Source organism: Thalassoglobus neptunius, from assembly GCF_007859735.1.
Classification (GTDB): domain Bacteria; phylum Planctomycetota; class Planctomycetia; order Planctomycetales; family Planctomycetaceae; genus Thalassoglobus; species Thalassoglobus neptunius.
In genome coordinates this window covers 1-57,671 of the sequence record NZ_SIHI01000002.1, presented here as the reverse complement: position 1 = coordinate 57,671, position 57,671 = coordinate 1, and the positions used below count along the sequence as shown (strand labels likewise).

Genomic DNA, 57,671 nt, shown 5'->3' with positions numbered 1-57,671 from the left:
AGTTTTTCTTCGTGTTCCAGAATCAGGTGGCGAATGACAAGGTCGCTCAATTTGCAGATGCGGTTGAGCGGTTCAACCTGGCTGCCATCCATGGTGAAGTATGTCAGCAGGTGCAACCCTTTACGGTGCCCGTCGATTTCGTACGCGAGCTTGCCTTCTTGCCATGGAGAGATTGTCACAATCTCTGCTTCACAGCGTTCGAGGATCTCGCGAACTCCTTTCTCAGTTCCTTCTGGATCCTGAGCAAAACGTCCGCTGTCCAGTAGAAACATGCACTCGTAGCGTTGCTGTGCCAATGTTTTCCCCTTGAAATGTTGTGTTGTGTTCTTCGTTGAAAATTGAGTTTTTATTGCCGTGATGAGATCAAATTCTCAATGATCGCTCGCACGCCATAAAGTAATCGTGAGAGGGGATCGGCGATGTCATTCTTGCCTGATTGTGACCGCCTGAAGGCAGCACGTCTGGCAGTTTAACAACTTTTGCTCAGCCAGTCATTCATCCTTCGAACCGGACTGATTGAATGCATTCATGGCTGCATCCACACCTTGTAATGCCCAGGTTTCCATGGCGGAAACGGATCTCGCGAGGCATTCTTCCATCACTGGAATTTCTGATTTCGCGAATCTTTGAAGGACAAAGTTCGCCCCGCTGATCCCTTGCGGCGGACGACCGATTCCGATTCGAAGTCGTGCAAACTCATTCGATCCGAGTTGGTCAATTGTGTTCTGGAGACCTTTTTGTCCTCCCGCAGATCCCGACGCTCGAATCCGCAAGCGGCCGGTTTCCAAATTCATGTCGTCATGAACGAGCAAAAGGTCCGAAAGATCGACTTGAAAAAAATCAACGATCCTTCGAACGCTTCGCCCGGACAGATTCATGTAAGTTTGAGGAGCTGCGAGAAATACTCGATCTGTACCGATGAGAACTTCTGCTGTTTCCGCGTCAAACTTTGTCTTCCAACTGGTCTCGCCGAATCGACCTGCGAACGCAATCAGTGCTTCGAAGCCAATATTGTGGCGAGTTCCAACGTATTTCTTCCCTGGATTTCCTAGGCCGACGATAACTTTCACGGCTTCGACCTTCCAGGTCACTGTTTCGAATCTGTGATTCGAATAAGACTTCTCGTATTAGTATTTTACTTCCAGGCTTCACCCACGCACGATCAACGAAAGCGAAGCGAAGTTGATTATCCTTCTGCTGTGGCTGGGACGTCTGCCGGATCTTCTGGGGCGTCTTCTTCGACGGGTTCCACAGCTGGTGCTTCGTGAGCAATGTGGACGATGACCGAATCTTCCGGGCTGAGGACTGTCAGGCCAGCTGGCAATTCTGTCAATTCGTTAACGTGAAGGGATTCGCCCAGTTGCAAGCTTCCGATGCGAACGGTGATTGACTCAGGGATTTCGACCGCGAGGCATTCCACTTCGATGGTGTGCATCGGTTGTTCAAGAATCCCGCCCTGCAAAGCACCCGGTGCTGTTCCGCGGAGTGTGACAGGGACTTCCACTTTAACGCGTTCGGTCGGGTCGACGCGGAGGAAGTCAATGTGCATTACGTGCTTGCTGAAGGTGTCCCACTGAATGTCTTTGATCAGGACTTTTTCGAGTGAGTTGTCGATCTCGAGATCGAAGACTTTGCTGCCACTGTGAATCATCGCGTGAACGATGTCAGCTTGCATCTGGACAGCTTGTGGAGTCTGTTTGTGTCCGTAGATGTTCGCAGGCACGATGCCTTCGCTTCTGAGGCGGCGTGATGCTGTGGAGCCGATGGAAGATCGGACGGCAGCTGTAAGTTTTTCGATCGTCGACATGACTCGCTGAAACCCAATTGCAATAAGGATAGTTGTTTATGTCAAAAAGGATAACGCCGACCGTGAGGCGGGGACATCCTTGCCGAGCGACTTTCGTCACTGCGGCAGTCTCTCTTTGTCTCTTACGATTGAGAGCCTTGGTGGCTCAAAACTGCTGGCTTCCGAACTCTCACGAGAAGAGCAGTGGAAATTGCATTGTTGCGAATCCGACAAAGAGATGTCAGTCAATCTTCTTTACTCGGTCAACTTCCGGTCTCTTCCGGGTGATACTGGTCTCTTCCAGGTAACGATCGTGGATTGTGAGTGAAGGAAATCTTCATCTCGCCCCACTTTCTCGATCGTTCTCTTCGCGAGTGTCGTCTTGGTGATCACTCAAATCGCGAATGTTGTCATCGCGAGTATCGTCGATTCACTGGAAACCGCTGTTTCCCTGATCCATTCATGCGAGAGAGTGTCAGTTTGGCCTCACCGGCATCTTCAGCATGGATTTCAGGTGAAACGTGATGCTACCATAATGCTTTTACAGCAAATTGTGGCCAGACGTTCACACGGATTTTCCGCGAAGTTTGGAAAGTCCCGCACGTTAATGGCTTTTGCCTCTTATTTCAAGACTCCTGAAAGATCCTTTTTGAAAGGCAGAGAACCTCGTGCCTGCTGCTCTGGTTTATATCACGACGTCGTCTCAAGAGGAAGCCTTGTCCATTGCGCAAGTCGCTGTGAAAGAAGGTCTTGCGGCGTGTGGGAACGTCATCCCCGGGGTTGTTTCTGTTTACAATTGGGAGGGAAGTGTTCAGGTTGATGGCGAAGTCCTGTTGCTTTTGAAAACGTCCGATTCGAAGGTTTCGGAATTGTCTTCCAGGGTTCGAGAACTGCATTCTTATGATCTCCCCTGCATTGTTGCGTACACGTCGGTCGGAGGAGATCCGGAATATCTCAAGTGGGTTGAAGATCAGGTCAGTGGTGAATAACCGCCGCGAATCGCGTGTTCGCGTGTCTTCAAAATTCCATTGCTCACCCTCTCCGGATTTTGACCGTACCTCGCGAACCTGCTAGCTTTGTGAGGTGTGTGATGTGCAGTTGAGCGTTCACCATTCCCGCAATTTTGTTCGGTCGGGATGGAGGTTCGGACGCAGGAACATTTTGCGAAGTCGACAGGATGGGGTCTCTCAGAATGGATGCAGAATACGAAAACACTCTCGACGAGAACGCTGAACCCGTTCGAGTGTTGACGAAGGGACAACGGCGAGTTTTAGGTGTACTGGTCGAGAAGGCTCTGACGACCCCGGATCAATATCCGTTGACTCTGAAAGCTGCGACCAGTGGAGCGAACCAGAAAAGCAATCGCGATCCAGTCACAAGCTATTCCGAAAATGCCGTTTGGGATCTCCTGGATCAATTGCGTGAACTCGGATTGATCGCGGTCGTCCATACCGAGTCAGGGCGGACGGAACGTTTTCGACACTATGTTCGGAAGCGGTATCCGTTTACAGAACCCCAACTGGCCATTATCACGGAGCTGATGCTGCGAGGAAAACAACAGCTGGGCGAACTACGTTCGAGAGCCAGTCGAATGGTCAGCATCGATTCTCTCGATCAGTTACGAAGAGAACTCGCGAGTCTCGTCGAGCAGGGTTATGTCCGCTCCAATGGTCCGCTCGAACGTCGAGGAATCGAGGTCGACCACAACCTCTATCCTGCTGGGGAGCAAAAGCCATCGTTTGAAACCTCCGTTCAAGAGTCGGTCGGGGCATCGCCATCACCTGCATCGGCGTCACCGGCAACGCCTGAGCTTCCTCGTCCATCGGAAAGTGGTGCTTCTGGACAGGAAACTGCGGAGCTGAAAGCAACCGTTGAGTCGTTGAAAAGCGAACTCGAAGAACTGAAAGCATCGATGGAAATCGTACAGGATGACCTTGCGCAGCTGCGTACCGCCTTGGGAGTTTGATTTGGTTCAAAATCACAGAGTTGTTCGACCGACGAAACGCCCGAGTTCCGCATTCAGGCGAGGTCCATGGAGCAATTCTGTTTCGAGATCGCATTCTTGGCGACTCTCTTTTTCCCTGTTGCTGTTTCTGAGTTTCGTTGCATGTCCGGGATTTGTGGCGGAATCTTTCGGTCAACCGCCCGGAGATCAGAAAGAACAGGGAGATCAGAACGACGAGGTTGAGAAACTCGCTGACGAAGAAGATGTGAATCTTTCGTTCTCAGCTTTGATCCCGCGTGATCGGGATGTGGAGCGTTTGTTCGGACAAGTCCGGAGTTCGATTCAAAGCGGGGAATATGCGTCCGCCGCGGCGGTTTTGGCCTCGATTCTTCAGCGAGATCAATCGTCCATCGTCTTGAGCAACGGCGTCTTGAAAGATTCGAGTTCGCACGCACTTGAGCTTCTCTTGTCGTCTTCGTCGGAAGTGATTGATTCCTATCGAAGGATTTCCGAGCCGACCGCGGAAGTCGCCTTAAACTTCGCTCGTGAGCATTCAGATATTTTCGAATTGCGATCGGTGCTGATTCGATTTCCTCAGACAGCAGCTTGTGAAGCGGCCGTTCGGGAAATCGCTTCCGTGATGATTGATCAGGGAGATGAGTTCGCCGCGAGTACGGTTCTGACGGAAGCCGTGAATTCCGGCCGGGTTTCGAGGGATCTCACTCGAATCAACGCTGCAATGATTCAACGATTTGGGGTAGCTTCGAATGACGTTCTTTCCGGGGAACGAGGGCAAGACCAGAACTCTGACATCCCGGTGCCTGTCATTTCGGGGCCGGTCTGGGAAGTTCCTCTTGGGTACTCTCAAACGGTTCAAGATGTCGAACGGTTCGGGCTTCGAGATCTTCGGGAAAACGGACTGACACCGATGGCATCCTGGAGGGCAGTGTTCGCTGAGAATCTGATGGTGGCGTCGATTCCCTCCGGGCTGATTGCCATCAATACTGATGATGGGAGCGTTGTCTGGGCGAGAGAAGCCGCGACGTTCTCAGCGCGTCCGTTTCGGGACGAGCCGGCCGGGACGAGAACTCAGCGGTCGGATACGCTCGTTCGAAGTGTTATGAGTCGTCTGTTCGGCGAATCGGTCTTTTCTCACTTGCTGGTGGATGGTGAGAGCTTGTACTGCGTAGAAGCAACCACTCTTGAATCATCTACTTCTGCTCGCGGTCAAGACGATGAAGGGCGATTTCAAATCACAAGCCTCGACATTCAGACCGGTGAAGAAAACTGGGTGAACCGCGATTTGTTCACAGGTCTTGATTACGCATGCAGCCCGCCTGTGGTCTTCGGAGAATCCGTTCTTGTTATTGTCGAGCGAAGCGAGGAATCGTCGTTCGTTCTTGTGTCTCTCGACAAGAATTCAGGCGCGTTGCAGCGAAGCCTCACCTTGTGCAAGCCGATGCGTCCGATTGATTTATCGGCCCGAGAAGGTGGGGCTGTGCATCGCAAGAATGATGAAGACTGGCGTCGTCAGAATCTGGCCTGTCCGATTGTGATTCGAGGGACGACTGCCTTTTGCTCAACGGGGGCGGGGGCCCTTGTGGCCGTCAATCTTGCGAACTGGAATGTCGACTGGATGTATCGCTATCCTCGGTCGGATATTCCATCGATCGGGCCGGATTTTTATGGTCCTGAGTTTGGACTGACTGGGTTTCAGTGGTGGGCGGGTTGGCAACAGGTTCAAATTCTTCCAAGCTCCGAAGCTCTGATTTTGTGCAGTCCCGAATCGGAAATGTTGCATTGCCTGAACCTCAATTCCGGAGAGTTGCGCTGGTCACGCAGGCGTGACGATAGCTTGTATGTGGCTGAAGTCAGCGATGGCTCGGGTGTCGTTGTGATCGGGAAAGACTCGGCGAGAAGCTATGACCTCGAAGCGGGTCACGTTTTGTGGGAATCCTCAATGGAGTTTCCGGCAGGGACGGGAGCAGTGGGCGGAGACTTCATTCTCGCTCCTGACAGTTCCTTGGGATGGATCAGACTTGCGACGCGGACCGGAGAAAAAGAGGCGTCGACATTGAACTGGTCTGCTCCCTTGATCTCAAAGACGCACGCAACCGCTCCGAGGCTTCGGAATTTCTTCCGGGATGGGGAATCCCTCTACGAGATCTCCTTCGATCGAATTGCAAAGTTTCATTCCATTGAAAGCTTTAAGCGAGGGGACGCAATCCCGAACGAGCGCACTCCCAATGAAGAGGTTCTTCTCGCTCTTGAGCTGGACGGCTTCGATGGGCTGAACGCGGTCTTGAGTGACGGTCTCGATGCTCTCGATCCTGATTCTGAAGCGTTGGAACTGCTGGTTCAGTCGCTTCAGAAAGAGTCGATTGAGAGCACAGACGCGGATCGTCGAATCGCTGCTCGCGATGTGTTGAACTCACATAGTCTTCCGATGAGTTTGCGGGCTGCCTGCTTTGCGACCGAATTGACAGACACGCTTCAACATCGCGATTGGTCTCAACTCGAGTCTTTGTTGGTCGAAACATTATCCGGGGAACTTCCGACGAAAGGGTATTGGCAGTCGAAGAACCGGCGCGTTCGTGTCGATCGGTGGTTCGTCGGTCAAATGCTCGCTGCGGCCCATAGCTTGTCTGCCGACGATCGAGCTGAGCTTGATCAACTGATGCAAGCTGTGGTGACGAAACTGCAATTCGATGACCCGGAACAAAGTCGGAAGCTCAAGCGAATTCTTGCCAGAACACCGTGGCTGGATCTGGTCGATCTGGAAAGCATTCTCGAACGACCAGTGCTTGAGGTTTCGTTGGAAGAGGAATTGCTTCAACTGGAGCTGGAGAAGTGCTCTGTCGATGAGGTGTCTTCGGATCAAGAGAACGACTCTTCGAAGACGTGGCCGGTTCGTTCTCCTCAGAAAAAGATTCAAGCCCTCGGGAGGAGTCTGGTCAATTTTCTCCCGATGTCCGTTCTCGATGAATGTGAACGTGTGGTCACGGATTGGAATGTCTGGATCGATGTGCCTGGGCATCGCGGGTTGCAGTTTTCGGGGAGTCAGTGGTCGCGTCCGTGGAATGCGTACCTGCCGCCGACGGTTCGAGGGTTGCGGTACGAACCGGGACTCGTGCGGGCGTGGGCATTGGGAAAACTGCTGGTTTTGCAGGTCGGAAGCGAAGTGGTCGGCTTCTCGCCGTTCGATTCGCAGGGAAATCCGGGTTCTCGCCAGTTGTGGCCACCTGCCGGTCAAACCATCGACACGTTAGGGGATCGGTCGAATCATCTGCTCTCATTTGAAACGCATCCCGTGGAGTCGACATCGGGGTTTCCGTCACCGACTGAGGAGCGGCTGAATGAGTTCGGGCATCAGGCGACGAGCGTCGGTCCAGTGAGGCCGGGATACTTTTGTATTCAACAGAAGGGAATGCTGGTCGCGTTTGACCCATTGACGGGTGAAGAGCTTTGGCGACGTTACGATCTTCCCATGCGGGCACGCTGTGTCGGCGATGATCAATGGGTCATTGTCCGGAGTCCTTCTTCAAAACGAAGTCAAATTCTCTCCGCCATCGACGGAAGTCAAGTCGGAAGCAAGCCGCTCAATCCCGATCGTGTCACCTCTCTGTATGGTCTTGGAAGATTCGAACTTCAGCAACGGGAGGTCGCGTCTGCTGAGGGGGATCAATTGGAACTCCGCTGGATGGACTTGGCGACGGAGGAGCCGGTCTGGGCCAAGCGGTTCGCTACGACTGTGATTCCATTTGAATTCGATCGAGATCGATTCGGAGTGCTCGGGGAAGAGGGGCAAGTCGAACTCATCGACGTCGCGACGGGAGAAGTTTTCAGTTCAGAGAGCGTCGAAGAACTCGCGGGTCGAGATGTCGAACGTATTGTCTGTAGCGTCGGTCGAAAGGACTGTCTGGTGGTTTTTTCTGAGGCTGTCAGTGATCCTGCTCTCGTGAATGCACCGCAAACGAGAAAAGGCTATCGTAAGGAGTTGGTGAATGGGATCGCGATCTTGTTCGACCGACAAAGTGGCAAACCGATCTGGAAACGTCCATTGGAGAATACGGTTTTTCCGATCGATCAACCTGTCGATTTGCCAGTCTTTGTGACAGCAGAATCGCGATTTCCCGAAGAAGCGATGGACCAGCAGAGCCCGATGAGTCGCGTATGCGTTTATGATCGTCGCTCAGGGGAGTTAATTCACACCGAAGAAAGTTTGAATCCCGTTCCTTCGTGTCATCTGTCTGGGGATCTTGAAGCAGAGGTCGTCGTCTTACGAACACGCACGTCTGCTGTGGCTTTCGATTACTCGGAGCCAGCGGAATCCAATGAAGCGACGTCTTCGAATTCCAACACGGAAACATCAAATGAATAATCTCAAACGAGCAAGTTTTGCGTTCGCAGCTTCTCTTTGCCTGATCTCAAGCTTGAGTGTCGCGGACGATGACGTTCCGGATTTGCTGGAGCGAATCAACGATGAACACGCACGGAACGTTGTGGATCTTTGGACTTACAACGACATTGCGAGCGCTCGCGAAGAGGCTCGGGAACAGAATAAGCCCATCTTTGTCACGTTTCGCTGTGTCCCGTGTCGTGACTGCGCGGGGTTCGATGCCGAGGTCGCACAGGGCAGCGAAGTGATTGCCGAATTCGCGCGAGAACACTTTGTTCCGGTTCGACAGGTCGAGATGAAAACGGTCGATTTGGACCAGTTTCAGTTCGACTATGATCTCAACTGGGCAGCCATGTTCATCAATGCTGACGGAACGGTCTATGCTCGATACGGGACGCAGAGCGAAGAAGGGGCTGAAGCTTACAACTCGATCGCAGGTCTGAAGAAAACGATGGAACGGGTGCTCGAGCTTCACGAAAACTATCCGGAAAACCGAGACATGCTGATCGGAAAACGTGGTCCTCAGAAGAAAACGCGATCGGCATTGCAACTCCCCGGAATGGACCGCGCTGCGACGCTCGAAGGGCTGACGACGCGGAAGAATTGCATTCACTGCCACATGATTCATGATGCGGAAAATCGTGCAGCACAGCGGAGCGGAACGTTCACGCATGATACACTCTGGAGGTATCCGCTTCCGCAGAATATCGGGCTTTCGATTGTGCGGGATGACGGTCGTCAGATTGAGGCAATCGCGGAAGGCACACCAGCTGCCGATAGCGGACTTTTCGTCGGGGAAGAGATCGCTGCGGTCAACGGGCAGGCAATCGTTTCGATCGCTGATATTCAGTTTGTCTTGCATCATCTTCCGAATGACGATGTCACATTGACGGTGACCGGAACGCGATCGGGCGATCACCAGTTGTCCCTCAAGAAGGGGTGGAAAAAGACAGATCCCTCCTGGCGTGGATCGTTGTATTCCGTCTCGCCGATTCTCAGAAGCTGGGCACCTCCCGCTGAAGAATCAGTCCGCGCTCAGTTGAATATTCCGGAGGACGAAGGTCTTCTTGAAGTCAAATACATCAACGGAACAACACCCGGCGGGAAGGCAGTAAAGCGTTCCGGTATTCGGGTCGGCGATTTCATCGTTGCGATGGATGGACAACCGGTTCCGTTGACGACTCAAGCCTGGCAGCTGGCGTTGAAACTCAACTATCGAGTCGGCGAGACTGTTCCTCTGACAGTTCTCCGCAACGGAAAACGAATTGACGTTGAAGTTGAACTCGTTGAATAAGAATGCGCGGATCGGTTGTGGATGACACGGAAAGATCATTGCCACAGGTCGCCATTGCCATAGACTGAAGCCCAATCAGAATCAATTTGTCGAACTTGCTTGTTGAGTTCGAGGATTGTCCCTGTTTCGGGTTTCAGGATCGTTTGCATTATTAAGAACGGATTTCACGGACGCGCATGAGCACGACAACAAGGTGCTGATTCCTCCTCTTCGGATGAATGCACACGACCAGATTCTCGCGGTCTCTGAGAGACGCGATTGTAGGCCATGTGTGGCGTGTTATTCCCTTTGATCACGGATGAATTGTTCCATGCAGTTGCTACGGATTGCCAGATGGTGTTGTGCCTTCACCTTTTGGTGGACCATTTCTTCTTCCAGTCTCCTTGCTCAGCCGGACGAAACTCCGGCCCCCCTGAGTGGAGTTCAGGACCCGTCCGGAACGTCCGTCTCTCGCGAAGTGATCGACGCGCTGCGGAGTCGCATCGAAAGTTCCACCGATCTGTCGGAAGAAAACAAGAAGACGGCTCTCGAAAATCTGGACAAGGCGCTGCTCAGCCTGGCTGCGGCGAAGGATTTTGCGGCACGGGAAAAAGTCGCGAAAGAAGCGCTGGAGAGTATTCCTGAGCGGAGGGCCAATCTTCAGGCTGAGCTTGATCGAGCGCAGAAGATGTCTCCCGAGACGCCGAGCGAAACGCTCGAACTTCCGGAGTTGGAACAGGCACTTGCCGTCAAGAACAGTGAACTGGTTCAGGTTCAGTCACGAATCGACAAGCTGAAAGCGGCGATCGATGAACGGACTCAACGTCAGCGGACGGTGAAGGATCGACTCGTTGCCATCCCGACGGAGCGAAGCGAGCTGCAGACCGAACTCGGTCGATACGCAGAGGTTGATCAGGGAAATCTCCTCGAGATGTCCAAATACCTCTCACTTCTCGCCGCTCGACAGAAACTCGATGCCGAACCGACTGCGCTGCAAGAAGAGTTAGCGTTAAGCAATGCCGAAGAAGCGAACAACATGCTTCGGCTTGAGCAGCAGAAAGAACTTCTGCGGGTTGAAATTCTCAAAGCTGAAGTGGCTAAGTATTCCCAACAAGTCAATCGGGCACGGCGTTCCAACGCGCGAAACCGCCTTAACCTCGCCAGAGATCAGGCGAATGCCGCCAAAGAATCAGAGGAACCCTGGAGCGATGCTCTTGCAGCAGTTTACGCCAGAACCGCCGAGATCGTTCAGACGGAACTGGAAGTTCAGACAAGCCAGCAAGAAGTCGAGAGAGAACTCGCCGACGTCGATCAACAGATTGCTTCCTTGAAAGAGGAATTCAAGCAGCTTCAAAGTCGTGAAGACCGAACCGGAACAAGTCAAAGCTTCGGAATTCGTCTCCGTCAGCAACGTTCGTTGCTTCCTTCCCCGAGCGTCCTTCGTAGCGAAGCGCTCATGCGAAACGAGGACTACGAAGAGGCGTATCTCGACTTCTTCGACTATCGTGAGGAGAGGAACAAGCTCGACGAAATCGAAGACGAAATCAATCCGATTCTCGGCAAAGTGCTGGCCAACGACAATCTCGATACCGAAGAGCGAGAAGCAATCTCCAAGGAGATTCGTACCGCGTTCCTGGATCAACGTGATGCGCTCAATGCGGTGATTGTTGCCTTCGACAAGAAGATTGAAGGTCTGGAAAGTTACGACGCCGCTCAGAACTCATTCGCAAACCTCAGTGAACAGTTTGCAGAGTACATCGACGAGCGAGTTCTGTGGATTCGCAGCCACGATCCAATTTCTCTCAAAGGATTGACCTCTGATGTGGCGAGTCTGCATGTTCTGACTGATCGAGGCAACTGGAACGCGTTCTTCGATCAGATCCGGGGTGACTTTCAGAAGAATCCCGTTCTCTACTTTATTGCCCTGCTGCTTTGGACGATCCTTCTATTCACACGGCGTCGGCAAACTCGACGTATTCTTGAGACTGGCAAGAAGGCTGCAAGTCGGTTGAACCTGTCGATGAAGCCGACCGTTCAATCGTTCCTGATGACGACCAGTAAGGCTGCCGTTGCCGGGGCTCCGTTCCTGTTTCTTGGGTGGCGGCTTTCGAACGCATTCGTCATCGATTCCAACCCGCAGGCGTTCAACCAGTTTGCAACACTTGGAAAGAACCTGATCACCGTTGGCTGCATCGTCACGTTCTTGGAATTTGTACGAAACGTCAGCCGACCCTCCGGGCTGGGAGTTGCTCACTTTGGCTGGTCCAAGGACGCCTGCAAGGTCTTAAACTGGCAAACGAACGAGCTGATTTTCTTCCTGGTTCCATTGACTCTGGTGATCGCCATTCTTGATGCCTGGAAAGTCGTGGGAGACTCGGAAACGATCGTTCGATTGATCACGATCTGTGCCTATTTGATCCTTGCAGCAAAGTTGTACCGGCTGACGAATCCTCACAATGGAGTCGCCACGATGTGGTCTCAGCCTTCTTCAGACGGATGGCTGGATCGGTTCCTGCGAATTTTCCACGTGCTGGCAATTGCGTTTCCGATCGCAATGTCGTTGTTGACAGCGATGGGCTTTTACTACGCGACGCATCGCATCACGATGGATGTTTTGATGACGATTGCGGTCTTCTTTCTGATTGTGTTTTCAAGGGCAATCATGTTCCGGTGGCTGACGCTTCGGCAACGTCGATTGGCTCTTGAAGAATCGCGATTACGTCGCGCAGCCAAAACCAAAGCGGAAGAAGCGGGGGCTGCTTTTGCTTCGATCGCTCCGGAGACAGAGGAGCAGAAGTCGAATCTTGCGGAAGTCAGTTCACAAACCCGCCGGCTGTTGAATACGACGTTGACGATCATGTCGATCTTCATCATCTGGAACATCTGGAGCGACGTTCTGCCAGCGCTTCAGTATTTCGATGAATGGACGCTTCCCGGAACGGATCTCGGACTCCCTCGACTCGTGTCTGCAGTGTTTGTTGCTGCTCTGGCCGCCACAGCAGCGAAGAACGTTCCCGGATTGCTGGAGATTACCCTTCTTGAATGGCTGCCGTTGGAGAAGTCGAGCCGATATGCGATTGGGGCGATTACTCAATATCTGATTGCCATTTTCGGAGTCCTTCTCGTCAGTGTTCAACTTGAGATCGGATGGGAGAAAGTGCAATGGCTGGCGGCAGCGTTGACTTTCGGTCTCGGCTTTGGTTTGCAGGAAATCTTCGCCAACTTCGTCTCCGGTTTGATCATCCTTTTCGAGCAGCCAGTCCGACTGGGTGATATTGTGACGATCGATCAAATCTCCGGATCGGTGACCAAAATTCGAATTCGAGCGACAACGATCACCGACTGGGACCGGAAAGAGTACATCGTCCCGAACCGCGAGTTCATTACCGGAAAACTCTTGAACTGGACTCTGACCGACTCGACCAATCGAATCGTGATTGAAGTCGGAGTGGCCTATGGGTCAGATCCCGAACTGGTCCAACGTATCATTCTGAAATGTGCTGAGAACCATCCGCGTCTCCTTCGAGAACCGCCACCTGTGGTCGTGATGGATCGCTTCGCCGACAGTTCCTTGAACTTTACACTCAGAGGATATCTGCCGAATCTGGAGTTTCGCCTGTTGACGATTCATGAGCTGCACGTTGCGATCAACAATGAGTTCGCCAAGGAAGGAATTGAAATTCCGTTTCCTCAACGCGATCTGCACATTCGGTCAACAGTTAATCTTCCGGTTCAAAACGAATCGCAAAAACCTCTCGAAGCTCCGACAGCGATTCCACGATCAGGTGTCGAAGTGGTGGACGATGCGGAATCGAACGGAGAAGCATGATGTGGAAAGCCAAGGCTGCGACATTTCACAGGGAAGATGAGATGACACGATCCATTAGACCATTGATCCTCACGGGTGTGCTGATCGCAATCTTTCTGACAAGTCGCAGTCAAGCTTTGGGGGACGATCGTGATTCGAAGCAACGAGCGTTGTTCGAAACGTTTCTCTCGGAGTTTGTCTCGATTCGTCCCGGCGAGGAAGGGTTTCCGGACTCACTGAAAGTGGAGAGTCTTCCTCCCGATGATGTTCAAGAGACGCGAACGGTGATCATCCCGTTCACAAAGCCGTTTCAGATTTCCAAATATGAGGTCTATCAGGATCTCTATGAAGCTGTCATGGGAGAAAATCCAAGTCGCTGGAAAGGGCCGAGAAACTCCGCAGAACGAATGTCTCACGGAGACGCTATGGAATTCTGCTCACGGTTAACGACCATTCTCCGAGAGGAAGAACTGATCGGGGAGACACAAGTCGTCCGACTTCCGACCGAAATGGAGTGGTTGTATTGTGCGAGAGGAGGGACCGAGACGGCTTACAGCTTCGGTGACAATCCACGATTGGAAAGTGACTCAGGAGTTCAGGCCAGCAGGCTCGATGACTATGCGTGGCACACCGGAAATGCCGCCGGGAATGACCCTGCCGTGGGTGTGCTCAAACCGAACCCATTCGGGCTTTATGACATTCATGGATATCTCTGGGAGTATTGTTTCGATGACTGGTCGAAGGAATTCCCGGGAGGTCGAACAGCTCAGGATGATCTCTTTCGCTCCAGCAATTCGACGGAAGCGACAATCCGCGGCGGATCATGGAAAGATCCCTATCCGCTACTGAAGGTGACTTCAAGGAAACCGTTTCCCAAGACCAGTGGCGATGATGCTGTTGGTTTCCGTTGTGTTCTGGTCGGGGCAAGTGCGAAATGAATTGGCGTCCCGACGAGGATGACTTCAAAGAAACTTATCCGGATGAATTTTCGGAGGGAGAATGGGCTGAGGATTCTGGTTCCGAGGAATTGACGGTTCCCTGTGCCGGGTGCGGCAGTCCGATGTACATCGATGCCGACGTCTGTCCCGTGTGCGGAGAGTTTCAGATCGATTCCGCTTCTGCTTCTCCGCTTTCTCGAAAACCTGCGTGGTATGTCGTTCTGGGAATTGCAGGCGTCATCGCCACGATCGGTACGATGCTCTTTCTGTTTTAAGAACGTTTGGCGGTCTCAGAAGTTGCTGGAATCGATTCCATAGCAAAGCTGTGGTCGGGTGACGGCTTGCTTCCTGAACAGCGCCGGAACAATCACTTCTGGCTTTTTCAGATCTCGATGCGTGCCCAATAGAGACGCTTCGTGTCACCGTGTTCACGAAATCCTTCCAGCATGGTCCGGATCGATGGCTTGACGAAATCGCGATACGCAGGCCGAGAGCGGGAATTCATTCGGATTTCGCAGCGTTGACTGAAATCGAGAACGTCAGGGGAGAGCCAGACTGTCGCTCCATGTGCTGGAACGTTCACGTAGATTGTTCCACCTGGTGAGACGCGACCGGAGAAGACTTTCGGACGTGGGCTGGACCAGATGTCTTCCGGGAAGAGTTCATCTTTCATCCCGCGTGCCTGCACCCAATAGAACTGGTTTTCGGAACTTCTCAGACTGGCTGCTTCCCACTCGGACAATTCGCTGAGCGCTGGTCTTTGAGTGTATTGCATCCACTCAAAGATGCGTTCCTGCTCTTCACCGAAAGACTCGTAGCCACGAGCTTTGTAGTCGCAATAGATGACATCATGCCCTCGCGACATCATGCTGTTCAATGGAATTGCATTCGCATCGAGTGTGTTTCTGTCGCGTTCTCCGCTCACGATGTACCAACTGGTGTGCGGTGCGTTTTCATCATAGTAGTTGCAAATTCTGCTGCACTGGCCGGTGATGGGAACGATTCCCGCGAACCAGTCCGGTTGAGACATTCCGAGATCAAAGCAAAGATCGGCTCCCATGCCATGGCCAGCGAGGAAAATCTTGTCAGAGTCGATACGGCAGCGTTTTCGAATGTCGTTGATCGCGTTCAGCACAAGCTGATGAGACTGTGTGTTTCCATCGTAAATGGTCTCGGACTCATCGGCATATTCGGGGGAAATGACGATATAGCCGCGCCGTTGAGCCCAGCCCATATTCTGTCCATCTCCCGCCCACCAGTTGATTTCGTCTTCACAGGTTCTCCCCGCACTTCTCAGAACGACGAGGAGTGGGTAGCGACTGTTTCTCGAATACTCAGGCGGAAGAATGACTGAGTAGGTCCCGGCTTCGTTTGGATCGGAACTGTTGATGGTCTGCTGGGTCACTACTCCGGGTTGAACAATCGGCGGTTCGAGTGGAGAGGGAAGCAGAGAAAGCATCGTGGTCAGTCGATCGATGCCGACATACTCGAGCGACTGGAGTTGTTCAATGAGTTCATCATCCCGGACCGGGTCATTGGTGTTTCGCAGAATCTCGAGAACGATGAAGCGAGCCTTCCATAATGCGATCGCTTCTTCGAGTTCCAGAACGGCATTGGACTCTCCGATCACCCAACCCGAATAAGCGAGTGCCAGCTTTTGATCGGGAGTGAGAGTCTCGTCTTGAGTCGCTCGGAGAAACGGCGTTAACCGTTCGATGGTGTCGTAATGCAGCTCATCGATGAGTTGAGACTTCAACGGACGAAGGGCCGCGGCCTGCTCGTCTTCGATCTCAGCTTGCAGCATGTCCAGCATAATCACAACTTGATCGCGATCACGAATCGCCAATTCGTAGTCCCGGACAACATCCTGTGACTTTCGATACACGCTGGCACTCACGCGGTCTTGAGAGACCGTTTGTGCAATCGAATAGGCGAGGCGATGCTGGCCTGCTTCCCGGCGACGGTCCAATTCGTTGATCGCAGCTTGTGCGAGAGATTCTTCCAGGTAAGTGAGAGTTGTCTCGGCCCATGCTTGCTCGTCCGGAAAATCGGTCGCAATTTCGGAGAGGGCCTGTTTCGCCTGCCCGAACATTCGACCTTGGGCAAAGAATGTGACGATCGCTTTTCGATCTCGGACATCGGTTGGATCGGAGACCTGTTCAATCAGAGATCGGATCACGTCCTGCGGAATCGTTTTCGTGTCGAGGCAGTATTCCCATTGGTGAGTCAGTCCCTCAACTTTGACGTAATCGGGTCGCAGCTGTGTGATTCCCTGAACGATTGGAACGCTTCGATCGGACGATTGAAGAATCACCGTGCGCCAACCTGAGCGGTCGAAGGGTTCAATACTTGTGAAGCCTCCGACGAGTGACGGACCCGTTCTGCGCGAGGAGCGTTTCTGCGGGATGTCGAAGGTGACCAACCGGGCAAGGTCATCGTCTTCGAGGACGTCGCCTTCGACGTTCTTGCGATGAACGAAGAACCGGCGGACTCCATCGTCGACCATCCAGTAGGCGTCGATACGTCCGACGATGGTTGTATTGCGTGCGATGGTGGCCGAGTTCAATCCGGGAACCTGAACCGCAGTTCCGCTGAGCCGGATGCCATTTTTGATTGTGAGTTCATCCGCGCTGATGGAACCGCCGACAAGTCCGATCAAGCACGCGATGACAGGCAGGCATGTTCGGGCTTGAATGGTGAGCATTGTGGCTGGACCTCACAACAGGAAAGGAACACGATTGTTGAGCAGTGCAGTGTCGATGGACTCGGCGCTGTGCGAGCGAGCACACACCGAAATCGAGTCGGGGAGTCGACGAACGCGGACAGGAGAATGCAACTTGCTCTCTCGCGCTTATCGACTCCATCTTTCCGCCACATCGTCATAAATTCCAGTACTTTTGTTCCATTTGAATGGAACGGCTGCAATGTTCGGAATGTTCGAACGAGGCAAAATGAATCGATTTCACCGATTGCGGAATTCGGAGGAAATGATCCCATTGCGGAGAGGATCTTTGACTCGGGGACGCCAGTCGATTGAGTTTTTGGGAAGTTGTAAATCTTCTTGAGGTAGAGGTTTGTGTTGCGAGTGCGTGCGAAGTCGACGGGAAAATGCGAGATTGTTTCAATAAACATCAGTGCGAATTCATCTTACAGAATGATGAAGGTCATTGTCCGTGCATTCCAATGAGTCAAAACAACTTAATTCGGCTTCGTTGACGTCATGGTACACGGAGTTTTCGCCCCGGATCCGGGTTTTCCTCGTGGGGCTGCTCCGTGATTCTGCCCTGGCAGAAGAAGCGCTTCAGGTGACTTTCGAGAAAGCGCTGACTGAAGGAGGGAATGTTCGATCGGGAGCGGAGAAGGCATGGTTGTTTCAGGTTGCCTTCAATGAAGCGATGCAGTTCCGCCGGCGACTGAAGACGCAGAAGCGTGCGTACACCGCGATCAGTCAAACGGTGTCGTCGCAGGAAGTCGGACAGCCTTTCGATCAAATTCTCACGGATGAACGAGTACAGAGTGTGAAAGCGGCGATTGAGTCGCTTCCGGAAAAATATCAGAACATCGTGAAACGTCGGATTTATCAAGAACAGACATTTCAAACGATCGCAGACGAGTGTGAGCTGCCACTGGGAACGGTTCTCTCTCAAATGCAAACAGCCTTAACTCTCCTGCATGAACGATTGAAAGATTACGAGAGCATTGACGCTTCGAAAATCGAAACGAAACAAGATTGAAGTCGGAAGATTGATTCCGGAAGACGGATTCCGCGAGGAACAGTTCAGCGAAATGCGGGCTGAGATCGACGTCATATGCCAAGGTGTGAGAGACCGTGAACGAAGAGTTTGTCACGGTCAGATTGACAGGGAAACGAACGAATTCACATGAACCTTTTTTCTGAACAAGATGGTTTTCTGCTCGATGCGCATCGCTATCTTTGCGATGAGATGTCGGAGGCCGAGCGGCAATCTTTCGAAGCGTTATTGGCAGCGAATCCTTCCGCACAAGACGCTTTCGTCGATCAAGTTCTTCTGGAGGCAGCTTGCCATCGAATTGCTTCTGAAGGTTCGCGGGCTGCGAGTATTCAGCAGCCCAATGATCTCTCCCCGGCATCGCAGGCAATTCAAGAAACAAGTGTTCGACCGGCACTGGTTTCCCGGTCGCCGGTGCTGGTGAGTTCTGGAGGACAGACAACGGCGAAAGATCGTTCCTCGCGTTGGGACCTGAGCCGAACACTTGCGGTCGTTGTGACAAGTTGCGTGATGGGAGTCATGATCTGGGGAGGAGGTTCCGCCCTTCACGAGTTGGACTCCCGACGGTCGTTTCGTGATCAACTTGTGACCAACGATGACGTGAATGCAGTCGGTGTCTGGGCAGAATTGAGTGCCGACGATTCCGCGGCTTTCAATGACGATGTTGATCCCGACGCGGAAGCGGATCTGATGTTGTCTCCATTGTTCGTGTCGGCAGAACTTGATGTCCCGGATTGGATGTTCGCAGCGGTTGAAGCATTGTCGCTAATGGACGATGTAAATCTCGAGGAATCTCCGTCGGATGGAGGGCCTCTGTGATGTCATGCTGCGTTCGTCGAGATTTGCAAAATTCCTTTGTGGCTGTGCTTTCACTCATCCTGTTTCTGAACACATCGCTTCAGGCACAGGACCAGAAAGAAGCGTTCACCAGGCAGCAGGAAATGGTCGCTCTTGAATTCGCCAAAGAGCATCACCGCGAACTTCATAAGTTAATTTCGCAGCTGAAGGAGATGGATCCTCAGCGGTATGAGTCTGCGATTGCCGAGTTGTTCGAAAGCAGCGAACGCCTCAATCGATTCAAGGAGCGAGTGCCCGATCGCTACGAGACAGAAATTGAATTGTGGAAGATCGATTCCCGAGTGCGACTGCTCGTGGCGCGTTCGATGTCGGGAATGGAAGAAGAAGCTCGCGAACAGATTCGACGACTCTTGATCAGAAGAAACCGGGTCCGGGCGACGCAACTTGCTCGTGAGAAAAAGAAGCTCGAGGAACGCATCGATCGCATGGAACAACAGATCGACGATTTGCAGACCAACACCGAACAACTCGCCGAGAACGAACTCAACCGGCTTCTGCGATCGGCACGGAATCGTTCGGCTGCCAAACAACGGAGCGAGGGAGCCTCAGCGAAGAAAAACGTGAAGGGGCAACGGAGTAACCTCGAACGCGGTTCAGATTCTGCAAAAACTGAAGACGCCCAAAAACAGTCCCCGAATAATCGTTCGGGAAAGAAACAGTAGAACAAAGAAGCTGTAGAACACTGCGAGATCCGCAGGCCGACGACATTGAGTGATTGGTCAGTCCATTCGAGTTTCTGATCACTTGAGATAACAGAGGAACCTCTATGAAGCGCCCTACCTTAACCTCAAATTTCAGGTTCTTTTCGATCCTGGCATTCGTCGGAGTCATGTGCACCGGATTGACTCAAGAGTCCGGTGCCGATGACGTGATCGCGAGTCTGCGGGATCGTTTTCAATCGGCGGATGTCTCAGAAATTCCTGACTTCCAAAAACATGTCGTTCCCTTAATGGGGCGGCTGGGCTGCAACGGTCGAGCGTGTCATGGCTCGTTTCAGGGGCAGGGGGGATTCCGCCTTTCTCTGTTCGGGTACGACTTCGAAATGGATCACGAGGGGCTCTCTGATCGAATTGATACCGACGATCCCATGGAGAGTTATGCCCTTCAGAAGCCGACTCTCATCGAGCCACACGAAGGTGGAAAGAGGATGAGTGTCGGAGAATGGGAGCACACCGTTTTCCTGAAATGGATCGAAGGGGGCGCGAAAGGGGTTGAGACGCCACTCAAATTGAACGCACTGCGTGTCACACCGTCAGAGATTGAATTCTCGGCCAGTCATCAGAGTCAACCGCTTTCAGTGACTGCGGTTTGGGCAGATGGAACAGAAGAAGACGTGACGTGTCTGTGTCGATACACCACAAACGATGAGACGATCTGTCAGGTCGATGAAGACGGCATCGTCAGTTCCGGAGAGGTGGGGGACTCGCACATTGTTGTTGCTTACGACGGCGCCGTTGTTCCGATTCCGGTTCTCCGTCCCGTTTCCGAGAAGACGGGAGACAACTTCCCTGAACTCGCTGCGACGACGATGATCGACAAGCATGTCGTAAACAAGTTGAGCAAGATGGGAATCATTCCATCGGAGACATCCACCGATGCTGAGTTCCTCCGCCGTGTCAGCCTCGACATGACCGGAACTCTTCCGACCGCGAAAGAAGTACGAGAGTTCCTCGCCGATTCTTCAGCAGATAAACGCGAGCGAAAAATTGACGAGTTGCTCGAGTCTCCGGCCTACGCTGCCTGGTGGACAACCCAACTCTGCGACTGGACGGGCTGTAGTGATCAGACTCTGAACAATGTTAATCCAGCGAATCGACAGCGAGGCAGCGAAGACTGGTACGAATGGATTTACAAACGTGTTGCAGACAACGTTCCGTACGACGAAATCGTTGAGAATATCGTCGTCGCCAACAGTCGAAAACCGGGCGAATCCTATCGCGACTACAGCGAGAGGATGAGCACTTACGCCCGTGATGAGGACGCGTCGTACGCCGATCAGGACGGTCTGATTTACTTCTGGGGACGCAATAACTTCCGAGCGACCGAAGACCGGGCGATTGGATTCGCTTACACGTTCATGGGAACGCGGATTCAGTGTGCTCAATGTCATAAGCATCCGTTCGATGTTTGGACTCAGAAAGATTTTCAGGAGTTCGAACAGTTCTTCACCCGTGTGAACTTCGCTCGAAACGGTGGCGACCGCAAAGAGTACAACGAACTGATCGAAGAACTCGGTCTTGCCGAGCTCAAAGGAAACGAACAGCGACGGGAGATGTCAAAAGCTCTGAAAGAAGGCAAGACCATCCCGTTTCCTGAATTGACGATTTCGCAACCTCGCCTGACGGGAGCTCAGCGAAGGAAAATCGCCGAAGCAAAGAAGAAAGGCAAGAAACCACAGGTCCCGGGAAAAATGGCGCGTCTTCTCGGCGAACAGACCGTCGATGTGGACAATATTGACGATCCCCGAACAGCGTTGATGGATTGGCTGCGGCAGAGTCCGACTCAGCTCTTTGCGAAGGCATTCGTGAATCGAGTTTGGGCCAGCTACTTCAACCGTGGAATTGTCGAACCGACCGATGATTTGTCACTCGGGAATCCTCCAAGCAATGGCCCGCTGCTGGATTACCTTGCACAGGGATTCATCGACAGCGGATACGACATGAAGTGGGTCCATCGTGAGATTTGCCTTTCGGACACCTATCAACGTTCGTGGCGACCGACTGAAACGAACATCCATGACGAACGCAATTTCAGTCGGGCGGTTCCTCGGCGACTCCCTGCCGAAGTCGCTTACGACGCAATCACCATGGCCACACTGAATGACGATCGAGCTGAACTCTTTACCAGTGAACTCGACGGAAGAGCATTGACGCAAACGTCTCCTCCGCGAAATGCGAGAGGGGGAATTGACTATGCGTTGTCTGTGTTTGGTCGTTCGACACGGGAGAGCAATTGCGATTGCGATCGGTCTTCAGAAGCGAGTCTGTTGCAGACACTGTTCGTTCGAAACGATGACGACACACTCGATATGCTCGAGAGTCGAAACGGGTGGCTGTCCAGTGTGAGCCGTCAATCACAAGATGAATCGACAAACGCGGCAGTCAAACGCAGAGTCGAAAATCTGGAACGTCGAATGGCTCAGCTGCAGCGGCAGTTGAAGAAGGCTGAAAAGGACAAAAACAAAAGACTTGTTTCAAATCTCGAGAAGCAACTTGCAACCGTCGAGCTTCAACTTCTCCCACTGACTGAAAAGCAGACTGCGAACGAAGAGCAGCCATCGGAACAGGATCTCGAATCTCTGATTGAGGAAGCGTACCTGCGGACGGTCAGCCGATTTCCAAGCGAGGCTGAGCAGACAATTGCAATGACATACTTGAATGACTCGGAAGATCTCAATGCGGGGATCAAAGACCTGATGTGGGCACTTCTCAACACGAAAGAGTTTCTCGTCAATCACTAATCATCTTCGCCAGGCATGGCCTCGAATGAAGGGGCCTGCCTGGGGAGTCGATATTCACTGAATTCAAACGGATTTACTGACCGCGAACATCATTGACCAGTTGATTTCAACTTTTGAACAGGAACAGAAATTATGGCGATTCACAAGACATGTGATGGGATGCAGCGACGCGATTTCCTGCGAGTAGGGGCAGTGGGGGCCTCATCGCTGTCGCTGGGATCGTTTCTGAAAATGAGCGAAGCCGGACAGGTCAACCAGGCTGCGAAAGCGAAGTCCGCAATCTTCATCAATCTTCCGGGTGGTCCGTCTCATATGGACACCTTCGATCTGAAGCCAGATGCTCCGGACGAATATCGCGGAGAGTTCCAGCCGATTCAGACGAAGATCCCCGGAATTGAAATTTCGGAGCACCTGCCGAAGCTTGCTTCGTCGATGGACAAGTTCGTGATTCTCCGAGGTGTCAGTCACACATTGGCAGCACACCGGCTGGGATCAGAGTATGTCAACTCGGGAAATCGTCCGTTGCCTTCGTTGGAGTTTCCGGGTTACGGAGCCGTTGTGACTCGCGAACTCGGTGGGCCTGCGGACTTGCCTCCGTTCGTTTCCATCCCGCGTTCCAATCAGAGGCCGGGGTATCTGGGAGTCAAATACGCTCCGCTGCATACCAACACCACTCCGCAACCGGGGCGTGCCTATTCTGTGCGAGGAATTTCGCTCGGAAACGGTTTGACGATTTCGGATGTTGAGAAACGACAGAGTCTGCTCAGCAGTCTCGACACCACGTTCGCGGGCTTTGAGAAAGACAATCAACTGCTTGACGGGCTCGATCGATTCTCGCAGCAAGCGTACTCGATGATCACTTCGAAACGTGCCAGAGACGCCTTCGATGTCAGTCTCGAAAGTCCTCAGTTTGCAGATCAGTTCGGAGAAGGTGCGTTCGGACAGAGTTGCCTGCTGGCGAGTCGGCTTGTCGAAGCTGGCGTCCGCTTTGTGACGGTCTCAACTGGCGGTTGGGATACTCACCGGGATAACTGGGATAAACTCAAGACCAACCTCCTTCCAAGTTTCGACGAAGGACTCTCGGCCCTCTTGAACGGTCTGGAACAGAAGGGGCTTCTGGAATCGACTGCGGTTTATGTGACCGGGGAATTCGGGCGGACTCCGAAAATTAATCAGGAACGCGGAGGACGTGATCACTATCCTCGCTGCATGTTCATGTTGATGGCTGGCGGCGGAATTTCTGGCGGGCGAGTGCTCGGAGAGTCCGACGACAAAGCGACGGAGCCACTTAACGACGGCTTCACTCCCGACGATGTCGCTGCCTCGTTCTACCACAACATCGGAATCGATCACACGAAGGAATATCACACCAACACCGGTCGACCTGTGATGATTGTCCGGGAAGGAAACGTCATCGAAGAACTGTTCTCCTAAGACTTTCGGGCGAGTTTTTCGTCTCCGTCGAGAATTGTTTGTCTCGTTTCAATTCTTTCTCGTTTCAAACTGAAAATTCCATCGCGACCCTGCCGGAAGAATTTCTGGTGGGGTCGCGTTGTTTGTCGGTCCGATCAAAACCCCGCAGGAAATGGGCGATCGGGTTCGGATTCGGTCGACAGCTTGATTGACCGAATATCTTCACAAAAACTCACTGATGCAATCGGCCGGGAAGGTTGACCGTCTGGGGACTTGGCAACCGGTCGAAAACTCCTACGATGTTCTGAGAGATCATTTTGTATTGTTTCGTTCCCGGCTGGCCGCCAGCCATCTTCTGAAAGTCGTCGAACATGCTTGAGATTCCCGTGATTCGTTGGGGAAAACCGTACACCTCAATGGACAAAGCTCCTGTCGTCCACTTTGAAACGGGCGAAGAACTGGCGCAGATGGATCAGGCCAACGGCGGTTTGATCAAGATGGATATGCGAAAAGCTGCGAATGCGAGAAATCGCCTTCGAGAATTTTCCATCGAACAGCTTTGCGAGATGTGTGCGAAAGCTGGCGAACTATTCATGTCGGCGGATCTTCCGCTCGGAAATGGCATGCAGTCGCCTGCCGATTTTTGTCGCATTCAATCAGCGACAACCGGCCTTCCCGAGCATATGTGTGCATTCAACATGAAGAAGAATGCATTCGTGATGCAGCACATGAAGGAAGTTCTGGAAGCTCTGACGCGCGGGCTGCCGTTCGAAATTCTCTCTCGCGGATACGGGATGGAAGATCGCGGAGTGATGGTGAGCTATCAGGCGACAGCTCCCGTGCTCGGTGCAGTTCTTCCGAACAACTCACCGGGAGTGCATACGCTTTGGCTGCCGCTGATTCCGTTGCAGCTGGGATTGGTGCTTAAGCCCGGTTCGCAGGAACCGTGGACGCCTTATCGAATGTTTGCAGCAATGGTCGAAGCTGGGATTCCAGCGGAAGTCTTCTGCCTGTATCCCGGGCCTCGCGAGTGTGGGGCAGCATTGATGGAAACCTGTGAACGGTCGATGATTTTTGGAGGCCAGCAGACCATCGATCAATATGCGGCGAACCCACGCGTTCAGGCACACGGACCGGGGTTCTCGAAGGTTCTGATTGGCGACGATCTCGTCGATCGCTGGGAAGACCATCTCGATCTTCTCGTCGATAGTATTTTCGCGAACTCGGGTCGAAGTTGTATCAATGCTTCCGGGATCTGGGCATCACGTCATACGGAAGAAATCGTGGAAGCAATTGCTGAGAAGCTTGGGCCGGTCGCGCCGCTTCCGATGACCGATCCGAACGCTTCGCTCGCGGCTTTCACAACGAAAGGCGTCGCTGAGGCGATGAATGATCAGATCGAGGAAAAGCTCGGCGAACACGGTGTGACGGAAGTCACTGCCAAATATCGTGATGGAGATCGCTGGGTCTCCGAAGATCGTTATGATTTTCTTCGACCAACCATTGTTCACTGCAGCAGTCCTGAACCTTTCCTGGCGAACAGTGAGTACATGTTCCCGTTTGCATCGGTCGTCGAATGCCCGCAAGACAAGATGATTCGCACGATCGGATCGACGCTTGTTTGTAGCGTTCTTACCGAGGACGAAAACTGGTCCCGGCAATTGCTCGATGCGACCAACATCGATCGCCTGAACATTGGCCCGGTGAAAACGATGCAGCTCAACTGGCTGCAGCCGCACGAAGGGAACATCATCGATTTCATGTTCCGAAACCGAGCCTTCCAGAATTCTCCGCCTCCTGCCCACTAAAGCAAGTTGTTCTTTCCTGTGTACTCGCTTCGGTTGTTTCATCAGACTAAAGGCTGAGGTTGTTCGTGCGAGTGAGTGAGAAACTATCAACAAATGCTCTCAGAGCGTGAATATGGAGTGTGAGAGTCATACATCGGGAACTTTGCGAGGCATGGATGCCGCTCTCGCGATGACAACAACGGAGAGAAATTGTGTGCGGTCGTTTTAATCTTCGAATCACCGCAGCCGATCTGAAATCACTTTTCGGGACAACGGAGCAGGGGATCCGCTCCAATCCTCAAGAGTTCGATTCCTGTTTGACCCGGTTCAACATCGCTCCGACACAGAAGTCCATCGTCTGTCACCTCGGTGAATCGGACACTCCGGTCCTCACTCCGATGCGCTGGGGACTGATCCCTTCGTGGGCCAAGGATCTGCGGATCGGAGCGAAGATGATCAACGCCCGTTCGGAGACCGTTGCGGAAAAACCGTCGTTTCGCTCGGCGTTCAAGCGGCGGAGATGCCTCGTTCCCGCGAGCGGTTTTTACGAATGGAAACGCAGCGGGAAGGAAAAACAACCGTTCCATATCCATCAGACGGATGATTCTCCGTTCGCGATGGCGGGGTTGTGGGAACTGCTGAAGCAGTCCGGTGGACCGGATCGAGACGAGCCGGCAGAAATTCTCTCGTTCACGATTCTGACGGCAGCAGCCAACTCGTTCATGTCACCTATTCATGACCGAATGCCGGTGATTTTGAGTGGGGAATCAGCAGCTGTGTGGCTTGATCATGAAGTCGAAGCAAGCGCTCTGAGCGAATTGATTCAGCCATTCGAGTGGGAGAATTTCGAGGCTGTTCCGATCTCTTCGACAGTCAACAATGCCCGCAATGAAACGCCTGAGTGTCTGGCTCCTCTCTCATAGAGCTGACGGATCGAATCTTCTGCGGGTGTCTTATCGTGATCACCCTTGCGAATATGTCGCACAGGATCGAACCGTTTCCCAAAGACTGACTTCACGGACGGGAAGCCCATGTTCTCGCGCTTGCTCATAGATGAGCTTTGCGATGTTTTCGGCAGTTGGATTGTCGGGAATGACGAATAGAGGTTCGCCCTGTTCCTGTAGAAAGGGGAGAATGGGATCGCGTTCGCAAAGAATCATGCGATGATCGAGGTTCTCTTCGATCCAGCATCGAACCCGTTTTTTGATATCGGTGAAATCGATCAACATCCCCCGATCGTCCAGTGTTTCTCCCTGGAGAACGATTACTGCTTTTCCGTTGTGGCCGTGCAAGTGTTTGCACTTCCCGTCGTAATTGAGCAGGCGGTGACCGTAACAGAAGTCGATTTCCTGCGTGACGCGAAACATGTCGACAGTCCATTCAATACGTATTTTAAGGCAGTCAGTTCAGGTTCCGCGGTAACGAACGAGAACTTCCAAAATTGTAGGCCTGAGAAACTCTCGGCTCAAACAGGCGTGCAATGTGGCGGGTGAGATCACAGAGAGCAAGTTTCGAAACCGATTGCTTTCACAAACTCGAAGATTCCAAGGGAATTGAGTTCCTTCCGGCGAATCTTCGGACCGGGTCGAGCGTCTTCTGCGTGTTCTGAACGCTCAAAATTCAGGCGGTCAGAGAAACTGAGAAATCGGACCAATGACGCTGTGGATGAAGTTTGTCGATGATCCTTCGAACTCGCGAATGGAATTCAAAGAAGAAACGAATTTTCGTCGAGTTTCTGACGGAATCAGAGAACATAGCTGACTTTTCTTCGAAATCGCAGCGAACTTGTTGCCGAGAATGGGGTCCTCAAAAGTGCTGATTTTCGGCAGTCGGATGAAGTGTCGGTCATTTTCGAACCGAATACATCAATATCCGACTGTCTGTTTTGTCGAGTGGCTCTCTTCGAATGAAATGGAGTCAAACTTGACGTCGCTCATTGATCGATCTAATCTCATACCTATGAATCACGCATCCGCCATTTCGATCAACCTTCTACTAGGTCTACTTCCTCTCCGGAGGTCTTAGGCTGATGCTCTGATATTATAGACAGACCATTTCACCCTGAGGCTTTCCTGGAAAGCCTCAGGGTTTTTTTGTTTCCTGATTTCCGTTTTCTGCGAGTCTTCGCACCAGTGATTTTTCAGAACCCGATTGTCCACCGAAAGGGACACAATGTCTGACACGATTACGATTTTCGACACCACTCTCCGCGATGGGGAGCAATCTCCGGGCTGCAGCATGGACACTGCTGAAAAACTTGAGGTGGCGAAAGCGCTGGTGGAACTTGGAGTCGATGTGGTCGAGGCAGGGTTCCCGATTGCATCTCCCGGAGACTTTGAAGCTGTCCAGAAAATTGCCGAGATGTATGGCGATCAGTCGACGATCTGTGCGTTGGCACGCTGTCGAAAGGAAGATGTTGATCGCGCCTGGGAAGCGTTGCAGCATGCCAAGAACGCCCGGATTCACGTCTTTCTCGCCACGAGTGCGATTCACCGTGAATTCAAATTGAAGATGGCCAAGGAGGAAATTATCCGCCGAGCTGTCGAAATGGTGAAATATGCCAGCGACCAGATGGCGACTCGCAGCGATATCACCGTCCCGAATGTTGAGTTCTCACCGGAGGATGCGTCGCGAACGGAACTCGATTTCCTCTGCGAGGTTGTCGAAAAGACAATCGACGCGGGAGCGACCACTGTCAACATTCCGGATACCGTTGGCTATGCCACACCGGACCATTTTCGGACTGTGATTTCCTACTTGAAAGCGAACGTTCCGAACATCGATCGGGCGGTCATCAGTACTCACTGTCACAATGACCTTGGGTTAGCGGTTGCCAACAGTTTGGCAGGCGTCGAATCCGGAGCCCGACAGATTGAGTGTACGATGAATGGGTTGGGAGAACGTGCGGGGAATGCGGCTCTTGAAGAAGTCGTCATGGCGTTGAAGACCCGTCAGGACTACTTCAAAGTCGAGACCAACATCAACACCAAGAAGCTGTATCCGACGAGTCGACTCATTTCGAATGTGACCGGAATGGCCGTTCAGCGGAACAAAGCGATTGTCGGTCAGAACGCATTCGCTCATGAGTCCGGAATTCATCAGCATGGAATGCTTCAGGAGCGGACGACCTACGAGATCATGCGACCGGAAGATGTCGGCTACGTTGGCCAGAATCTGGTGCTCGGAAAACACAGCGGTCGCCATGCGTTTCGTGATCGAATCGAAACGTTGGGTTTCTCGCTGAACGATGAAGATTTCCAGAAAGTCTTTGACGCTTTCATCGCTTTGGCGGATAAGAAGAAGGAAATCTACGACTCGGATGTGATTGCTCTCGTCGACAATCAGTCGAGCGCGTTGATTGAACAGGAGTGGTCGATCAAGAACTTCCACACTCTCGGTGGAACGGGAACCATTCCGACGGCAACGATCGAACTGGAACATGAATCCGGGAAGATTGTGCAGGACGCCGCCACAGGTGATGGCCCGGTTGATGCCGCGTTCAAATGTCTCGAACGAATTACCGGAGTGTCGGCGAAGTTGACCAACTATTCGGTCAGAAGTGTTTCCAGTGGAAAAGATGCGCTCGGCGAGGTCAGTCTTTCGATTGACGTTGATGGACTGAATTTCCACGGAAAAGGAGTCAGCACAGATGTGATTGAAGCGAGTGCCTACAGCTATTTGCAGGCATTGAATAAATCACTGTCTCGAACTCGTGGAAGAAGAAAGAGCGAGCAGAAGGGGCTTTAAAGTCTGGTCGCAGAACCGTTTTCAGTTCGATGAGTGTTTCGAGAAACCACTCGAGTCGCGGGTTTCGAAATTGCTTCGGAGCCAGCTCGATGGTTTCTCTGCACTCGTTGGAGCTGGGGGCAGCGAAGGAACAGTACCGCTCAGAAGGTGGTACCGCTCAGAAAACAGCAACGAAACTTGTTGCGCAGGAGTTTCTAGTTCATTGTCTGATTTGGTTTGCACTCACTCGAGCAAACTCAGATTCTTACCTGATGAAAGAGTTCAAGCGAGTGCACCGGAAAGAGCAACTTGCTCTAAAAGTCGAGTTCAACGACTCGTCCCATGATCAGGCGGACGTAGCGGGCATCGGTCCAATTCGATCCGTCGTCGTTCTTGAATGTCGCCTGCACGCGATAAATGTGATCGAGACCGGGATAGAGTGGATTGGACTCGAAATGCCAAACGTTCTCATCTTCGGCGTCACGGAATCCCTCAATGTTCTGCTCGATGCGCGGGGAGTTCATGTCGTGCACGATCACTTCGTAAGCACCGTTGATGTAAACGTCCAGCATTCCTGTTCGAGGATTTTTCTCGACAGGGACAGGCCGCGAAATCATCTGGTAGGTCCGACCGATTGTTCCGGCCGGAGGAACAGGTCTTGGCAGCGATGCCAACGGAAGTTCTCGAGGTGCGACTTGAGGAGGAACGGGATTGGCTTCCCAGCCGTTTTCGCATGGAGCACAGCGGAAGTACCAACCTGGTCCGACCTGCTTCGAGTGAGTCTGCTTGTGAGAACGAATCTGATGATTCGATTGCTCGATGCGGTGCGTGGTCTCTTCTGATGAAGCGGAATCCACTGGTCCGGTGATCCAAAGAAGAGCTGCCAGGGCGATTGGAGTCAGGTTTCGGAGCATAGATTCAGACCTTCAATGACCGGTGAATAGAACTGTCGCGGCAGATAAGATCTACCGCGACAGGACATTCATGGTTGCCGCATCGGAGTGAGCGAGGCGGCAAAGTGGTGAGTTACTAGAACGTACCACATCTGATCGTGAAGTCTCTGATCTTCTGAGCGAGGCGAAAATTTCGCGTCTCATTTTGAGTGGGGCTCTCGAAGAGTTTCGCGGACTGCTTCAATAGTCACAAATTGATTGTGAAGAATTGGTCTCGCGAATCACACAATCGCTAGGATTATCTCTCTCGCGACTGGTACTCGATTGGCTTCCCATCGTGACCGATCTGAACGGTATAACTGGAACCGTCGGGGCGAACGCTGGCTTTCACTCCAATCCCGTCACAATTTACGGTCGGCTCTGAGTTGGCGATAAACTCCGCTGGTGTTTGAGCATCGGCATCGACCTTCACATTTCGATGCAACTGATAGAGATGTTTCAGGGACTGACATGACTGGATCGTCGCGATGGAATCCGGATGGCCTCCCTTCGTCGGGCCATTACACATGACAGCCACTGTGGGATCGATAGCTTTGACGAGGACGGGATTGTTGCTGGTTGGCAATCCGTGATGTGTCACCATGAACAGGTCAACCGTTCCAACGGGGTTGTTGGGAGTCATCAGCTTCGCTTCGATTTCCCATGTCAAATCGCCGCAGCAAAGGAAACGGAAGTCCCCGAATTCGAACAGCAGGCTTAAGCTGCATGCGTTGTCGGTTTCATCTCTCGGCTGCTCTTCGCTTTCCGAAGCGAATGGATTCGGTTCGCCTGTGTTCGGGATGACGTTGCGGCTGGAGGTCAGAACGGTGACTGACAACGGAGTCCCATTGGAATCGAGTTCGAAGTGATCGCCCGCACTGAGTGTGCGCGACTGGTTTTGTGTCGCTGCTCTGTAATCGGCGATGCGCGTGTCGAAGTTCTTGTCTTCCTGAAGTGCATCGGGAATTCCGCGATCCCAGAAGTTGTGGATCGGAATCAGGGACGACAGGGTTGCATGGTTGCCATAGTGGTCGACGTGCCAGTGAGAAACGACAGCGTGATCGATATGGTCAAGGTGGGCGAGTTTGATTGTTTCGAGAATCCGATCTCGATCGCGACCGTTGTTGTCGGGATATCCTGAATCGATGAGAATGGATTCTCCAACAGGAGTGACGATCAGAGTCGCTGCTCCGCCTTCAACATCGATGAAGTAGATGTCGAGATGTCCGTCCTCTTTTCCTGCCTCTGCGCTGGGGCTGGAGATGAGAAGGCCTAGAAAGCAAGCGGAAATAAACATCCAGAAACGCATGGGAAATTCTCCTCGAGCACATCGCTCTGAATCAGTGCACCTACAGGAACGGTAAGACCGGATGGTCTGCTGTCTTGCTTGTGCGAACCTGAGAATGCGAATTTGAAAAGCATTCTCACTGAAGTGAGCTGGAAATCTGAGATTGGCGAATCCTGTGTTAAAATGCAACAAATGTGAGCGGAACGGTTCGGCTCCTGCACCTTCAGACGAGAAGGTGATCGCGAGTGAATGTCGAGATATCGGCAGCAAAAAGGGATAGACATCTCGCAGACGATCCGTTAAGAATGAGAGAACAACACGGGATGCGACCCCAATCGTCGTGCCCCGTGTTGTTTTACATATTTATCAAGGATTCTCGTTGCAAGTGTCAACGACGGGTGACATGAATCGACGAGTAGCGATCGACGAGTGACATGGGGCCTGTCGCTCGTTGCAACGACGGATTCCAGGAGTTGCAAGAATCATGAAGGGGCGATTCCTCTTCGCATCACTTGCCTCATCTCAATTCAATAATTTCTCCAATCCATAGAGTTCGAAGAGATAGCGTCATGGTCCAACCGATTACTCGCGAAGGGTACGACAAGCTTAAGAAGGAAATTCAACATCTCGAAAACGTCGTCATGCCCGAGATCGCTGAAAAGATCGCCGAAGCCCGTGCGGAAGGTGATCTGAAAGAAAACGCCGAGTATCATGGGCAACGCGAGGAGCAGGGGCGAATCGCTGCAAAGATTGCGCAGCTCAAAACCCGACTCGCGGACTGCCGCGTCGTCGATAAGTCTGACATGCCCAAAGGGGAAGTGACTTTCGGATCGACAGTGACGATCATCGATGTCGATCTCGATGAAGAAGAGACTTATGAATTCGTCGGGCCTGGCGAAGAAAATTACGATGGGCCTGTGATGAAGATTCTGACAACGAGCCCGATCGCCACTGCGCTCATGGGCAAAAAGGTCGGAGATCAAGTCAGCATTGAACTCCCTCGAACGACGATGGACGTCAAGATCGTCAAGATCGTCGATCACGGAGAGTAGCAGCTACGGGCACCGAAAAAGTAGCCCTGAGATGCTTTAGTCTGAACTGCTGCGACCCTCGGATTTTTCTCCCCACCGCTTAAAGAGGGAGTGTTCGATTTCGAAATAGTCCAGGGCTTTCCCGATCGTTTGATCGAGAATGTCTTCGATCGATTCAGGGTGGTGATAGAACGCCGGCGTGGGGGGAAGAATGAGTGCCCCCAGGTCGGCGGCTTTCAACATCAATTCAAGATGCCCTTTGTGCAGCGGCGTCTCGCGGACAGCAAGTATCAGCTTCCGTTTCTCTTTCAGGCAAACGTCAGCTGCGCGAACGAGCAGGTTGTCGGCATAGGAATTTGCGATTCCGGACAAACTTTTCATGCTGCACGGAATGACCATCATGCCGTCCGTTCGGAATGATCCCGAAGAAACCGCAGCTGCCATGTTGTCCTCTCGGTAGGCAACGTCTGCCAGCTGCTCGACCTCCTGGCAGGTGTAGCGTGTTTCGATGGGAATGGTCACTCGCGCTCCCTGAGAGAGAATCAGATGGGTCTCAATCTCGGGAAGGGCTCGAAGATGTTCAAGGGTTCGAATTCCGTAGATGACTGCGGAAGCGCCGCTCAAACCGATGATGATTCGCTTTTTCATGGCTCGGAGTTTGTCAGAAGACACGCGGTTGTCACTTCGTCGACTTGAGTGTTTTGACTCGAGAACAGCGTTTGGAAAAATGTTCGTGAGTCGGGTTGTTGAGAGATCTTAGCACGGTCCGGTGAATGTTCGACTGCCTGTTCCGAAGAGCAGACGCCAGAAACACTGGCATCTCGCATCAAATTGAGTGGATTTCGGCGAAGACCTCGACTTTTACGACGCACCTATTGTAGCATGTGATACAAGTTGTTCTTCATTCATCAGGAAATCGAGACACCTAATGGAGCGTCGTCAGATCATTCGTTCTGGATTCCAGCGGCATCGTCGAAAGAGTCAGCTGTGGTTGATTCTCGCGGTCTGTTTTTTGTCCGGGTGCGGAGCGAGTACCACTTCCAGTAGTGGTTCGGGAGATCGCACTTCTACCGATGAGGGCGGACGGATCGACGTTGTTGCCACAACGGGCATGGTTGCGGACCTTGTTCGCCATGTTGGTGGTGATCGAGTGAACGTCAAACAGATCATGGGGTCCGGAGTTGATCCGCACCTTTACAAAGCGACTCGTGATGACGTTCAAAAAATCATGCAGGCCGATCTTGTCTTCTATTCCGGTCTCATGCTGGAAGGGAAGATGGCAGATGTCTTCGTCAAAATTGCGAGGTCGAAGCCCGTCTACGCGGTGACGGAATTGATTCCCGAAGAGCAGCTGGTGGAGCCGGATGGCGCTCAAGGACATCTCGATCCGCATGTCTGGATGGATGTGGCGGCGTGGTCGAAATGCATTGACGTTGTGGAAAACGCATTGTCCGATCACGCTCCGCAGCTTGCTTCAGAGTTTCAGATTCGAGCCGCTGAATACCGAACTCAGTTGGAGAAGCTCCACGAATACGGGCAGAAGTCGATCGCGACAATTCCGGAGTCGAGTCGAATTCTGATTACGTCACACGATGCTTTCAATTATTTTGGTCGTGCCTATTCGCTGGAGGTTGTGGGAGTTCAAGGATTGTCGACCGAATCGGAAGCGGGGTTACAGCGTATCAATGAGTTGGTCGATCTCATTGTTGACCGTAAAGTGAAGGCTGTCTTCGTCGAAAGCAGTGTTTCTCGAAAGAACATCATGGCTCTTGTTGAAGGGGCACAGTCCAAAGGCCACTCAGTTGAGATCGGAGGGGAGCTTTACTCCGATGCAATGGGGCCGGATGGAAGCTATGAAGGAACGTATATCGGCATGCTTGACCACAACATCACCACCGTTACTGAAGCTCTGGGAGGAACAGTCCCGGAAGGTGGGTTTCAGAATCAGCAAGGTTCAGGCGAGTAGTTGGCTGGTCGATCAGTTGGCGGAAATCCGGTGGTCAATAAAATTTCAGTGGTTATTCATCCATAGAGTGAAGCAGAGGATCAGGTCCGAAAATGAAAGAGGAGATTCCACTCGCAGTTTCAGATTTGACAGTGGCCTATCATCGCAAGCCGGTCATCTGGGATGTGGGGTTCGAACTTCCAGCAGGATCGTTGATCGGTGTTGTCGGGCCGAATGGAGCAGGGAAAAGCACACTCCTCAAGGCGGTGATGGATTTGACTCCTCGGGCTTCGGGAAAAGTGCTTGTCTACGGAAAGACCTATCGGGAGAATCGCCGCCGCGTCGGATATGTGCCTCAACGTGAAAGCGTCGACTGGGACTTTCCCGTCGATGCGTTGGATGTTGTGACGATGGGGCTGTATGGAGAAATCGGCTGGTGTCTTCCTGTGAGAAGGAAACATCGTCAGGCAGCGATGGACGCACTCGATCGTGTCGGGATCGCCGATTTCGCAAAGCGACAAATCAGCCAACTCTCCGGGGGACAACAACAGCGTGTTTTCCTCGCTCGGGCACTTGTGCAGGATGCTGATCTCTATCTGATGGACGAACCGTTTGCGGCAGTCGACGCAGCCACAGAGCGTGCCATTATCGACATTCTGGGGGAGATGAAAGAGAGTGGGAAAACGGCTGTCGTGATTCATCACGATCTTCAAACAGTTCCTGAATATTTTGATTACGTTGTTCTCTTAAACATGCGAGTTGTGGCCCACGGCCCGGTTGAGGATGTGTTTACAAATGACAATCTTCAAAAGACGTATGGTGGAAGACTGACGTTGTTGGAGGAAGTTTCCGAAGCAATGCGTCGACGGGAGCGTTCTCTATGATTCGCTTTCGGCAAATCGCACTCATCTTCATGGCAACAACCTGGATGGCCGGATGCGTGTCGCTCGACGCCAGTGACGAAGTCCCTTCAACCGGGAATTCGTTAGCCAATCAGTCGATCAGTTGGCCGACGTGGGAGCAGGTGCGGCGCGTCGTTTTGTTGCAGGACTACAACACGCGCGTCGTCGTTTTCGGAACGACCCTTCTGGGATGCGCAGCTGGCATCGTCGGGAGTTTCACGCTGCTTCGAAGACGGGCACTGATGGGGGATGCCCTCAGTCATGCCACTTTGCCGGGCATTTGTATCGCTTTCCTTCTGGCAACGAAAATGGGATATGACGGGAAGTCTCTCTCGGTTCTTCTCTTGGGAGCAACTGTGTCCGGGATCCTGGGGATGTTGACCATCCTCTGGATTCGAAAGACAACTCAACTGAAAGATGATGCTGCATTGGGAGCTGTGCTTTCCGTCTTCTTCGGGGCGGGCGTCGCATTGCTCGGGATTGTGCAGCAAGTTTCGGGAGGCCACTCAGCTGGATTGGAAGCCTTCATTTACGGCAAGACTGCGTCAATGAATGTGGCGGATGCTAAAACGATCACGATGGCGGCTTTCGGAAGCATTGGTCTCTGCCTTGTTTTTTTCAAAGAGCTGAAGCTGCTTTGCTTCGATGAGAAATTTGCAGGCTCTCGCGGCTTTCCGGTCATGTTTCTGGACATCCTTCTGATGATGACCGTTGTCGTGGTGACAATCGTCGGCCTTCAAGCCGTCGGGCTGGTTTTGATGATCGCACTTCTCGTCATCCCCGCAGCGGCTGCTCGATTCTGGTCGGATGAGATGTCGAATATGGCCTGGATTTCTGCCGGGCTTGGCATGGTCAGTGGAATGCTGGGAGCGGAGTTCAGCGCAGTCTTTTCCCGTTTGCCATCCGGGGCGATGATCGTCTTGATCTGTACCGCGTTCTTCGCAATCAGCTTGATCTTCGGTTCAAAACATGGACTCTTGATTCGAGGACTGAGAAGAGTCCGCCTGAATCGTCGTATCGACCGCGAGCATTTGTTGCGGGCTGTCTACGAAAAACTTGAATCCGGGCAAGGGGAAGTGGGCAAAGGTGTTTCGTTCAATGAGTTGATGAAAAAGAGATCGTGGTCAGAGAGACGGCTTCGCGGATCAATTCGCAGAGAACAGAATGCCGGCCTTGTTTCATTCGAAGATCAATACGTCACTTTGAAAGCTCCGGGCATCGCGGAAGCAAGTCGTCTGACCCGACAACACCGCCTCTGGGAACTTTATCTGATCACACATGCAGAGATCGCTCCCAGTCGAGTCGATCGCGAAGCAGACATGATCGAACATGTTCTGGATCCCGACATGATTGCCGAGTTGGAACTTCTTCTCGACCGAGCTGGGCAGGACGTTCCAGCCAGTCCGCATGAGTTGACGGATTCATCAGTCAAAGCAGGAGTGGAGGACTGATGAGCATCTTCGAAAACTGGAGTTGGGCTCTCGATGGCTGGATTGTCGCAGCTGGAGTTTTGTGTGCGGTGGCATCGGCTCTGCTCGGGAACTTTCTCGTCTTGCGACGAATGAGCATGCTCGGGGATGCGATCAGTCATGCGGTGCTCCCGGGATTGGCAGCGTCATTTTTTCTGACGGAAAGCCGCAACAGCTGGCCGATGTTTGTCGGAGCTGTCCTCGCGGGTGTGCTCACGGCGTTCTTCACCGAGTGGATTCGGGGTGCAGGCAAGGTCGATGAAGGGGCGTCGATGGGGGTGGTCTTTACATCCCTGTTTGCCTTGGGATTGATCATGATTGTCCGCGCCGCCGACCATGTGGATCTTGATCCGGGATGTGTGTTGTATGGCGCGATCGAGATGACTCCGCTTGATCTGGTCGACATCCGCGGTTTCCTGATTCCCCGAGCTGTGGTCACACTCTCGGTGGTGACAGTGATCAATCTGTTGTTTGTGGGATTGTTCTGGAAGGAGCTGAAGATCAGTTCTTTCGATTCAGGGTTGGCAACGACCGTTGGGTTCAGTTCGCGATTGATTCACTATCTTCTGATGATTCTCGTGGCGGTCACAGCTGTGGCCAGCTTCGAAAGTGTCGGAAATATTCTGGTCGTTGCGATGCTCGTTGTGCCCGCTTCCGCAGCTTATATGCTGACAGACCGGCTGCTGCCGATGATTTTCGTCAGCGTGGTTCTTGCGGCAATCTCCGCTGTGACCGGCCATCTTTCGGCGATCATTGTGCCATCATGGTTTGGTTTCGAGAGCACAACGACAGCGGGAATGATGGCGGTGAGCGCCGGGGGAATTCTCTTTCTGTCGATTGTTTTCAGTCCGAAGAGCGGAGTGCTCATTCGCTTTGTCAGACAGCGATTGCTCGCTTGGCAGATTCTGGAAGAAGATGTCGTCGCGTTCCTGTATCGGATCGAAGAGCGGAAACTCCCGATTGGTCACGATTTCGAAACGCTTCGAAGAGAACTGCTCGCAGACTTTGTCTCAATGAAGGTCGTCCTCAATCGTCTCGTGTCACGCTCGCAGCTTGTTGTGGATCAAGGCGAATATAAATTGACTGATGAGGGACGGCTGAGAGCTGAGAGCCTTGTTCGCTCGCATCGGCTTTGGGAAGAGTATCTGGTCTCACATGTGGGGATCGATGCCGATCGTCTCCATCAGAAAGCGGAGCGACTGGAGCACTTCACCGACAAGGACCTGCGAGAGCGGCTGAACCACGAGACCAACGCCCCGGAAAATGATCCGCACGGACGTCCAATTCCGGCGGAGAGGGACTCACCGAAGTCCGATCAAGCGTCGACTTCCTAGTCGCATGAAGAACTTCTTGACGTCGTGTCATGGATTCGTTCGAAGAACAGGATCGCTTGCCGATGGAAACTTTCCCGTCGACGATTTTCAGAGCATCAAACGTCGCAGCGAAGAGTTCTTCGGGAGAGTACAAACGAAAATCACCCGCTCGATGACTTGGCATCAAGCGGGTGATTGAATGTTTTTTGTCACGAGTGACGAAGATTTACTCTTCGAATGAACTCAGTGGGACTTCCACTGTTTCGACTTTTGTGACTTCGCCAGCTTTGACGTTCACGACCCATTTTCGGTTGATGTATCCGGCGTTTTCGTGCCAGACGCGGAATTCGTTTTCGCCTTCCGGAAGGTTCTCAATGGTGAACTTTCCATTTTCATCTGTGACAGCTGCGTATGGATGATCAAGGACAATCCACCACGCTTTCATCCAGGGATGAATGTCGCAGACGACCTGCACAGGCAGAGATTCAGCCAGTGGAACTTTGACCTCAACACCCTTCTGATCGTTGGGTTGAACGATGAAGTTGGCTGGTGAGTTTGCGAACGGTGACGAGTGGACGTTGTGTGCAACGCCGTCGCTTGATTTGCAGGTGATGGTCTGATCTGTTCGGACGACCATCGCGTGCGGCAGGAATCGACACCCTTTCTGATCGAACTCAACGTTCTTTTCTGTGCTTTCTTTCAGGTCAGGATGGATCGAGGAAGCGCGTCTCATGAAGACGACGATGTTGGCAATTCCCTTGTTCTCGGAATTGAAAGCCATTGCATCGTTCGGGACCGCGTTGGCAGCACAGACGGCCGCATCTTTCGCGCTTGCGTCGCCTTTCGCTACGAGCGGAGCAACTTCAGGCACGTCTCCTTCCAGAATAAACTGACCTTCGATGGTTCCCCAGCCTTGAGCCTGGACTGTCGTCACTGAAGACGCCAGTACGGCGCAGACACAAAGTGCAGTTCTCAGCATCTCGTTTATCTCCGAATTTTTAGAATGGTTGCAGGTCGACCCTCATGCGCCGCCCAGCAATATAATGGCAGGACTTCCGATCCGTCTCGACTGATTGTAAACAAAGCATGCTCGATCGACGACCAAGAAAAAATGATCCTTGGCAATTGAGAAGGCTTTCTCCCGCAATCAGGGCTCAAAGTGAAGAATGTTTCACGAGTTTAACAAATGACGCCCAATCCATGCGGTTTGGCAAGGAATTCGCTGTGTTTTGTTCAGCAATGGGCAGTCTTCGGCTTTCGTCGGTCCGATGAGACTTACAATCGACGGACGAGTTCATCCACGTCAAAGATGCCGACTTTCTGGAGTAGAACGACCACGACCAGTGCCGGAGCAACGATTCGGATTACGAAAAGCCAGCCTTGGAACATCCAACTCGGAATGTCTTTCACTTCGGCTTCTTGAAGTTTGCGGGGCATGACCCACCCTGCGTAGACGGCAATCAGCAATCCGCCCAGCGGCAACATCCAGTTCGAAGCAAGATGGTCGACGGTGTCGAAGAATCCTTTGCCGTAGTCGGCGTGCCACGTCCCCAGGAGCGTGTCGGGGTCTCCATCAAATGCACTCGGCACAGCGACCAAAAGCGTAATCACCCCTGTCGCCAGTGCGGCCTGCGGACGCGACCAGTCTTTCTGATCGATTAAGTACGACGCACAGACTTCGAGCAGAGACAACGCAGAGGTCAGAGCAGCGAAGAAGAGCAGTCCGAAGAACAGAATCGAAAGCAGCATTCCGCCGGTTCCGATTTCGGCGAACGCAAGCGGCATACTCATGAACACTAACCCGGGGCCAGCTGTCGGTTCCTGCCCGTACGAGAAGGTGATGGGGAAAATCATCAAACAGGCCAGAAGGGCGATGAGTGTGTCCAGGAAGGTGATCATCAAAGCTTCCTGAAAGAGCCCGGTCTTGGCACTTTGATAAGATCCGTAGGTCATCATCGCTCCCATCCCCAATGAGAGCGTGAAAAACGCGTGCCCCAATGCTTCAAGAACTCCACTCGGTTTGAGTCGGCTTGGGTCCGGGCTGAAGACAAAGCTCACTGCTGCCGGAAAGCCAGACTGAAACGCGCCATAAAGAACCATCGTGCAGATCAGTGCAAACAAGGTGGGCATCAGAATCTGACAGGCCCGTTCGATCCCCGCAGAAACTCCGCCGGCGACGACTCCCACCGTCAATGCCATAAACAGAAAAGCCCACATCAAGGATTGCCAGCCATTCGTATACAGATTCCCGAAGGTCACACCGACTTTCGCGAGAACGAGTTCTCGACGCTTCTCCATTCTGACTTGCCGGAAAAGCGTTTCGTCAGAGATGCCTGTTACGTCCGCCCGGACTTGTTCTTCAATTCCTTTTCTGAGCTCCTGCATCTGTTGCTGAATTGCTTCAACGTGGGTGACGGTTTGTTGAAGTTCTTCATCGGTCAGCAGACGACGGCGTGCTTCCTCCGGATCTTCAGCGGCTGAGACAGCAGCTTGAAAGCGGGCAAAGGCGTCCATTTGCCGTTTCGAGATTTCGCGTTCCAGCAATGACTCTCCCATGCGGGCCTGATCCGCGAGTCGCTTGTCGATGAGATAATTCTGCATCGACTCCATATCCGCTGTCGCGATGAAGAGATCCGTTTCAGCCGCAGCTTCTTTTTCAATCGGCTGGGTAAAGTTGACGATCGACTTCAACGTGTAATCCATCGACCAGCCAGCGACGACGACATAGAACGACAAGATGATGAACCCGGCCAGGACTCCCATCCACCCCGCCGCTGACCAGATAGTCTTACCTCCGTTGAGTTCCTCGAAAGCTCCGACAGGTTGTTTCTGGGCTGCGCGACCGATCATGATTTCTGCAATCATGATTGGAAGTCCAACGAGCAGGATGCACACCAGATAAATCAGAACGAACAGTCCTCCTCCGTTCTCGCCGGTGATGTACGGGAACTTCCAGATGTTTCCCAGTCCAACAGCAGACCCCGCAGCTGCCAGCACAAACCCAAAGCGAGATTTCCAATGAGACCGTCCGGTTTCTTTTTGTTGACCTGCCATCCTGGAGTTCCTTCGTCCGTTCTTCGGTACGTATGTCTCGCTGCAAGACACATCAGAAACAGAAATTACACAGGACAATTCGCTGTTGCAATTCGACCCGGGAAGATCACCCGTTCGCGCTTGTGTCGTATTGGGCCTGTATCGTGGTTGGCCAGGCCGATCGATTGACCGAAGCAGACGTTGAAAGCCGATGATCAAAGCGGGCGGAGGAATGTGATTTCAGCGAATGCAATCGGACGCTTTTTATCTTTGGCTTAGAATGACATCGGCCACGCGCTGTGTCGCGTCCGGTCGTCCTGACTCGCGTTGCTGTCGGGCCATTTCTTCCAACTTGTCTGAGTCACTAAGTAGTGATCCCAGCACCTGATGAAACCTTGACGAGAACTCTTCACCGCCTTGATCTTCTTCCACCAGTGCAACCCCGCCACGCTGTGCATAGTACACGGCGTTCAAGTGTTGATGGTTTCGAATTGACTTCGGGTCGGGAATGACCACCGCCGGACGTCCGATCGCCGCCAGTTCCGCTAACGTGGTTGCGCCAGCGCGGGTGATCACGAGCGACGAATGGCTGAGTTCCTGGTCCATCTCGTCAATGAAGTCCGAACAAGTGACGTTTAAGGGCATTGTATTGTAGAACTCATCGAACTCCTGCTGATCACTCTTGCCTGTTTGATGTGTCACGCTCCAGTTGGACAAGAGGTCTTCATGCCGAGAACAGAAGTCCCGAAACGCTCGGTTGATTTTGTGGGCTCCCTGACTTCCCCCGAGGACGAGCAAGTGACGACGCGGGTTCGAGTCGTTCGCGTCACTGACAGCTTGAAGTATTTCTTTTCGAATAGGATTCCCCGTCCATTCACACCGAGCTTTTGGCAGCTTCATCTCGCGGGAATGTGGAAAGCTCGTGCAGATCACACGAGACAATTGCCCCAACAGCGAATTCGCTCTGCCAGCAATCACGTTTTGTTCGAGAATGACAACTGGAATTCGAAGGCTCTTAGCTGCCAGAATTCCGGGGACGCTCCCAAATCCTCCGAGACCGATCACCACATCCGGAGCCAATTCACGCATTCGAGTCCGGATGGTTTGAACTGCTCCGATCAATGAGGGAATGCCAGTCAGTGGTTTCCTGAAGAGTGCAGAACTTGTGACCGAGTCAACCAGAAACTGTTCGAGGTGAGAGTCGTCAAGAATTCGTCGTTCAATGTCTCGTCCGGTCGTCAAAAAGAGGAACTGACTCCCCGGTTCTCTCGTTTTGATCTCTTGTGCCACAGAAATCCCGGGATACAGATGTCCCCCGCTTCCTCCTCCGCAGAACACATAACGATGTGAATTTCCCATGACCACTCATTCGAATTCGCGAGACTGGACATTCCGTTCGAGGAGATGAGTTGATCAAAACTCGGCAGCTGCGTCGATGAAATCGGAAGGACTCTCGTCGATGCTTTCTTCGAAATCGTGTCGTTCCTGAACAGTTGGATGCTGATCTTCAGCGGTTCGATCGACTTTCGTCAGACTCCAGAAGACTCCCAGGCTGAACAGGCTCATGACCAGATTACTCCCACCGTAACTTAGAAAGGGGTGAGAAATCCCTTTGGGGGGAACCATCGCTGTGACAACCGCCACGTTAATCGCTGCCTGAAAAATTAAAAGTGTGAGGATCGTTGTTCCGGTCACAACTCGAAAACTGCACGCTGGTGATCGGGCAAGCATGCGCTGACCGGTCAAATAGAGACCACACCACAGCAGGACGACGCCGAGAGTTCCGAGCAGTCCCAGTTCTTCGCCGACAGCTGCGAAAACAAAGTCCGTATCTGCTTCGGGAAGAAAACTCAGTTTCTGCCAACCTCTTCCCAATCCCGTTCCCGAAAGTCCACCGACTCCCAGTGATGTCAGAGACTGTCGAACCTGATAGGGGGCTTCGGCGGGATTTGTCCACGTCTGAATGAAACCGTTGATGCGGGCAAGTTGATAAGGGTGAAGAACGATCAGTCCGACGATCATCGGAACACACAGCAAGCCAGCCACGAGGAAGTGCCACTTCGGCCAACCCGTCAAAAACAGAACCAACACGATTCCGCTGCAGATGAATAATGATGTCCCGAGGTCCGGTTCGAGGAGGATGAAAGAGACCGGGAGCCCTCCAATGAGTGCAATCGAGACGAAGTCGACAAACTTCGGCGAACTCAATCGATCCCGATATCGCAAGCGGTACGCGCAGACCATCATCGGAACCGACAACTTGGCGATCTCCGAGGGTTGAAGACTCCACGAACCGAGTCGAATCCAACGCTGTGCTCCGTTTACGCGATGGCCGAACGAAGGGACAAGGACGAGGATCAACAAGGCAAGCGTTGCCAAGTAGATCACGGGGGCCAGCATGATCCACAAGCGTTCAGGAATGATGGAAGCAACGAACCCAGCGACCAATCCGATTCCAAGAAAGATCAGATGTTTCGACAGCTGAATCGATTCCTCCGGACGGCTCACCGAGGTCATGCTCGAACTGTCGACAAACAGCACACCGACCGCGATCAACATGGCGATCATCGCGAGAAAGAGCTGATCGATCGGTTGCACGGTCGACGCTCTTTGCAACGAATCTTGATCTTCATGATGAACAGTGATGGCGTTCATGACGTCTGCTGATTGAGAATTTGGAGACCGGTCTCGATGGGTTGCATCCCGCTTAACGTATAGGGCTCGCCTGTTTCGCAGTTGACTTAAGCGTATTCATCGACACTTCGACGGTGTTCTCGCCGGAACTCTTCTCTCGGACTCGCTGGCCAACAGGACCGTTCAAGTCTTCGAAGGTTTCCTAACCGGACGACCCATTCAACGGTGTTTCGAAGATCGATGACCATCCGATTTCGATTGCATCACACGATCAGCAATGACCGATAGGAAAGCTGGAGCGCTTGCCTCTGAACGCATCTGTTTCTTCGGTGACGTCGTCTCCAACTATGCGAGGTTGCTATGCACTTACCGTCCGCTCGTCTTTTTGCACTGACCGTAGTCACTCTGCACTTCGCACAGGCGGCGTCTGCACAAACGCTGTGGTACAGCGATCTCAACGCAGCCCGCAAAGTCGCCATGGAGACCAACCGTCCGATCCTTTGTCACTTCGGGGCAGAGTGGTGTGGTCCATGCCAACTCATGGAGCGCGAAGTTTTTCCCACGCAACAGGTTCGCGAGAAGCTCGGATCGTCGGTTGTGGGAGTGAAAATCGACGTCAATCAGAGGCCAGAATTGGCGCGTCGTTTTGGAGTTCATCAGTTTCCGATGGATCTCTTTCTTGAGCCCAACGGAACACAACTTCTGAGAACAACAGGGTTTAAGAGTACCAGTGAGTACGTCGCCCTGATGATGCGAGCCAATACGCGCTACTCGGATCTTCTCGCTCAACGGCAACCCAAGCCGAGTACTTCTCCGGAAATCGCCGCCGATCAATCCGAGTCAACCATCCGACCGGCCGGCCAGCAATCCGTAATGCTTGACGGCTATTGCCCAGTGACGTTGTGGAAGACGCGACGATGGGAGAAGGGAAACTCGCGGTGGCAAGTCGAATTCAAAGGGCAGGTTTTCCACATGGCCAGCGAACAGGAACGGGACGATTTTCGCCTCACTCCGGATCGCTACACACCTCAGTTTCTCGGTTGTGATCCGGTGATTGCCTGGGAAACCGACCGTGCTGTTCCCGGTGATACTCGCTTCGGGGCTTTCTATGACGAGCAGCTCTATCTCTTCAGCTCGGATGACAATCGAAAACGATTCAAGTCAGAACCTGATCGTTATGTCCAGGCTGAAGTCGTGTTGAGCGTTGACCAGATCGAAAGAGTGATCAAGTAGATTGTTCCTCGATTGCTACTCGTTGATCGCATCCGAGTGAGAAGACCAACGGAACTTCTGCTCGCTTTGACTCTCAAGAATCGGTTCCTCGCTCCGAATTAATTCGTGACGCGGTTTGTTCTTTCAGAGCGTGACCAGTCAGGCGGAACGAAACTCAGCGAGACGAGAATCAACAACCCGCAAGCTGTGTAACACATGGTGAACACCCACCATGGAGCATCGAAGAAAAGCAGTTGGTGAACGAATCCCGCCAGGAATCCGTCTCCATCAAACGGCTGGCTCGCTTTGGCTCTCAGGGATTCTTCAAGTGTGGTCAATGGACAGGTGACACCCGCCCAAGCTTCGGCCACGACGATGAGAATCATCAGCAAGTGGATGATCCGAAACCATCGATTTCTCACCCACCGCCAACCCGCGATGCCACCGTACAGGATTAGTACGAGACCGACGACAATCGTGGCGGCATAGGCCAGATGGAACACAGCCACCACATCGGCAAGCAGTGCGTAATTCGATTCGTTCATACCTGTTAGGATTCATGGAGACGGACGAATATTCCACGAAATGTCCCCAGTTCCATCAGAAGTTCCGATTTTGCGGCTTATTGCTCGTTGTTGAGACCGGTCACCTTTGACACAGAGATTGCCATCTCTCACGACCGTCACAAACTCCACGGTCCTGCCCGGAATAAAGATTCAAGCAAGTTGACCAGCCCAATGCGTGGCATAGGTTTTCGTACACGGTTTCGATCGGCGAAACGTCCTATTCGATCCTGGCTTGAAGTCGGTTCACCAATGTCCACGCTGACCACCCCCTCAACAGCACAGCTCTCCGCAATCGGGAATCACCCGATGAATTCCTCCTTGCTCCTAGAATCTGTGCTGCAGCTTTCCAAAGCAAGCGAACTTCCGACTCCCCCGAATGAGCTTGACGATATTATCTCGATTCATGTTCTTCGACGGCTGCTGGCCGCGATTCATTTTCGGGATGTGCGCGTCTTGAAGCATTCACGCCGCGTTGGGTTGTTGGCCGTCGGGATCGGATCGCGTCTCGGTTGGGAAGACATGCAGCTTCGACTGATTGAGATTGCCGCGCTGCTGCATGACATCGGCAAGCTGGGAGTGCCGGATCATATTCTCGGCAAGCCAGGAAAGCTCAGTCCGGATGAGTACGAATACATTGCCGGTTTCAATCGCGTCGCCGTCGAAATACTTCAGTGTTGCCAGGTCAACACGGACGTTGTTGATATTGTGGCTCAATCACACGGAGTGAATGTCGACGGAACGTCCACGCAGGACAAGCCCGCGAGTCTCGGAGCGCGAATTCTCGCTGTCGCTGACGCCTACGAATCATTGACGTCCATTCAACCTTATCGACCGGCGTTCGATACCAACAAGGCTCTTCGAACACTTGAAGAACAGGCCGGAAAAGGATTCGATCGGAACGTCGTCGCGGCACTGGAACGTTGGCTGCATAGTGAACGAGCATCGGTTCTTTCCGACACAGATGCGGAGAACGCGTCCATCGCTGCAAATGCTCCGGCGGATCACAACGCGAAAATGGCCGCCACCCGATTCTGCCACGTCTTTCAGTATCTGCACACTCTCGAAAGTCTGTACGACGCCTTCTATATGATTGATCGTGAACAGCGGATCGTCATGTGGAACATGGGAGCGGTCAAAATGTTCGGCTACTCTCCCGGAGAGCTGATTGGCCAAACCTGGCACCGTTCGATCGTCTCGTCGACCAAAGCAAAACCGGACCCCGTTGACCGATGCCTCGAAGAGTCCATTCCAGTTTGCCATCGACTCAATCTCAAGGATGTCGACGGGAACTCGCAGAGCTTCGATGTTCAAACGTTGCCCGTCACGAATGATTCCGGATCTGTGCGTGCAGTGATGGAACTCATCTGCGATGGAAATGAATCGAAGCGACATCGAGGACAGTTCCGAAAACTTCAAATGGCCGCCACACGAGACGCACTTACAGGCGCGTTCAATCGTGGGGAATTGGAACAACGTCTGACACAAGCCTTTCAGAAGTGGGAAAAAGATCCGCAGATCCCTTACTCAGTCGTCTTCGTGGACCTCGATCACTTCAAAGCGATTAACGACCGGCTGTCGCATGCTGTCGGCGATCGTGTGTTGATCGACGTGGCTCGACTCATTCAGGATGAGCTCTATTCCGGCGAGCAAGTTGGTCGCTACGGAGGAGAAGAGTTCGTGATTCTGTGTCCGGAAACTCCGCTCGAAGTGGCCATTGAACGTTCGGAGCGACTGCGACGGTCGATCTCAAGTGCAGAGATCGCAGGACGGGATGACCTCCGGGTCACAGCCTCGTTCGGAGTGGCTCAAGTGGAACCGGGTGACACCTCCGAATCTGTCACCAAGCGTGCCGATCAAGCGCTCTACGATGCGAAGAACTCGGGACGAAACCGAACTTGCTACCGAGTCACCGAACAGTGGGCTGAGTCTCAGAAGAAGAATGAAGCCGGTGAAGATGCCTTCATCCATCAGGCTGAGATCGTCGCATGCGTGGCGAGAGGAATGTTGCCGATGAAGCTCAAGGGGTACGTCGAAGACATCCATGCCAAGATTCTCTCGGTCAAAGAAGAAGAAATCTCACTGCAGGTCGGCGCTCCAACACTCTTTCGCAAATGGGGCAAGGAAGACGACAAACAACCGGTGCGAGTCCGTGTGGAGATTCACGACATCCCCGCTCATGAACAAAAGCAGGGAACACGTCGACTTCGCCTCAAGACGTTCACCGAACCGGTCGGAAAGCCTTCATCCCCGGAAGTCTTTCACAAACGAGCCAATCGCGTGAATGAGTCACTTCGCGCCTATCTGATTGCCGATTAGAGCCAGTTGTTCTAAGCAATACTGTTCTGAGCAAAGCCCTCGCTTATGCGATTCGACAAGTTCAATGACAGAGCTTGCCCTTGCGAGACGATGTAATTCACGCTGCGCGAATCCATCACAAGAAAACGCAGGGTCGATCGAGTCGCTTCACCGCTGCAACCTTTCCATCTGTCCAGCGTTGTGAAAGCTGGAAGATGGATTTACAGTCAACGAATACCCCTCGTGACTCGTAGCGGGCGATCTGATGACAAACACTCAACTGGTCTTCGAACTCATCGATGCTGGCGATCTGGATGTCCTCCGATCACTCATCGCAGCCGATCCGGCCGTTGTTTTTGTCCGTCACGCCGACGCCAATCTCTTCCACTGGACGACCCTCCAATACGCAGCCAGTGAAGGCAAGCTGGATGTCTGTCGGCTTCTCGTTGAGCAGGGTGCAGAAGTCTATACGAATCCAATGAATTCGTATCCGCCTGTGATTCAAGCCGTCTGGAAGAAGCACCAGGATGTCGTGGACTATTTTCTCAAAGAGATTCCCCATCTTGCGGAGGGAACCAATGGAACCGGAGTTGCGCTGAATCTTGCTGCCCGCGAAGGTTGGACGGAAATCGTCGATCTGCATCTCAAGAAAGATCCGCTCAGTGTCTTTCAGAGAGGTTGGATCGGAGACACGCCCCTCCACTGGCCAGCCCACAACAACCACGGCGAAATCGTTCAGAAGCTGATCGCAGCCGGAGCGGATATCGAAGCGGATGAAATTAATTGCTACGGAGGGAAACCTCTCCACTGGGCCAGCGAGCATGCACCGGAGTCGGTCCGTCGACTCCTCGCAGCCGGGGCCAATGTGAACAGTCGAAATATCAAAGAGGACTCGGATTTCTTTGGTGTGACCCCACTCATCATGAACGCCACTCAGCGAGACGACTGCGACGAAGTCACCCAACTTCTCCTTCAAGCGGGGGCCGACCCGAGCCTGATCGACGCCCAAGGTAAGACAGCATTGGACCACGCTCGCGAACGCGGTCTTGCGAAGATCACAAAAGTATTGGAGTCATGGCGGAGCTAGAGCAGTTTGAACTTTCCAACGCACCCGCTTCAACTGTTCGACAAGTTCAACAAATCGATTGGCTTTTGCGAGAAAGTCTAATTCAAATCTCGCGAACCAAGCCGCACAAGTCCATCTACAATCAAAGTTCGAATGCGACTTACGGGCCACGGTTGATATACAACTTCAAATTGTGCGTCGCGCGACCTCCCGCCACGATGTCGGGAAATCCATCGCCTGTCAGGTCCTCGACGATCAAGTCTTCACAGGCCATGCCTCCTGCATCGACAACGTGCTTGGACCAGTTCGTTCCCCAGGCATTGCGAGCTTTATAGACGATGACTCCGAAAGTCTCTGGAGTGTCGCTGTGACCGAAAACGATCTCATCGTTTCCATCTCCATCGAGGTCAGCCATCCATAGAGCATGTCCGCGCTGGAACCCCGCGTCGATCACGGTTCGAGTCCACAGCTTCTGATCGCCTTTCGGTTCTGTGTAGACGACCAGCGAATGGCCATGCATCGGTTCGACGGTGGCAATCACATCAACACCTGAAGCAAGCCGCCCCAGTTTCACTTCACCGGCTCCGCGATCAAACGGTTTCACTCCATCGATCCCGTCGCCGATTTGAGTCTTCGCCCAACCTTCCGGAGTTCGTTCGATGAGATAGACACCCTCTTGCGAAGCTGTGAGTGTGTCGATGGAATCATCATCGTTGACATCGACATGCCAGTGGTTGTGCATCCGATTGAGTTCCTGATCGAGAACCGTCGCTGACCATCCGCCTTCTACTGGATTGTCCGGGACTTCAAACGCGGTCAATCGAACCCCATTGCCGACAGTTGCGTTGAGCGGAGAAACGACCAGTTGCGGTGATCCGGTTCCAAGAACATCCGCCCAGCGCATGCGATGAGTCCAACGTTCTTCCCCGATCAAATGCACCTTCCACGGTTCATCAAGAGAGTCTCCCCGCGTCAGCCAGTGGATCGTTCCAATCTTCGTCCAGCCAGCTCCCAGAGCAAAGTCGACCAGCCCATCGCCGTCGATGTCATGCGGAGCGATGCAGACATTATCGAGCGGCGTCTGATCCGCAATGATCACTCGCGGTGTCCAGTCGGGAGCCTGAAACCACAACACCCGACGTTCTGTCACAGCCACGATGTCCTGTAGTCCATCGTTGTCGACGTCCGCCAACGTCACCGCATAGCAGACTTTGCCAATCTCCGGATCAAGCACAACTTCCTGGAACTCCACAATGTCATCGTCGGCTTTCAAGAGTGCCGACGGAGCACAAGTCAGCAGGCTGACGGAAGCGAACAGGAGCGCGTTCAAAGAGTTCGACATAGGAATTCCACTGAATTTAAGGAACCGACCTCTCGATTAAACGCATTTTCGATTCCCGATGCAATCATCACGAGTTCGGAGAGTCCCGTTCGCGTGCGTCTCGAAGTAAATTTCCGTCTGGAGTTGTGAAAACGAGGAGAGTCGCGTTTATTAGAGTGGTCTCAAACTGTGACGATGGTTTTCGGAATGAGCGGGGAAGGAAATGGGGCGCAAAATCAAGATGGTGTTCGCGTTCGTTGTGGCGAATGCGATCGGGCTGCAGTTCACGGGAGCGATAGCCGCTCAGGACGATCTCGCTCAAGCCTTTGTCGAAGCGGAAAACAAATTCGCGTATGACATTTTTGAGGAGATCGCAAAATCTACTGAGGAGAACATTTGCTTTTCTCCTCTCGGTTTGACGGTCACGCTCGCGATTCTCGCTGAAGGTTCGAAAGGGGAGACACAGCAAGAAATTGTCCGTGCCCTCAAGTATGACGAGAAAGCTCCTCTTCTCTCGGCGGCGGAAGCAGCTTTGTCGTTTTCGGAAGACAATCGGTCTCGCTCAGCCACCTGGGTGAACCTCAATGCCATCTGGCTCCAGTCGAGATATCGCTGGGATCCGCGCTTCGTGAAGAGTGTTCGAGAGTCGATCAGCTGTGAGTTCTCGACAGTCGACTTTCGACGTGCTTCCGGGGTCGCTGTCCAACTAATCAATTCCTGGGCGAACCGGCGGACCGCTGGTCGAGTTGGTCAGATCATTTCACCGGGCTCACTTGATCACCAAACACGATTCGTTGTCGTCAATGCTGTTTTCATGGACGCGAAGTGGGAGCACGGCTTCGATCGAAACATTACAGGAGATCGAGACTTTCATGTCACTTCGGAGCAGACAGTTTCGACACCGATGATGACGCAGACGTCAACGTTCCCATGGATGAAACAAAAGACCTTTTCCGCAGTTCAATTGCCGTACAAGAATTTTTCCGCCTCCATGTTTGTGTTCCTGCCGCACGAAATTGACGGTCTGCAAAATCTGATTACGACGCTGTCGGCCGACGAACTTGCAACGTCAATGCGACTGCTGGATGAAGCTCCTGAACCCGAACCTCGTCCTGCAGGTCAGCAGGGATTCTTTCAGGTTCCGGCGAATGAGGCGGAACCGCAGTTGGGGCAGACACTCGTTGAACTCCAATTGCCTCGCTTTCAGATTCTGCATCAGCAAGACATGAAAGCACCCCTCCAGTTATTGGGAGTGAAGTCTGCTTTCGAAATGGAACGTGCAGACTTTAAAATCCGTCGCCGCGATGACGATGAATTGATTTATTTGAGCGAGATTCAACAGACAGCTTCGATCGAAGTCGATGAAGAAGGCACTGTCGCGGCCGCTGTCACCATCGGGAAAGGGGCTGGTGGCTTTGGTTTCGCTCCGGAAAAGGTGACCTTCAACGCTGACCGCCCCTTTGTCTACGTGATCCGCGCAGACAACGGGTTGATCCTCTTCATGGGCTGTGTCCACAACCCTCTTCAACAGACTCAGTGATCGCACCTGCTAGAAACGGCAGTGACTTAAGTCGAACGGTGTGGACTCGGCCGCCGAAACGAAGACAAGCCTGATTCCACTCACATGGGAATCAGGCTTGGTGTTGTTCTGTCTTCTCAGAGGGTCTGAGGTCGAAAGCTATTCCTCGACGTCAGGCGATTCGTCCATCAGCATTTTTTCGAGGTCGGGGGCGTCGTCGGGAACGATGACGACATTGTCCGAGATGTCGAGGTAGATTTTATCCGTCATGATCTCTTCGATCACTGTCCCCATGGTTGGCTTACCCGGGCAGTCAACCAGAGGCGGGGCGCCTCGATTCAACTGAACGAGACGCTTCTGGATCAGCGTGGACAGCTTGAAGCGCCCGCCGACCTTCTTTGCGATCGCATCTTCCTTCAGTTCATCATGCATGAAAGTTCTTCTCCGTATCCTTCAAGAGCGTGCAGATTTCTCCCACTGCTCGATCCAGATCATCATTGATTACTCGATACCGGTACCTGTCGGACGATTTTAGCTCCTCTTTCGCAGTCCGCAACCGCCGTTGGATGACTTCGTCTAATTCTGTCCCCCGGTTGCGGAGCCTTCTTTCGTACTCGTCCACGGACGGAGTCTGCAAAAAGATCGAGACGGCATCGGGGTACAGATCCATCAACTTCAGCGCCCCTTCGACATCAATTTCCAGCAAGACCCAACTGCCCGACTCTTGGATGCGGGCCAACTCGCTTTTGAGCGTCCCGTACCAGAAACCGCTTCGATGAACTTCTGCACACTCCACGAAGTCGTCAGCCACGCGATGAGATTCGAATTCATCGGAAGTCATGAAATGGTAATGTTTTCCGTCGATTTCGCCCACCCGTTTGGGGCGCGTCGTCGCAGAGACTGCCATCTGAATCGGAACAGGAGAATCCTTGAGAATCCGTTCGACGATCGTTGTTTTGCCGCTGCCACTCGGTCCCGAAAGGACCACCATCCGACAGGGGGGAGCGGCAGTTTCTTTGGAGGTTTCTTCAGTCATTCCCAGTCCGCAACATTCCAATTTCCGTAAAATGCGATTGAAGTCCCGGGACCAAATCGGCATCCTCCAATGGATCGTTCAGTTTTCCAGAATTTCAGGCTTCGGCATCGTGCGCGCAATTTATCGTCTTCTCCGCCCCTTTCCAAGTTGCGAATGCAGGAAACAGGTCGGCTATGGCTTGATTCTGCTTCTCATCGCATCCATTTCCATCGGTCAAGCTGCGGATCGCACAAACCGCCGGCTGCGAACCGATGCGGCATTTCAGGAGGTTCTGGACCATCCCCTTCTTTCCAGCAGTGCCCGCAAGCGAGAGATTCAACCTTTTTTGAATCAACTTGCCAGCGAACGCGACATTTCTATTTTGATCGACCGACGAATCGATCCTCATCGTCCGGTTTCAGCGACGCTGAGGGAAGACTACTTCGACGACGGAATTCGAAAGATCGCAGCGGAAATCGGAGCTGAGGTGACCGTTGTTGCGGACACGATTCTCGTCGGCCCTCCGGGAGCGATTCGAAAGCTGCGAACGCGAATCGCCATCCTCGATGCCGAATTCAGAGAGTCCGATGGTTCGCCGCTTCAGAAGCTTCAAACGCTGAGAGAATCAACACTGACATGGGACGACTTCACCAGGCCTCGCGAGTTGATTCAGCAAGTCGCCTCGAAATACCGCTTTACGGTTACCAATCCGGAAGCCATACCACACGATCTGTGGAGATCCGGATCCATCAGCGACGGAGACCTGATCGACCAGCTTGTCATTCTCCTCTCGCAGTTCGACCTCACCTTTCGCTGGGGAACGGATTCGGAGATTGAGATCGTTCCGGAACTGGAAGAACTCGGAGTCTGGGAAGATCATCATCATCGCACCGGATCACTGGCCGAAGCGATGGCGCTGTTGAAAGAGAGTCAGCCAGACATAAACGTCGAAGTCGCGGGCGATTCTCTCCGGGTTTTGGGAACTGTCGAATCACATGAACAGGTCGCGGTGATGCTCGGTGAGCGACCGCCCAGAGTCCGCCCACCTTCTCAGCTTCAAAGCGATTCGATTGAGAATCAGCGTTTCACGTTGCAGATGGTGCGGAAACCGTTTCGTTCTTTGGTGCAACTCCTTGAACAGCAGGGATTGGAGTTTCAGTTTGACGAAGATCACCTCCGGGAATGTGGTGTCGATCTGAACCAGAAAGTCTCAGTGAATGTCGAACAGGTTTCCGCCGAGGAATTACTGCGGCAGGCGTCTCAACCACTCGGGCTGCAAATTCGAATTGACGGCCGTGTCATTGAATTGTTTGTCGAGGAGTGATCATCATGCCTGTTCCACTTTGCATGTTCCACTTTGAATGACTCTCACTCCCACAGTCCGAGCGTCCCCATTTTCTGAGAGAGACCAATAATGCGCAGCCTGACCTTCTGGCTCAGTTCGTTCGTTTTCATTTTGGCGGTGTCTGCGTTGCAGGTGCATGCTCAGGACGAGCCCTATTCGGCGCCCCTCAAAGAGTTGCGCTATACCTATAATCAGAATCATGATCCAAACGGGATTGGGAAGTTCTATCTCGGGCGAGAGATCGCGCGCGTGATGGGGCACCAGGGAATTCGCTGGCTGGAACGACCGGAACGCGAAGAGGAAGAACGACTCTCGAAACTGATCGAAGGTTTGGACATCGAATCCGGGATGACAGTTGCCGATATCGGGGCTGGCTCAGGGGTGATCAGTGTTCTTCTTTCAGAAGCGGTCGGACCGACCGGGACCGTTCTTGCTGTCGACATTCAACAAGAGATGCTCGATGCGCTGCAGGCGAAGTGCAAGTTCCTGGACATTGACAATGTGGTCCCGGTTCTTGGAACGACGAAGTCTCCCCGCCTGGAAAGCGGAACCGTCGATTTAATTGTGATGGTCGACGTGTACCACGAATTCGATTTCCCGTTCGAAATGCTTCAAAACATCTCCAGTGCCCTCAAGCCGGGAGGACGAGTTGCGTTTGTGGAATACCGCAAGGAAGATCCTTATGTGCCGATCAAAGAGGTCCACAAAATGTCGGAAGCTCAAGTGAAAACGGAGGCTCTCGTCCCCGCTCACGGTTTGCAGTGGGTTGGAACATTCCGCCGACTGCCGCGACAGCACGTCGTTCTCTTTTCCAAAGTGGAATAGTTCTCACGTTTCCCAAATGGAACGACCGATCCGGTCATCATTCAAACCCGCAAAATTTTTCGATTGCCAGTGCCTGAGGTGTCACAATCGGTCCAATAACGCGCTGAAGAGAGTGAGTCGAAAGGCTTATCACTCATCGGAAATCTTCATTTGTGGGGAGCATTGAAATGGATGCAGATCGTGAACAGTTGTTGAATTCAAGAACCGTTTGGTCCCTCTCAAAACTTTTTTGTCTCGTTGCTGTGTTGAGTCGGTTTCAATCAACGACAGTCGAAGCAGCAATCTTCACACGCCGACCAACGAACACTCTTCAATCGCGTCCCGCGACGGGCATGGGATCGAATATTCATCGTCGCTTTGTTCTGAAGCGAGAACTTCAACGTCAAAAGCAAGGTTATCCAGTTCGAATGCGCGGGAATATCCTTTGGAAACGCACATCAAGATCGAAATAATCAAGGCCCTTGAACTCCGGGTTGATTCATCGGTGACATGACTCGGCGGAGTGCAATTCATTTGTTAATCTTTAACGTCTCGGCTCAATCATTTGTGAAGACGTCACGCTACGGTTCTCGCAGTGATTGAAAAGATCGCAACACGAGAACGTGGAAGCTTTGCAGATGACAGACGCTCATGCCAATTCAGAACGTAGTCCCGTTTTGGGTTGTATCGCTGATGATGTGACCGGAGCGACCGATCTTGCGACAAATCTTGTCCAGGGCGGATTGCAAGTCACTCAGTTCTTGGGCGTGCCGTCGCAAGAGGCACTTCGCGAAGTCTCTGCCGATGCTGTTGTCGTCGCTCTGAAGACAAGATCGATTCCGATCGCGGATGCGATTGAAGAATCGGTGGCGAGTCTGAACGCCATGCGAGAAGCTGGGATCGGTCGGTTCTACTTCAAGTACTGTTCGACGTTCGATTCAACGCCTCAGGGGAATATCGGTCCGGTCGCGGAAGCGTTGATGGACGAACTGAACGTCTCGCAGGCCATCTTCTGTCCCGCATTTCCAGCGAATGGAAGGACCGTTTACCAAGGGCACCTCTTTGTCTATCAGAAGCTCTTGAATGAGTCGGGAATGGAGAATCATCCGCTCAATCCCATGACTGATTCGAATTTGATTCGAGTTTTGCAGCAGCAGTCGACTCGGTCTGTTGGTCTGATCGACTACCAAACGATCGAAGCCGGAACGGATCAGATTCGCGAAGAGTTAAAGAGGCTCGAGCAAGAAGGAATTCCACTTGTCATTACGGACAGTTGTGATGAACAGCATCTGCAAAGACTGGCACAGGTCGTCGCAGATGCTCCGCTCATCACCGGTGGGTCCGGGCTTGGGCGCTACCTTGGCGAGACGTATCGAGAAACAGGAGCTGTCACCAGTCATGAACGGACTGCAGTTCCTCCCGAGATCACTGGGCGAAGCCTTGTCCTGGCAGGCAGTTGCTCAACCATGACAAACCGCCAGGTGGCAAACATGAAGGAGTTCGCGCCCGCGTTTCAAATTGATGTGCGGAAGCTGATGAACAACAGCGAGCGTCTGCTCGAAGAAGTCCTGGAATGGTCGCAAGCACACGACCCGTCGATTCCACTCCTCGTTTATTCTTCATCGCCTCCGGAAACCGTTCAGCGACTCCAGCAAGAATTAGGAGCAGAAGGCGTTGCTGAGAGCATCGAGCGATTTCACGCCAGTTTCGCGGAACGAATGGTCAACGAGCATGGAGTTCGTCGCCTGATTCTGGCAGGCGGAGAAACGTCCGGAGCGGTCGTCCGACAACTCGGAATTTCTCAACTCCAAATTGGTCCCGCAATTTGTCCCGGCGTTCCGTGGACGACATCAGACAGCGATCCGCCTCTGGCACTGGCTCTGAAATCCGGAAACTTCGGGAGCGAGCACTTCTTTCGTGAAGCACTGGAGATGCTGCCATGAACGAACGCGAACTGCGTGAACAGATTGCCCTTCAAGGAAAGTCGATCTTCGACCGGGGATTGACCTTCGGCACTTCGGGCAATATCAGTGCGAAGCTCGGGGACGAAATCTTGATCACGCCCACGAATACCTGCATGGGACGAATCGATCCCGATCGAATTTCCAGGCTCGGGCCCGATGGAAATCTCCGCTCAGGCGATAAGCCCTCGAAAGAAGCATTTCTTCATTTGTCGATGTACCGTTCGCGTCCGAATGAACTGGCGATTGTGCATCTCCATTCCACGTATTCCGTCGCAGTGTCGTGTCTCGCTGACGTCGACCCGAGCAATGTTCTCCCGCCGATCACTGCCTATTACGTGATGAGAGTCGGAACGCTTCCGCTCATTCGGTACTTTCCGCCCGGTGACGAAACGCTCGCGGAAGCTGTTGAGGTTCAATCAAAGCACGCACGATCCGTACTGCTCGCCAATCACGGACCAGTCGTCTCAGGGAAATCGCTTGACGCCGCGGTCGCAGCAACTGAAGAACTTGAAGAGACCGCGAAGCTCTTCCTCCTGCTGAAAGGACAAGCGACCCGATTTCTTGATTGCGACCAATGCAGAGAGTTAGAGCAACGCTTTCCCAATTAGAGCAAGTTGCTCTTTCCTGTGCACTCGATTGAACTCTCTCATCCGGTCAATGGCTGAGAGGCTATCCGGAAACTGAGGTTTTTTGAAAGTCTGGTTTTGTTCACACTTTGCGGTTCATCAACGCAAAGGAGTGCACGGTTTCCGAGGCGATTCGAAAAGCGTACCCAAGTGACCTGACTGACCTTCAGTGGGAGATGATCGAAATGATTCTTCCGAAGCCCCGCCGCAGCAAGAAAGGCGGGCGACCACAAACTGTGGACGTGCGGG

45 protein-coding genes (1 of these 45 running past the window's edge) are annotated in these 57,671 nt (G+C 52.8%); 28 read left to right on the top strand and 17 right to left on the bottom strand.

Annotation, left to right across the window (positions count from 1 at the left end):
• From rpsF to KOR42_RS12280, 3 genes are all read right to left on the bottom strand, one after another.
• Positions 1 to 296, bottom strand: partial view of a 30S ribosomal protein S6 gene (gene rpsF / locus KOR42_RS12290; protein ID WP_146510125.1) — the 5' portion only. The gene continues 94 nt to the left of window position 1, outside the view; only the first 296 of its 390 coding nucleotides appear in the window; its start codon is at positions 294 to 296; its stop codon lies beyond the left edge, outside the window.
• 195 nt (positions 297 to 491) lie between these two features.
• Positions 492 to 1,070: an aminoacyl-tRNA hydrolase gene (pth, locus tag KOR42_RS12285; RefSeq protein WP_146510124.1), complete on the bottom strand. Its 579-nt coding sequence runs from the start codon at positions 1,068 to 1,070 to the stop codon at positions 492 to 494.
• Positions 1,071 to 1,186: 116 nt separating this feature from the next.
• Positions 1,187 to 1,807, bottom strand: coding sequence for a 50S ribosomal protein L25 (locus KOR42_RS12280; RefSeq protein WP_146510123.1), 621 nt, complete (start codon positions 1,805 to 1,807; stop codon positions 1,187 to 1,189).
• Positions 1,808 to 2,454: 647 nt separating this feature from the next.
• On the opposite strand from KOR42_RS12280, the gene cutA reads away from it, so the two are divergent.
• From cutA to KOR42_RS12245, 7 genes are all read left to right on the top strand, one after another.
• Entirely contained in the window at positions 2,455 to 2,775 is a 321-nt protein-coding gene (cutA, locus tag KOR42_RS12275) for a divalent-cation tolerance protein CutA (protein ID WP_146510122.1), read from the top strand.
• Positions 2,776 to 2,963: 188 nt separating this feature from the next.
• The gene (locus KOR42_RS12270; protein WP_231740892.1) at positions 2,964 to 3,752 is read left to right on the top strand and encodes a DUF480 domain-containing protein; all 789 of its coding nucleotides are present in this window, start codon (positions 2,964 to 2,966) and stop codon (positions 3,750 to 3,752) included.
• A 154-nt stretch (positions 3,753 to 3,906) separates the two neighbouring features.
• Positions 3,907 to 8,112, top strand: coding sequence for an outer membrane protein assembly factor BamB family protein (locus tag KOR42_RS12265; protein WP_197441116.1), 4,206 nt, complete (start codon positions 3,907 to 3,909; stop codon positions 8,110 to 8,112).
• Positions 8,105 to 9,424, top strand: coding sequence for a Trx7/PDZ domain-containing (seleno)protein (locus KOR42_RS12260; RefSeq protein WP_146510120.1), 1,320 nt, complete (start codon positions 8,105 to 8,107; stop codon positions 9,422 to 9,424). The genes KOR42_RS12265 and KOR42_RS12260 overlap by 8 nt, the downstream gene beginning before the upstream one ends.
• Before the next feature lie 310 nt (positions 9,425 to 9,734).
• Entirely contained in the window at positions 9,735 to 13,232 is a 3,498-nt protein-coding gene (locus KOR42_RS12255) for a mechanosensitive ion channel domain-containing protein (RefSeq protein WP_197441115.1), read from the top strand.
• Between the two features lie 41 nt (positions 13,233 to 13,273).
• Positions 13,274 to 14,149 carry a formylglycine-generating enzyme family protein gene (locus tag KOR42_RS12250; RefSeq protein WP_197441114.1) on the top strand — a complete coding sequence of 292 codons (876 nt, stop codon included), beginning with the start codon at positions 13,274 to 13,276 and terminating at the stop codon, positions 14,147 to 14,149.
• Positions 14,146 to 14,424 (top strand): hypothetical protein, encoded by a 279-nt coding sequence (locus KOR42_RS12245; RefSeq protein WP_146510117.1) that lies wholly within the window; start codon positions 14,146 to 14,148, stop codon positions 14,422 to 14,424. Before KOR42_RS12250 ends, KOR42_RS12245 begins: the two co-directional genes overlap by 4 nt.
• 107 nt (positions 14,425 to 14,531) lie before the next feature.
• Here KOR42_RS12245 and KOR42_RS12240 read toward each other — a convergent pair whose 3' ends face one another.
• Positions 14,532 to 16,853 (bottom strand): carboxylesterase family protein, encoded by a 2,322-nt coding sequence (locus KOR42_RS12240; protein ID WP_146510116.1) that lies wholly within the window; start codon positions 16,851 to 16,853, stop codon positions 14,532 to 14,534.
• Positions 16,854 to 17,322: 469 nt separating this feature from the next.
• Here KOR42_RS12240 and KOR42_RS12235 point away from each other — a divergent pair, with 469 nt between their 5' ends.
• The 5 genes from KOR42_RS12235 (at position 17,323) to KOR42_RS12215 (ending at position 23,650) form a co-directional block, all read left to right on the top strand.
• Positions 17,323 to 17,883 (top strand): RNA polymerase sigma factor, encoded by a 561-nt coding sequence (locus KOR42_RS12235; protein ID WP_261342052.1) that lies wholly within the window; start codon positions 17,323 to 17,325, stop codon positions 17,881 to 17,883.
• Between the two features lie 147 nt (positions 17,884 to 18,030).
• The gene (locus KOR42_RS12230; protein ID WP_146510114.1) at positions 18,031 to 18,717 is read left to right on the top strand and encodes a hypothetical protein; all 687 of its coding nucleotides are present in this window, start codon (positions 18,031 to 18,033) and stop codon (positions 18,715 to 18,717) included.
• Complete coding sequence (locus KOR42_RS12225; protein WP_146510113.1) at positions 18,717 to 19,418, top strand: hypothetical protein; 702 nt, start codon at positions 18,717 to 18,719, stop codon at positions 19,416 to 19,418. Before KOR42_RS12230 ends, KOR42_RS12225 begins: the two co-directional genes overlap by 1 nt.
• A gap of 104 nt (positions 19,419 to 19,522) precedes the next feature.
• Positions 19,523 to 22,216 (top strand): DUF1549 domain-containing protein, encoded by a 2,694-nt coding sequence (locus KOR42_RS12220; protein ID WP_146510112.1) that lies wholly within the window; start codon positions 19,523 to 19,525, stop codon positions 22,214 to 22,216.
• Positions 22,217 to 22,348: 132 nt separating this feature from the next.
• Positions 22,349 to 23,650, top strand: a complete 1,302-nt coding sequence (locus tag KOR42_RS12215) for a DUF1501 domain-containing protein (protein ID WP_146510111.1) — start codon at positions 22,349 to 22,351, stop codon at positions 23,648 to 23,650.
• A 211-nt stretch (positions 23,651 to 23,861) separates the two neighbouring features.
• Here KOR42_RS12215 and KOR42_RS26600 read toward each other — a convergent pair whose 3' ends face one another.
• Entirely contained in the window at positions 23,862 to 24,002 is a 141-nt protein-coding gene (locus KOR42_RS26600) for a hypothetical protein (protein ID WP_197441112.1), read from the bottom strand.
• On the opposite strand from KOR42_RS26600, the gene KOR42_RS12210 reads away from it, so the two are divergent.
• Together KOR42_RS12210 and KOR42_RS12205 are read left to right on the top strand one after the other, a co-directional pair.
• Positions 24,001 to 25,437, top strand: a complete 1,437-nt coding sequence (locus KOR42_RS12210; RefSeq protein WP_146510110.1) for an aldehyde dehydrogenase family protein — start codon at positions 24,001 to 24,003, stop codon at positions 25,435 to 25,437. The genes KOR42_RS26600 and KOR42_RS12210 overlap by 2 nt on opposite strands.
• A gap of 191 nt (positions 25,438 to 25,628) precedes the next feature.
• Entirely contained in the window at positions 25,629 to 26,339 is a 711-nt protein-coding gene (locus KOR42_RS12205; protein ID WP_146510109.1) for an SOS response-associated peptidase, read from the top strand.
• Positions 26,340 to 26,378: 39 nt separating this feature from the next.
• Here the strand turns inward: KOR42_RS12205 and KOR42_RS12200 are convergent, their stop codons facing one another.
• Entirely contained in the window at positions 26,379 to 26,783 is a 405-nt protein-coding gene (locus tag KOR42_RS12200) for a 6-pyruvoyl trahydropterin synthase family protein (protein WP_146510108.1), read from the bottom strand.
• An 805-nt stretch (positions 26,784 to 27,588) separates the two neighbouring features.
• On the opposite strand from KOR42_RS12200, the gene KOR42_RS12195 reads away from it, so the two are divergent.
• Positions 27,589 to 29,163, top strand: coding sequence for a 2-isopropylmalate synthase (locus tag KOR42_RS12195; protein ID WP_146510107.1), 1,575 nt, complete (start codon positions 27,589 to 27,591; stop codon positions 29,161 to 29,163).
• Positions 29,164 to 29,456: 293 nt separating this feature from the next.
• Here the strand turns inward: KOR42_RS12195 and KOR42_RS12190 are convergent, their stop codons facing one another.
• Together KOR42_RS12190 and KOR42_RS12185 are read right to left on the bottom strand one after the other, a co-directional pair.
• Positions 29,457 to 30,056 carry a hypothetical protein gene (locus KOR42_RS12190; RefSeq protein ID WP_146510106.1) on the bottom strand — a complete coding sequence of 200 codons (600 nt, stop codon included), beginning with the start codon at positions 30,054 to 30,056 and terminating at the stop codon, positions 29,457 to 29,459.
• A 277-nt stretch (positions 30,057 to 30,333) separates the two neighbouring features.
• A complete protein-coding gene (locus KOR42_RS12185) occupies positions 30,334 to 31,383 on the bottom strand; it encodes a ComEC/Rec2 family competence protein (protein WP_231740891.1) in 1,050 nt (349 codons plus the stop codon).
• 548 nt (positions 31,384 to 31,931) lie between these two features.
• Between KOR42_RS12185 and greA the strand changes: the two genes are divergently transcribed.
• A complete protein-coding gene (gene greA / locus KOR42_RS12180; protein WP_146510105.1) occupies positions 31,932 to 32,414 on the top strand; it encodes a transcription elongation factor GreA in 483 nt (160 codons plus the stop codon).
• Between the two features lie 36 nt (positions 32,415 to 32,450).
• On the opposite strand, the gene KOR42_RS12175 is transcribed toward greA, so the two are convergent.
• The gene (locus KOR42_RS12175) at positions 32,451 to 33,041 is read right to left on the bottom strand and encodes a UbiX family flavin prenyltransferase (RefSeq protein ID WP_146510104.1); all 591 of its coding nucleotides are present in this window, start codon (positions 33,039 to 33,041) and stop codon (positions 32,451 to 32,453) included.
• Between the two features lie 280 nt (positions 33,042 to 33,321).
• Here KOR42_RS12175 and KOR42_RS12170 point away from each other — a divergent pair, with 280 nt between their 5' ends.
• The 4 genes from KOR42_RS12170 to KOR42_RS12155 all read left to right on the top strand — a co-directional run bounded on the left by KOR42_RS12170 (position 33,322) and on the right by KOR42_RS12155 (position 38,043).
• On the top strand, positions 33,322 to 34,359 hold the full coding sequence (locus tag KOR42_RS12170) for a metal ABC transporter solute-binding protein, Zn/Mn family (RefSeq protein ID WP_146510103.1): 1,038 nt from the start codon (positions 33,322 to 33,324) through the stop codon (positions 34,357 to 34,359).
• 92 nt (positions 34,360 to 34,451) lie between these two features.
• On the top strand, positions 34,452 to 35,222 hold the full coding sequence (locus tag KOR42_RS12165) for a metal ABC transporter ATP-binding protein (protein ID WP_146510102.1): 771 nt from the start codon (positions 34,452 to 34,454) through the stop codon (positions 35,220 to 35,222).
• A complete protein-coding gene (locus KOR42_RS12160; RefSeq protein ID WP_231740890.1) occupies positions 35,219 to 36,691 on the top strand; it encodes a metal ABC transporter permease in 1,473 nt (490 codons plus the stop codon). Before KOR42_RS12165 ends, KOR42_RS12160 begins: the two co-directional genes overlap by 4 nt.
• Entirely contained in the window at positions 36,691 to 38,043 is a 1,353-nt protein-coding gene (locus KOR42_RS12155) for a metal ABC transporter permease (RefSeq protein ID WP_146510101.1), read from the top strand. The genes KOR42_RS12160 and KOR42_RS12155 overlap by 1 nt, the downstream gene beginning before the upstream one ends.
• A 205-nt stretch (positions 38,044 to 38,248) precedes the next feature.
• Here the strand turns inward: KOR42_RS12155 and KOR42_RS12150 are convergent, their stop codons facing one another.
• The 4 genes from KOR42_RS12150 to KOR42_RS12135 all read right to left on the bottom strand — a co-directional run bounded on the left by KOR42_RS12150 (position 38,249) and on the right by KOR42_RS12135 (position 43,653).
• On the bottom strand, positions 38,249 to 39,001 hold the full coding sequence (locus KOR42_RS12150; protein WP_146510100.1) for a hypothetical protein: 753 nt from the start codon (positions 38,999 to 39,001) through the stop codon (positions 38,249 to 38,251).
• A gap of 296 nt (positions 39,002 to 39,297) precedes the next feature.
• Complete coding sequence (locus KOR42_RS26595; RefSeq protein ID WP_197441111.1) at positions 39,298 to 41,076, bottom strand: sodium-dependent transporter; 1,779 nt, start codon at positions 41,074 to 41,076, stop codon at positions 39,298 to 39,300.
• Between the two features lie 243 nt (positions 41,077 to 41,319).
• Complete coding sequence (locus KOR42_RS12140; protein ID WP_146510099.1) at positions 41,320 to 42,414, bottom strand: UDP-N-acetylglucosamine--N-acetylmuramyl-(pentapeptide) pyrophosphoryl-undecaprenol N-acetylglucosamine transferase; 1,095 nt, start codon at positions 42,412 to 42,414, stop codon at positions 41,320 to 41,322.
• Positions 42,415 to 42,468: 54 nt separating this feature from the next.
• On the bottom strand, positions 42,469 to 43,653 hold the full coding sequence (locus tag KOR42_RS12135) for an FtsW/RodA/SpoVE family cell cycle protein (RefSeq protein ID WP_231740889.1): 1,185 nt from the start codon (positions 43,651 to 43,653) through the stop codon (positions 42,469 to 42,471).
• A 396-nt stretch (positions 43,654 to 44,049) separates the two neighbouring features.
• Between KOR42_RS12135 and KOR42_RS12130 the strand changes: the two genes are divergently transcribed.
• The gene (locus KOR42_RS12130; RefSeq protein ID WP_146510097.1) at positions 44,050 to 44,922 is read left to right on the top strand and encodes a thioredoxin family protein; all 873 of its coding nucleotides are present in this window, start codon (positions 44,050 to 44,052) and stop codon (positions 44,920 to 44,922) included.
• Positions 44,923 to 45,020: 98 nt separating this feature from the next.
• Here the strand turns inward: KOR42_RS12130 and KOR42_RS12125 are convergent, their stop codons facing one another.
• The gene (locus KOR42_RS12125) at positions 45,021 to 45,446 is read right to left on the bottom strand and encodes a DUF2784 domain-containing protein (protein WP_146510096.1); all 426 of its coding nucleotides are present in this window, start codon (positions 45,444 to 45,446) and stop codon (positions 45,021 to 45,023) included.
• Between the two features lie 327 nt (positions 45,447 to 45,773).
• Here KOR42_RS12125 and KOR42_RS12120 point away from each other — a divergent pair, with 327 nt between their 5' ends.
• Positions 45,774 to 47,783, top strand: coding sequence for a sensor domain-containing diguanylate cyclase/phosphohydrolase (locus KOR42_RS12120; protein ID WP_231740888.1), 2,010 nt, complete (start codon positions 45,774 to 45,776; stop codon positions 47,781 to 47,783).
• A gap of 244 nt (positions 47,784 to 48,027) precedes the next feature.
• A complete protein-coding gene (locus tag KOR42_RS12115; protein ID WP_146510094.1) occupies positions 48,028 to 48,849 on the top strand; it encodes an ankyrin repeat domain-containing protein in 822 nt (273 codons plus the stop codon).
• 139 nt (positions 48,850 to 48,988) lie between these two features.
• Here the strand turns inward: KOR42_RS12115 and KOR42_RS12110 are convergent, their stop codons facing one another.
• Positions 48,989 to 50,170: an FG-GAP repeat domain-containing protein gene (locus KOR42_RS12110; RefSeq protein ID WP_146510093.1), complete on the bottom strand. Its 1,182-nt coding sequence runs from the start codon at positions 50,168 to 50,170 to the stop codon at positions 48,989 to 48,991.
• Positions 50,171 to 50,372: 202 nt separating this feature from the next.
• On the opposite strand from KOR42_RS12110, the gene KOR42_RS12105 reads away from it, so the two are divergent.
• Positions 50,373 to 51,689 (top strand): serpin family protein, encoded by a 1,317-nt coding sequence (locus KOR42_RS12105; protein WP_146510092.1) that lies wholly within the window; start codon positions 50,373 to 50,375, stop codon positions 51,687 to 51,689.
• Between the two features lie 138 nt (positions 51,690 to 51,827).
• Here KOR42_RS12105 and KOR42_RS12100 read toward each other — a convergent pair whose 3' ends face one another.
• Both KOR42_RS12100 and gmk read right to left on the bottom strand, forming a co-directional pair.
• A complete protein-coding gene (locus tag KOR42_RS12100; RefSeq protein WP_146510091.1) occupies positions 51,828 to 52,100 on the bottom strand; it encodes a DNA-directed RNA polymerase subunit omega in 273 nt (90 codons plus the stop codon).
• Positions 52,093 to 52,704: a guanylate kinase gene (gene gmk, locus KOR42_RS12095; protein ID WP_146510090.1), complete on the bottom strand. Its 612-nt coding sequence runs from the start codon at positions 52,702 to 52,704 to the stop codon at positions 52,093 to 52,095. Before gmk ends, KOR42_RS12100 begins: the two co-directional genes overlap by 8 nt.
• Before the next feature lie 109 nt (positions 52,705 to 52,813).
• On the opposite strand from gmk, the gene KOR42_RS12090 reads away from it, so the two are divergent.
• The 4 genes from KOR42_RS12090 to otnC all read left to right on the top strand — a co-directional run bounded on the left by KOR42_RS12090 (position 52,814) and on the right by otnC (position 57,404).
• Complete coding sequence (locus KOR42_RS12090) at positions 52,814 to 54,007, top strand: STN domain-containing protein (protein WP_231740887.1); 1,194 nt, start codon at positions 52,814 to 52,816, stop codon at positions 54,005 to 54,007.
• 90 nt (positions 54,008 to 54,097) lie between these two features.
• A complete protein-coding gene (locus KOR42_RS12085; RefSeq protein WP_146510088.1) occupies positions 54,098 to 54,853 on the top strand; it encodes a class I SAM-dependent methyltransferase in 756 nt (251 codons plus the stop codon).
• Positions 54,854 to 55,470: 617 nt separating this feature from the next.
• Positions 55,471 to 56,775 carry a 3-oxo-tetronate kinase gene (gene otnK / locus KOR42_RS12080; protein ID WP_146510087.1) on the top strand — a complete coding sequence of 435 codons (1,305 nt, stop codon included), beginning with the start codon at positions 55,471 to 55,473 and terminating at the stop codon, positions 56,773 to 56,775.
• Positions 56,772 to 57,404: a 3-oxo-tetronate 4-phosphate decarboxylase gene (gene otnC, locus KOR42_RS12075; RefSeq protein WP_146510086.1), complete on the top strand. Its 633-nt coding sequence runs from the start codon at positions 56,772 to 56,774 to the stop codon at positions 57,402 to 57,404. Before otnK ends, otnC begins: the two co-directional genes overlap by 4 nt.
• Positions 57,405 to 57,671: the final 267 nt, after the last annotated feature.

Excerpts from the sequence above, each read along its gene's own strand:
- KOR42_RS12250 (WP_197441114.1), top strand. The coding sequence starts at position 13,274 with ATGACACGATCCATTAGACCATTGATCCTCACGGGTGTGCTGATCGCA.
- KOR42_RS12100 (WP_146510091.1), bottom strand. The coding sequence starts at position 52,100 with ATGCATGATGAACTGAAGGAAGATGCGATCGCAAAGAAGGTCGGCGGG.
- KOR42_RS12195 (WP_146510107.1), top strand. The coding sequence starts at position 27,589 with ATGTCTGACACGATTACGATTTTCGACACCACTCTCCGCGATGGGGAG.
- KOR42_RS12230 (WP_146510114.1), top strand. The coding sequence starts at position 18,031 with ATGAACCTTTTTTCTGAACAAGATGGTTTTCTGCTCGATGCGCATCGC.
- KOR42_RS12155 (WP_146510101.1), top strand. The coding sequence starts at position 36,691 with ATGAGCATCTTCGAAAACTGGAGTTGGGCTCTCGATGGCTGGATTGTC.
- KOR42_RS12160 (WP_231740890.1), top strand. The coding sequence starts at position 35,219 with ATGATTCGCTTTCGGCAAATCGCACTCATCTTCATGGCAACAACCTGG.
- KOR42_RS12150 (WP_146510100.1), bottom strand. The coding sequence starts at position 39,001 with ATGCTGAGAACTGCACTTTGTGTCTGCGCCGTACTGGCGTCTTCAGTG.
- KOR42_RS26600 (WP_197441112.1), bottom strand. The coding sequence starts at position 24,002 with ATGTTCGACGACTTTCAGAAGATGGCTGGCGGCCAGCCGGGAACGAAA.
- KOR42_RS12270 (WP_231740892.1), top strand. The coding sequence starts at position 2,964 with ATGGGGTCTCTCAGAATGGATGCAGAATACGAAAACACTCTCGACGAG.
- KOR42_RS12170 (WP_146510103.1), top strand. The coding sequence starts at position 33,322 with ATGGAGCGTCGTCAGATCATTCGTTCTGGATTCCAGCGGCATCGTCGA.
- greA (WP_146510105.1), top strand. The coding sequence starts at position 31,932 with ATGGTCCAACCGATTACTCGCGAAGGGTACGACAAGCTTAAGAAGGAA.
- KOR42_RS12165 (WP_146510102.1), top strand. The coding sequence starts at position 34,452 with ATGAAAGAGGAGATTCCACTCGCAGTTTCAGATTTGACAGTGGCCTAT.
- KOR42_RS12125 (WP_146510096.1), bottom strand. The coding sequence starts at position 45,446 with ATGAACGAATCGAATTACGCACTGCTTGCCGATGTGGTGGCTGTGTTC.
- KOR42_RS26595 (WP_197441111.1), bottom strand. The coding sequence starts at position 41,076 with ATGGCAGGTCAACAAAAAGAAACCGGACGGTCTCATTGGAAATCTCGC.
- KOR42_RS12115 (WP_146510094.1), top strand. The coding sequence starts at position 48,028 with ATGACAAACACTCAACTGGTCTTCGAACTCATCGATGCTGGCGATCTG.
- otnC (WP_146510086.1), top strand. The coding sequence starts at position 56,772 with ATGAACGAACGCGAACTGCGTGAACAGATTGCCCTTCAAGGAAAGTCG.
- KOR42_RS12140 (WP_146510099.1), bottom strand. The coding sequence starts at position 42,414 with ATGGGAAATTCACATCGTTATGTGTTCTGCGGAGGAGGAAGCGGGGGA.
- KOR42_RS12260 (WP_146510120.1), top strand. The coding sequence starts at position 8,105 with ATGAATAATCTCAAACGAGCAAGTTTTGCGTTCGCAGCTTCTCTTTGC.
- KOR42_RS12225 (WP_146510113.1), top strand. The coding sequence starts at position 18,717 with ATGTCATGCTGCGTTCGTCGAGATTTGCAAAATTCCTTTGTGGCTGTG.
- gmk (WP_146510090.1), bottom strand. The coding sequence starts at position 52,704 with ATGACTGAAGAAACCTCCAAAGAAACTGCCGCTCCCCCCTGTCGGATG.
- KOR42_RS12210 (WP_146510110.1), top strand. The coding sequence starts at position 24,001 with ATGCTTGAGATTCCCGTGATTCGTTGGGGAAAACCGTACACCTCAATG.
- KOR42_RS12245 (WP_146510117.1), top strand. The coding sequence starts at position 14,146 with ATGAATTGGCGTCCCGACGAGGATGACTTCAAAGAAACTTATCCGGAT.
- KOR42_RS12110 (WP_146510093.1), bottom strand. The coding sequence starts at position 50,170 with ATGTCGAACTCTTTGAACGCGCTCCTGTTCGCTTCCGTCAGCCTGCTG.
- KOR42_RS12220 (WP_146510112.1), top strand. The coding sequence starts at position 19,523 with ATGAAGCGCCCTACCTTAACCTCAAATTTCAGGTTCTTTTCGATCCTG.
- KOR42_RS12085 (WP_146510088.1), top strand. The coding sequence starts at position 54,098 with ATGCGCAGCCTGACCTTCTGGCTCAGTTCGTTCGTTTTCATTTTGGCG.
- KOR42_RS12190 (WP_146510106.1), bottom strand. The coding sequence starts at position 30,056 with ATGCTCCGAAACCTGACTCCAATCGCCCTGGCAGCTCTTCTTTGGATC.
- KOR42_RS12255 (WP_197441115.1), top strand. The coding sequence starts at position 9,735 with ATGCAGTTGCTACGGATTGCCAGATGGTGTTGTGCCTTCACCTTTTGG.
- KOR42_RS12240 (WP_146510116.1), bottom strand. The coding sequence starts at position 16,853 with ATGCTCACCATTCAAGCCCGAACATGCCTGCCTGTCATCGCGTGCTTG.
- KOR42_RS12120 (WP_231740888.1), top strand. The coding sequence starts at position 45,774 with ATGAATTCCTCCTTGCTCCTAGAATCTGTGCTGCAGCTTTCCAAAGCA.
- KOR42_RS12215 (WP_146510111.1), top strand. The coding sequence starts at position 22,349 with ATGGCGATTCACAAGACATGTGATGGGATGCAGCGACGCGATTTCCTG.
- KOR42_RS12200 (WP_146510108.1), bottom strand. The coding sequence starts at position 26,783 with ATGTTTCGCGTCACGCAGGAAATCGACTTCTGTTACGGTCACCGCCTG.
- otnK (WP_146510087.1), top strand. The coding sequence starts at position 55,471 with ATGACAGACGCTCATGCCAATTCAGAACGTAGTCCCGTTTTGGGTTGT.
- KOR42_RS12130 (WP_146510097.1), top strand. The coding sequence starts at position 44,050 with ATGCACTTACCGTCCGCTCGTCTTTTTGCACTGACCGTAGTCACTCTG.
- KOR42_RS12185 (WP_231740891.1), bottom strand. The coding sequence starts at position 31,383 with ATGCGTTTCTGGATGTTTATTTCCGCTTGCTTTCTAGGCCTTCTCATC.
- KOR42_RS12105 (WP_146510092.1), top strand. The coding sequence starts at position 50,373 with ATGGGGCGCAAAATCAAGATGGTGTTCGCGTTCGTTGTGGCGAATGCG.
- KOR42_RS12280 (WP_146510123.1), bottom strand. The coding sequence starts at position 1,807 with ATGTCGACGATCGAAAAACTTACAGCTGCCGTCCGATCTTCCATCGGC.
- KOR42_RS12175 (WP_146510104.1), bottom strand. The coding sequence starts at position 33,041 with ATGAAAAAGCGAATCATCATCGGTTTGAGCGGCGCTTCCGCAGTCATC.